The following is a 56,508-nucleotide window of genomic DNA, read 5'->3' as shown; positions in this document are numbered from 1 at the left end:
CATTCACGGTTATGACGGCCGGGCATCATTCCGGACATGGTTATACAAAGTGGCAAATTCCCGAATTATCGATTTTTATCGCTCAAAGGCATATAAACAATACAAACAGACTGAAGCAATCGAAGGAAAGGTCATCCATGATCCGCATGAATTTACGGACTCATTGGAGGCTAAGGAAAAGGCAGAAAGTGTGCTCGCTGCACTTTCCCAATTTGAATATGAGACACAGAGAATCATTAGGCTGAAAATTCTCGGAGAATATACTTTTTCCGAGATAGCAGCTACTACAAGTATGAAAGAGTCAACGGTTAAGACAAAGTATTATGCGACAATCCGGAAGCTGGAGCAACGGTTAAAGGAGGATGATGATGAATAAGGAAAGAATTGATATCCCATACCCCGACGAGGACTCCATCCAAATGGAGATCAACACAATCATCGCCAAAGGGCTGAATCCGAAAGCCTCGTTTGGTTCTTATCTGGCTGCCATATATAGGAGTGTAGGCTTCAGGCATCTGTTCCACGACTGGACTGAAATCCTTTATACCCTATTCATCACTCTCTTTGTCTTGGCAGTGACCAGTATGAGTGTGATGGAATGGATACCTGTAGAGAAGCTGAACATTTATACTTTTATCTTCATCGGGTCACCAATTACGTATTTTGTCTTTGCCTATGTATTTTTTGTAAATCAGAAACAGAAAGCGACGTATGAGGTGGAGATGACGTGCAAGTACAACTTACATCAGCTGGCTGCATTCCGAATGCTCGTGTTCAGTGTACTCAGTATGCTGATCAATAGTGTTATCATCCTATCTATTTCACTGCATAAAAGCTTGGATATCCTGCACGCCTTTTTACTGTCAAGTTCAGCTCTTTTTCTATTTGCTTTAGCGTTTTTATATGTGCAACTCCATATGAAATCTTTCCAGGCAAAATTGACAGTTACGGGCATGTGGGTCTTGGGGAACATCTTGGTGTCCATTCATAGTGTGGAATTTTATGAAGCCTTTCTCCAGCAAATTCCATTTTATATTTACGGCCTGATTGGGATCGTTGCAGCAGGTTTATACATCCGTTCTTTAAAAGGCTTATTATTCGCTATACGAATGAAAGGATTGGTCTAGATGCTTGTAATGAATCAAGTAAGTAAAAAATTCGGTAACTTCACAGCATTAAAAGATGTCACGCTAGAGTTTGATAATGGTATATACGGCTTGCTGGCACCAAATGGAGCAGGAAAGACGACTATGATTAAAATGCTGGTCACTCTATTGTTTCCGACAAATGGTGAAATACTTTACGATGGAACGGATATAACAACTCTGGATGAAGAGTACCGAAATGTGCTAGGCTACCTGCCTCAGGAATTTGGGTATTACAAAAATTACACTCCAGAAAAGTATCTGATGTATTTAGCTGCTCTAAAAGGGATGGAAAAGAATACAGCTAAACAAAAAATCACTGAACTTCTGAAGCTGGTTGGGCTGGAAAACGTTACCAATAAGAAGCTGAAAAAGTTTTCAGGGGGTATGATTCAGCGGGTCGGGATTGCCCAGGCTATGTTAAATGACCCAAAAATCCTGATTCTTGATGAACCTACATCAGGACTTGATCCAAAGGAACGGGCACGCTTCCGTAAACTTTTGAACGTACTTGCTCAGGACAGGATCATAATTCTTTCCACCCATATTGTTTCTGACGTGGAGTCCATTGCAAACCAGATCATCATGATCAAAGATAAGAAAGTTCTCTATAAAGACTCCATCACAAATATTTGTGAAATTTTAGAAGGGAAAATATATGAAACAGAGGTGGAGATAGCAAATGCAGAATCTTTTCGAGCTAAGTATTTCTCGATTGGGGAGCGACAGGAAAGAGATCAAATGACTTTCCGTTTTATCACGGAGGAGAAGGCGATAGATCCGGCATGGAGAAATGTTCGTCCCAGCTTGGAGGATGTATTTTTATATATCTATCAGGATGATGCCACACTAGCAGGCAGTACTGTATGATTATAAAACATGAATTGTGGAAAATCGCCAAAATGCCGATTATCTGGTTTCTTCTTCTCTTTTTTATCGGCTTAAATGTATTGATTAGTTTGACTAATACCGATTTCAAAGAAGATATGGCCGTATTAAAAGACCTTGTCAGAAACTATGGTCATGATATAAACGTAGAAATGATGACGGATTTAGGCGATGACTATGAAGAGAAGGTCGCCTGGGTAAATCATATCGCTAAGCATGATGGAAAAACGTATGAGCATCCTTCCGAATTGTTGGATACATATATATCTGAAAAACCATTTAACGAGGACGAAATGCAAAAACTCTGGCAGTATCGTTCAATAGAAACATATTACCGGGTCTCCCAGGATATCGATGAATTTTATCAAAAATTAGATCTTAAAGATAGTGCAAGTGCAATCATCGGTATGTATGGAATGAAGGACGCTGCAGCAGACACTGTCCGTGACCAGTTCCAAAAGCTTGACCGGCGTTTGGAGGAATTGATCGAGAATGGGGAGCACAAGCATCTGTTCTTTCACAACAAGGTTTATGAGATGCATGAATTGTTATTTGAAAAGATTGGACGAGCGCTGATCTTTGAATTGATGCTGCTCTTTGTCCTTATTACCGCAGCAGTCACAAATTATGAATTTGAAAATAAAACAGCAGCGGTCAGCTATACAGCGAAAAGAGGCCGTAAGCTTGCCTTGGCTAAGCTTGCCGCTGCATCCATTGCGGGTTTTTTCGTCATATTAGTGTTAATTGGGGTTACCTTCACCACGTACTTTTTGACGTATGACTATTCCGGTCTCTGGAATGTGCCGATCAGTACTTATTTTAATGCGGAAATGCCTCTGCCATATATCACTTGGTGGAATCTATCGTTCTTAGAATACTTAGGTTTCTTTGTTTTATTTGTAATCATTATTCAATACTTATTTATGGGAATCACTTTTTTCCTGTCTATCTTCATGAAAAACACGTATCTCGTATTTTTCTGTTTCTTAATTATTGCAGGAGCCGGTGTGCTTCTCCCGGAAATAGCCCCACATGGCAGTAATTTCATTTTCTACTTGCAATACACGCCTTACGTAATGGTTATGAATCCTCATGAATGGTTGATGGGAAACGGTCCGTTTACAATCTATAAAACTTACGAAGCTGTAACGATCGTTGTCTGGACACTCGTAACAGGGTCACTATGTGCATTGAGTATCCGACGCTTCAAACGAATGCAATTACATTAGAGGAGAGAAGTCTATGCGGATTATCTTATATGAAATAGGCAAGTTGTTTAATTGGAAAGTGATTGGATTACTATTCCTGCTAAGCTTCCTGTTTTACCAACTGTTTTTAAGCTTTCACTTCGAATATTTTCCAAATGGCCGCCCGGCTGGAGATCACTTTAAAATTACCAAACAAATGATTGCAAAGTATGGTCCGGAAATGAATAAGAAGGAATATGAAAATTTCAAAAAAACTTATGAAAAAGAAGTGAACAAAGCAGATAAATACGTAGCTTCCCAAGAAGAGTTCGCCAATGCGGGGATAACCACCTATGAAGGTTTTAAAAAATTCGACCGTCCATCCAATCCCGAATTGGATAATTTAAAAGCCGAAATCATCTTCAAAAAAGAGATTGATATCTTCTGGGAATTACAAGCAAGAGAGAGTATCATGGAGAGGTATGAGCATTTTGAGGAAAGAACTTTAACCAATCGTTACATCGATAATGAAGAATGGAAAAAAGAGTATTTAAATAGCGAATCGAGACATTCCATTCTTCCAGATTACGTTATTGCTAACTTTTCAAATCTGATTTCCATGGTCGGTATCCTCATTGTACTTAGTGTAATCATTGTCGTGAGTCGCATCCATATCATTGAATATCAAAATAATGCGATCACGCTTCAGTACACGACTATGGAAGGACGTAATTTATTCAAGAAAAAGCTGGTCGCCGCCATGGTTACGGCCACCATGATTACGACTGTATATCTGGGAATCTTCTTTCAGCTTTATGCCCAAAATGAAACGAGTGAGTTCTTTGCCTCAAGTCTCTTTTCATTTGAATTCAACGGTCATTATTGGCTGGACATAACCTTTTTTCAATACATCATAGCTTCGGTTGTGGGGGTGTATTTACTCAGCTTTGTTACAGCAGCCATTTCAACCTACTTATCTAGGGTTGTGTGGAGTTACATTTCCTTGATAGGTTCGCAAATACCAATAGCAGTTGTTTTAATACTCTTAATCAAGGAATACTTGATTACAAGAATGTTCGGCATGCAATATCCCGTCTATCTGACCATTGGTACATATATAGGGTTACTGCTGATCGGCGGGGCAGTACTGAGCTTTAGGTGGAAAAAGGAGAGAATAATCGATATTGTTTAGATAAATAGAAAGCATTCCCCAATCTTTACTAGAGTGATTTGCATTACAGAACTAATCATTTTCTTGCAGCAGAAAATGACAAGTGGAGTAAACAAGTTATTCATTCAATGGTAAGAGCATCTCTTCATAAAAAGGGATGCTTTTTTATTTCTGCATAAAGGCGGGAATAACATTCTAAAGCAATAAATATAAAATGAAATTAGATAATTATTTATTGTAAAACGATAAATGTTATGCTACAATCATTTTACAATAAATAGGTGAGGTGCTTTTTATGAAACGAGGTTCAACACTGTTTTTAAAGCTGGCTGTTTTTCTATTGGGTGTTCCAATTCTTGCGCTGTGCATATTTGGACTTCCGTCGTTAGCGAGGGATGTTGCAGAAGGAGATCCGCCGTACGATTATGCCATATATATCATTATCGTTCTCATGTATATTTCAGCGATACCATTTTTCGGTGCTTTGTATCAGGCGTTCCGGCTGCTGAGTTATATTGACAAAAACAATGCTTTCTCGGAGTTGTCTGTAAAAGCTTTGCGGAATATCAAAGTCTTTGCAATCACAATTACTGGTTTATACGTTGCCAGCCTGCCATTTTTCTATATTTTTGCGGAATTAGACGATGCTCCGGGTGTGGTGCTAGTCGGTATGGCATTTGTATTTGCGCCTATGGTGGTCGCAGTTTTTGCCGCTGTTCTCCAAAAGCTTTTAAAAGATGCCATTGATATCAAATCAGAAAATGATCTAACGGTCTGAGGTGAATAATATGTCAATCATAATCAATATTGATGTCATGCTGGCCAAAAGGAAAATGAGCGTCACGGAACTTTCCGAAAGAGTGGGAATAACGATGGCGAACCTATCCATATTGAAAAATGGAAAGGCGAAGGCAATCCGATTCTCCACTTTAGAGGCGATTTGTAAGGCTTTGGATTGTCAGCCTGGGGATATTTTAGAATACAGAAGTGATGAAGATAGCGAGGATTAATTAACTGGTATCGGCGGTGTTCCTATGTATTTCATTTTATATTTATATAGCTGTTATAGCCGGATTCAGGAAAAACTTTTTAAGGCACAAATCATGAGAGCGTTGAAACAACTCGTTCGCTTTGGGTGGGAGCAGGCGCTTTCCTGCTTGTTTCCTGTCGTTATTTTTGCCTCGTTAGCTTTAACGCAAATCATGCCGCTTCCGATTCTGCCACGATACGACTGGCTTCTCCTTATCTGCATTCTGATGCAGTGGTGGATGCTTCGTTCGGGGCTGGAAACCCGGGATGAACTGAAGGTGATTACCTTATTCCACATTATCGGGCTTGGACTTGAACTTTTCAAAGTGCATATGGGGTCCTGGTCTTATCCGGGAGAAGCATACTCCAAAGTTTTTGGGGTGCCTTTGTTTAGTGGGTTCATGTACGCAAGCGTAGCGAGTTATCTTTGTCAGGCGTGGAGAAGGTTAGAAGTTGAACTGATTAAGTGGCCGCCGTTTGTGATTGTTGTACCGCTGGCCGCTGCGATTTATTTGAATTTTTTCACCCATCATTACTGGATTGACGTTCGCTGGTGGTTATCTGGCCTTGTGATTATTGTCTTTTGGCAATCATCGGTCGCCTATGAGGTAAGTGGAACGCGTTACCGTATGCCGCTGGTACTCTCTTTCTTTCTTATCGGTTTTTTTATATGGGTGGCTGAAAATATCGCAACGTTCTTTGGAGCATGGGAATATCCGAACCAAAGAGATGCATGGAGTCTTGTGCATGTAGGGAAGGTAAGTTCCTGGCTCTTATTAGTGATCGTCAGCTTTCTAATCGTAGCTACGTTAAAGCAGGTGAAAAAGAAAATCCCGCTGGAATAAAAGTATATTTCACTAAAGAAGTCCAGCCTGTGCATAGGAGGCTGGACGATTGTTGGTGTAGCTAGTATCAGAACCTAGCTTCATTCCGCAGTGACAAATGTTTCTGCTAAATATAAAAGCAGCAAATTGTTTTATAGCAACCGGTAATTCTGTTAAGGTTTTTCAATTTTTTTATATAGAATTACGTATGCATCATTCGTTTTGGTTGCAAAAGCGTCCCCAATTTGAGAAAAACCAATTCTTTCATAGAAGGGCTGGGCGGATGTTTTTGCATGGCACCAGAGGTATTCGGCATTACCATGATATAAGATTCGGTTTGCTTTATGTAATACAGTTGTTCCAATTCTCAAATCTTGATCTGGTTCGTCCACAGCCATCCCTCTCATTCGGAGTTGTTTATGGGAATGGATGGCATCTGTTCCTTCCATATAAAAAGATGCAACCCCTGTCAGTTTCCGATTTTCAAATGCACCTAAATGAAAGGTCGTATCCAGGTCATCTCCAGGGTATTGGTACGCTTTTACAGGCTTGTTTAGATGCAGCGCCTTGTGGCGTAGCTCATATGTAGCTTCCGCTGAAATTTCCTTCACAGTTAACACGTCATTTTCCTCCTTATCTTAGGATTCACAGTTTTACATCAGACAGTAGCTATGCTGGTGGTCTATCCTAGTTATATTTATAGTACCATCCTAATGCCAGCAGTGTCAGGCAGTTCATTATCCGAGTGGCAATGAAGGGCAAAACGTATTTTGCTTATAGGGATAATTCTCGCTATTATTCTATTAGAGGAATAAAAATTCAACTTAATCTTAATGAAAAGTAAGAAGGAAAGAGGTTCCATGTTTTTTACCCAGACTAGGAAATGGCCTATAAGCATCTTATTAATTATAAGCTGTATAGGTTTGTTTTGTCCTTGGTTTTACTTTAGTCCTGAGATAGATTATACCAGCGGCTGGCATTGGGTTGCAGCGGCACCCACCATTTTCATTGGCCTGGTGGGAGCATTGATGTTTATCTGGAAGTCACGTTGGGTCAGTTTCGCGGCATTATCCATGGTACCACTCTCTTGTGTTTATCTGTTTTTTTCCTGGCATGTACCAACAATTACAGGAGAACTCAGCTTCAGAATTAGTTATGAGAACACGCATTACGGGTTTTATGTAACTTTGCTTGCTTCCCTGCTCGCGATGCCTTTCTATATTAATTTTTATAGGGAGTAGATAAGCGCTAATTATGCAGATAGCTGAACAGAGAAGATCCATGTTCGGGTTTTCCTATGGGTAATAACCACCATAATTTTTCATTGCAATTATTTGCTTCTGCCATTCCATTTTCTCTTAATCGTCCTACATATTCCTTTGAAAACGGTTTATAGTCTGTCAATTAATTAAAATGTTTTAGTTAAATATTCATGTGGAATGTTCCAAATAGTTCAACAGTTGGAGGTCATTCACATGTCAAAAGGAAAGAGTATTCACGCATTAGTCATACTGCTGTTTACACAGTTCATATCCGGTGGTGTGACAAATACAAAAGGAATCGTGCTTGATCAGGTCGAAAAAGATATCGGTCTTGATATGAGCCAATTTGGATTAATTGTTTTCATATTCCAGGTAGGATTTACGTTAGCAAGTATGATATTCGGTTACTTGACTGATAAAAACGGGTTGCGGATCATGACTATAGCAGCAGCTATTATCATGGGTATCGGCTTCCTTGGAACCGGTTTAGCCGGCACCATCATGTTTTTCCTCGGTTTCTATATGCTGATCGGTTTTGGTTTGGGAGCGCTCGGTGTTGCCTCCAATGCGATTATCCCGGTAGCTTATCCGAAAAAACAAAACCAGATGTTCAACCTGGCTATGGGTATTTATGGCCTCGGGATGGTATTATTTCCACAAATCCTGAACTTTTTATTCCAGTTCGCATCGTGGCGTGCGTTTTATATCGGAATTGCAGCCCTGCATATAGCGGTAATCGCGTATATTACGTTCGTAAACTTCCCGACGGGAAAAGTGGAAAAAATCAACCTGAAGGCGTTTATTCCGATGCTGAAGGATGCCCAGATGGTATTCGTCATGTTTTTCTTACTGTTTGAAGTATCAGCGGAGGTTTCCTTCACGAACTTCTTCCCGACTTATCTGAAGTCATTGGACCTGGGCGGCATGTCCAAGAAAGCTGTAGAAGACATGATAGCAACTATATTGTCATTATTCTCGGTCTTCTTTATGATTGGCCGTCTAGGGGTTGCGTATCTGTCTAACAAAATTAATGAGCGGAAAATCATGATCATCTTTTCTGCCGGATCTACAGTGATGGTGGGAATCAGCTTTTTATTCGCTGAACAATTCCCTTACTTGTTTGCTGGAGCTGGACTGTTTTTCTCCACACTCTTTCCGACAGGCACCGCTTTTGGAACGACCATTTCAAAAAATCCAGGTACGGCACTTGGCCTGATTTATATTGCTTCTGGAATCGGTGGCGGACTGGCAGGTCTCCTTATCGGTTATGTTTCTGACTGGTTCGGCCAGGCAGGCGGATTCAGTCTGATCATCGTATTCCTTGCCGCTATGTTCGTCATATCTCTATTTATGAAAAAAGAAAAATCAAAACAGCTCGTATAACAAAAAAATCTACCCCGGGAGAACCAGAATCTGGTTCTCCCGGGGTAGATTTAGTTTTGTTGCTCTAACACATGGAGTCTTTTGGGTTTGGGTTTTTCAATCCGAAAAGTGGTCGAATAAACAATGCCAAATAACTGCCGGCAAGAGCCATAATCATCCATACCCAGCCATGTAAGCTGAAGGAAGCAATCCCGCCGAAGTAAGCCCCGATATTACAGCCGAAAGCAAGGCGTGCCCCATATCCCATCATCAAACCGCCGATGATCGAGGAAGCAGCGATACCTGGCTTGATTTTACCTGGTTTAAAGTTCCCTTGTGCGGCTGCTGCCATAAATGCACCAAGGATGATTCCGAAGTTCATCACACTGGTGGAATCGGCAAGCACAGTTGTCTGCAATGCTTCCGTGTTTCCTTGCCAGTAGCCCCAACTGGAAACATCGATACCAAAGGCCATCAACACTTTTGATCCCCATAGGGCAAACGCGGAAGTGATACCCCAAGGGTTGCCGCGCACGGTCAAAGTAAGTGCATTCAGGCCGGCAAGAACGACTGCCGCCATGAGCAGCGGCCATGATCCTCTCCACAGTCTTTTGAGACCGGTCGTCGTCGGCAGAGGTTTCATCTGCGGCGGATTCTTTTTCTGTGCGTATTTAACAGTAAGGCCATAGATTCCCAGGAAAATGAGCAACTGGAAGATCCAGCCTCCGAAATAACCGAAACCAGTTGATTCTGCCAATGAAATTGGGGGCAGGGAAGGTGTTTCCTGTGTCCAAAAGATGAAGTGATATGCACCAATGACAGACCCGGCAATGAAGCCTAACAATGTCAGTACCATGGAGGATTTACCCCCACCGACACTGTATAAAGTACCGGACGCACAACCGGATCCCATCTGCATACCCATTCCGAACAGGAACGAACCGAACACGACGCTGATGCCTACCGGGGATACATAGCCCGTAGGGTCAACGCCTGTGAAACTGAAATTGGTTGCGAAAATTATAGCAAACAAAGTGGTTGCCACTGCAAGCATGACCATGTGCGCCTGCAGACCCTGGACATTACCGACCGACAATAACCTCCGGAAAGCCGAGGTGAAACCAAAGCGTGCATAAAGCAATGCCAGTCCAAGCCCTAAGCCAATGACAAACAACAATCCTTGAACCCACCCAGCGACAGCGACTGTCGCTATAAACAGAATGATAGTAGCCGCCACCCCCGCTAACAGGTATGGCTTCTGTATAGGGTTCAAAGGAGATACTTCAGTCGTAGCCTGCCTGTTACTCTTTGGCAGGCTTCTATTTTCAGTAGCAGTTTGTGCCATAGATTTAATGCCTCCTAATTCCGATAAAAATAATCAGGTTTAATTCGCCTATCATAATAAGGGCCAAACTATCATTTGTAAAGTCTTTTGCATATAACCCTCTCCCCAGGAGAACCAGAACTTTCCACCCCAGGAGAACCAGGAAATGGAAGTGATAAGCACTATCCCCGTGAGAACCAAATGAGAACCATAAAATGGGAATGCTAGATGATCATGTTCAAGCCAAGCCCGAAGAAATTCTAGGAAACTTAGAAAAGTTAATGACACCCTATTGTATAAAAAAACTTTATGATGTATATTTATTAACATTGAATCTATCAGAAGGGTGGCCCGCATAATGGAAGCAAGAAAACAAACAACGACAAAACAACAATCACCGGTGAAGGAACTGGATCGTAAACAGCTTATGAGATTCCTCATTCCTTCATTGATTGGAATACTTCTATTTCTTGTACCGATTCCTTTCCAGGGGAAAGTGACCATTGGTGTGGGAATCCTGGCCGAATCGTTACAGGGATACTTCAGCAGTCAAATTCCCTTGTTCATGACCATCCTTGTTGCCATCTCCGCCCTGGGAGCACTATGGGTCAGGTTGTTCAATCCTGACTGGGTAAAAAACTCCGCACTTATGACCAGCTTGTTCGACATTTCTTATTTTTGGACAGTGACAAGGTTGGCAGGAGCCATTATTGCTTTTCTAACTCTCACAAAGGCTGGGCCTGAATTCGTCTGGTCGGATGCTACAGGGGGAACGGTGCTGTATTCGCTCGTCCCCGTATTGACGACATGGTTTTTATTTGCAGCCTTACTCATGCCGTTTCTATTATCTTTTGGTTTGATGGAATTTATAGGTACATTACTTCGGAAAGTGATGCAGCCATTATTCAAGCTGCCAGGGAGATCTGCTATTGATGCCACCGCTTCCTGGATGGGAGCAGGCCCTGTAGGTGTATTGATTACCACCCAGCAATTTGAGCAGGGGTATTATACCAAGAGGGAAGCTTCTGTCATCGCAACGAATTTTTCGATTGCATCCATTGCTTTCAGCCTTGTTGTCATCAGCTTCATTGGTCTGGAACAATATTTTGTTCCTTTCTATCTTGTCGTAACGCTTGCCGTCGTGGTGGCTGCTATTATCATTCCTAGAATTCCGCCTCTATCCAGGAAAAAGGATGAATACGATGAAATAGCGGGGAAACAAATTGAAGAGGATGTTTCTACGAATCAATCAAGTTTCCAGACGGGTCTCCAACAAGCAGTGGAACAAGCAGGCAAAATCAAATCCTATCGTGGTGTGATCAAGCAAGGGCTTGCCAATGTACTGGACATATGGCTTGGATTGATTCCGATTGTGCTCGCTTTAGGATCCGCTGCCCTTATTCTCGCCGAGTATACGCCCGTGTTCGTCTGGCTTTCTTATCCACTGGTACCAGTACTTGAGTGGATGCAGCTTCCGGAAGCGAGTGCTGCAGCGCCTGCACTGGTGGTCGGATTTGCAGACATGTTTCTTCCGGCGGTCATTGGTGCCGGTATTGAAAGTGAATTGACCCGATTTGTAATCGCTGGGATTTCAATTACACAATTGATTTACATGTCCGAAATCGGGGTATTGATATTAAAATCCAAAATTCCTTTAAGTCTTTGGGAACTGCTTGTGATTTTTCTGCAGCGTACGGTAGTTACGCTCCCGATCATCGTCATTTTCGCTCATCTGCTGTTTTGACTAAAAGGTGAATGGAACACACTGAGCCTCATATGATTTGCAAGTATTCGATCGGGTATACTAAAATGACAAACAATTCAATCGGAAAGGATGAACTATTTTGGCTGAAGAACAAAAGCAAAATTGGCAATTCAATTTTCTCATGGAAAGTGGGAGGACAATCAGTAAAGAAGTAGAATTAAGTGAACCACATAATGAACGGGAAGCGTGCGATTTCATTATGAAACAATTGGAGCGCGGACTTTGGTGGTCATTGGACGACGATCTCGTCATCCGGACGGACAGAGTCGAAACATTCTACTTAGGTGAAGCAAAAAATGCAGCCGATTTCCTGACCAAGGATGCGAACTGATAAAGATCATAAGGATAATCCGTGGCGAGCCCGCGGGTTATTTTTTATGTGTAATTTTTGCCTATCCCGCTTTTAAGACTTAGCTTCTTTCCCATTTAACAACAGTTGTTAACCTGACCCATCCATAGATTAAAATGTCTGGAACCATCCCAAAAAAATTGAAAAATCAGATGGACAATTTTTGTTATAATAGGGATAACTGTAATTTTGGGGAGGAACTAGGATGGAAAAAGATAAAGTAATGCTTGTCGATGGAATGGCACTGTTATTCCGCGCCTTCTATGCGACTGCCATGAGCGGCTATTATATGATCAATAGTAAAGGGATGCCCACGAATGCTGTCTATGGATTTGTGAAGCATTTGTTTACAGCTACTAAAAAGTACGACCCCAGCCATGTCATATGCTGCTGGGACATGGGAAGCCGGACATTCCGGACGGAAATTTTTCCGGAATATAAAGCCAATCGCGGTGAACCACCGGTAGAACTTGTCCCACAATTTGATTTGGTAAAGGAAGTCGTGGAAGCATTGGATATTCCGAATGTTGGCCTTGCCGGGTTCGAGGCTGATGACTGCATTGGTACGCTCAGCAAGGAATACAGTAAACATTCGGAAGTCATCATCCTTACCGGGGACCAGGATATTCTGCAGCTTCTAAAGGAAAATGTCACCGTTTCCCTATTGAAAAAAGGATATGGCAATTATGCAGAATACCAGATGGATACTTTTTATGAAGAGAAAGGGATTACCCCGAAACAGATGATCGACTTGAAAGCATTGATGGGCGACAGCAGTGACAATTATCCGGGGGTAAAAGGTATTGGCGAGAAGACAGCACTGAAACTGCTCAGCACTTATGGCAGTATTGAAGGCATTTTAGAAAATCTCTCCAGCCTGACAAAAGGACAGCGTACAAAAATCGAGAGTGACCTGGATATGCTGCACTTATCCCGCAAGCTTGCAGAAATAAACTGTGAGGTAGGCGTGGACTGTTCACTAGAGGAAGCGGCTTATCAAATCAATCAGGAAATGATGATCAAAAAATTCAAGGAGCTGGAATTCAAACGACTGGATTCCCTCATCAGCTAACAAAGCTGGTCCCAAGTGATCCTGCGGAGTTTTACAAATCCTCCGCAGGATTTTTTTACTATCTAGGAAATTCTAAAAGTGAATGGTTGTGGATAAACCTATAAAGTGGGCTTCATCCAGCTTCAGCGCCTACCCCCTCGAGGTCTTAAGCCAATCCCCTCTGTGACAAAGACCGTCACGTCGAGGCTTTTCTTAAGCTTTTCGGGGGTGGACGAGGCGCTTCCGCTTTTGTTTCATCCAGCTTCAGCGCCTACCCCCTCGAGGTCTTAAGCCAATCCCCTCTGTGACAAAGACCGTCACGTCGAGGCTTTTCTTAAGCTTTTCGGGGGTGGACGAGGCGCTTCCGCTTTTGTTTCATCCAGCTTCAGCGCCTACCCCTTCGAGGTCTTAAGCCAACCCCCTCTGTGACAAAGAACGTCACGGCGAGGCTCTTCTTAAGCTTGTCGGGGGTGAACGAGGCGCTTCCGCTTTTGTTTCATCCAGCTTCAGCGCCTACCCCCTCGAGGTCTTAAGCCATCCTCTCTGTAACAAAGAATGCCACAGCGTGCTTTAAAGCTTTTGTATTTAATCAGTCCCATGAAATTATCCTAGGTAATTCGTTCGAAAATCCTATGAATCTACTTGAGAATTTCGAGTCAAATCATGCTATAATTGACAAAGTATGTTGTTCCTTCATTTGCCAAACAGTCTACAAAATGCATGTAAAAGAAGGCAGGTTCATAGATGAAAGGGAAAAAAGTCAGAAAGGGTGAGCCCATGAAAACATGCCCGAATTGTAACAGCGAAATAAATGAGGGCTCTCGATTTTGTCCGAACTGTGGTGCCCGAATAGAAGATGGTGCCGGCGGGCAGAAGGAAGAAATGGCTGCAATCCGGGAAACCGGAGCGGGTCAGGATTCCCGCAAGACAAATAAGCATAAAACTCCAAAAAAGAGAGCCAACTGGTTTGCAATATTTATTCCGGTCGTGGTTTTTTTAATTGCTGCCGGATGGGTCGGCTATACATATGCTAAGGAACAGGACATCAATGAAGAAGTACTGCAGCTGAAAAATGACGCTGAAGCTCTTGCCATTGATGGAAAATATGAAAAGGCGAAGAAGCTCCTGGATCAAGCGATTCAGATGCGCGATGACTTTCCCGCGTTAAAGCAAGACCGGGAATTTGTCCAGAATGCGATCGAGGTAGAGAAAGAACTGGATAATATCAGTGAACACATTCAAAGTAATCAGCTTGAGAAAGCAAATGCTAAAATCGATCAGATCCGGAAAAGGGTAGAGGAAAGCGAAAGTAAGCTCATGCTTTCTTTCAATGGTTCTCTCGACACATTAGCTACCCAGGTAGAAATCAAGCGTATCAATAATGAGCTTGCCGAATTGAAGACCGTAGATGAACTGGCAGCGAAATTGTCCACGGTGTCCTCCTATGAGGTTCAGGAAGCTGTCCAGGTGAAAGGGAAGATCCTTGAAAAGATTGTCAGCATCGCTTCCCGCAATGCGGAAGAGCATATTGCCGGAAAAGAATTTAACAAAGCCATTGCTGTCGTTGATGATGCCCTGCAGTTCGCGGTCAACAATGAGAAGCTCTTACAGTTGAAAGAACGGATCAAACAGGAAAAAGCAGCCTTCGAACAAGCGCAGCAGGAAAGAATCAAGCGTGCTTTGGAGAAAGCCGCACAGGAAGACATCAAGAACCGGACTTCGGCGATCGAAGTGACGGAACTGAAAGCAAAACTGGATGACCTCGGTGACCTGACAGTAACCGGTAAAGTAAAAAGTGTCGCTACAAAAATCATCAGCTCTGTAACCTTGGAGCTCGAAGTGAAAAATAAAGAAGGAAAAGTTGTCGCAAAGGAGAAAACCACCGTTTATCCGATGTATATGAATCCAGGCGACACCGGAAAATTTGAAAAGAAATTTTTTGATATCAATGAAGAAGTCAACGTGGAAGTCATCAATATGGAATGGTATGTCGAATAGGGGGGATGGAACATGAAACGCAACTGGATTATCAGCATTGTCACATCCATCATCCTTGTGGCAGCAGGTGTATCGGGTTATTTTTATATCAAAGATTCCATACCAGCCCAACTGTCTGAAGCATCTGCCCTGGTGCAGACTGGGAATGATCAGAAAGAGGAAAAGCCGCAATCAAAGGCATTGAAGGATATCATATCGGAATCGCAGAAAAAAGTGGTTCAAATCAAGCTGGCCAATGGGACCCAGGGGTCAGGCTTTCTTTATAACGATAAAGGTGATGTGCTCACCAATGCCCATGTGGTCGCAAATGCAAAAGAAGTGACCGTCATTACCTCCGATTCAAAGGAATTGGAAGGTAAGGTGATCGGCATCAGTACAGAAACAGATGTAGCGGTAATTCGAGTTCCAGGCCTTGAAGGAAAAGAACCATTGGAAATTGCCACGGAAGATAACGTCCAAGTGCTGGATCCTGTACTAGCTTTAGGGAGCCCGCTCGGATTACAAAACACGGTGACAAGAGGAGAAATCTCGGGGCTTGATCGGAATTTTGAAATCGACACCTTCAAATATGAGGGGCTTTACCAGATTTCAGCACCGATTTCAGCGGGTAACAGTGGCGGTCCGCTGATTGACAGTGAGACGGGAAAAGTGATTGGGATCAATTCTGCTAAATTGGATAAAGAATCAATCGGGTTCAGTATTCCAATTACCGATGTTCTCCCGCTCGTCAAGCGTTGGTCTGAATCACCAATGAAAAGCCTGCCGGAATTTCCACATATGGCCGACGGAGGAAACGCAGATTCGGCCGAGGTGCCGATCGACCAGGCAACCTATGTAGTAGAGTATTTTTATGACAGTATCAGTAAAGGAGATTTTGTTACCGCCTACTCCTTGCTTGGCAGCAGCAGGCAAAGTTCCACTTCGTATGAAGAATTCCGGGATGGTTATTCCAACACCTTGTCTGTCACGGTGGATGAGCTGATACCGGAAGATAACGGAAAAAATGTCACCGTAACCGCCTATATTACGGTTGAAGAAACGGTGAACGGCGAAGTGAAACCGAAGAAATACAAAGTAACTTACGTAGTCGGAAAAGAAAATGAACGTGCAAAACTTATTTCCGGAAGCGGAGAAGAGCTTCTTCCCAACAAAAATGGGGAATGAAGCTTCTATTCAAATAAAAAATGAGCAGGGCTGAATCGTCTACGATTCAGTCCTTTTCAGTTATCGTTACTTTCCTGTACCAGGATTGGTGACAGATCAAATATGTATGTAAATCTTTTTAGTTATGTTTAGTGATTTTCTATAGTGGGAAAAAATTTTATAACTCAATTCCATAGAAAGGATGTTCATCATGGCTAGAAACACACAATATCAACCGATCAAAGGGAATGGAGTCGAACTGACAGACGCGCAGGAAGTCATTTATGCAAAAGAATTCAAACGCGCAGATATTGCCGGTGGTTACCGCAAACCAAGAGTAAAAGAAGCCAAAGAAGAAAACCCTAATTTAATGAAGTAGTTATGTAAAACGTTTATAAAAATAATGCGTTACCCTATAGGACAGTCGTTGTAATGGCTGCCCTATAGGGTATTTTTATGTTCGATGCAATAAAAAGAAAGTTGCCTTTTTATTGCAAATATAAGCATATGCTAATATACTGATCATTGCGAGGTGAGGTTCATGGAAAAAACAGTAATCGAATTAGAAAGTGCAGCACAAATGCTCAAGCTGTTAGGTGATAAAACACGCTTAACGATAATGGGGCTTATTAAAGATGGGGAGAGTTGCGTCTGTGAGTTTGTCGAAGTGTTGCAAATGAGCCAGCCTTCCGTCAGCCAGCATTTAAGAAAACTCCGGGATGCAGGACTCGTCAAAGAACGTCGGAGAGGACAGTGGATCTTTTATTCTGTTAACAGAAACCATCCGACATATCCGATTGTTCAACAAGTTTTAGAACAAATACCGGATCAAAGAGAGAAATTACAGGCATTGGAGGAAGCGGGCTTACGTATCCAATGTGATTTGTAGGGGGATTTAAGTGAATTTAGCGATTGTAGCAACTCTGATTTTTTTACTTACACTTTTGTTAGTGATTTGGCAGCCGAAAAACCTTGGGATTGGCTGGTCGGCGTGCGGTGGAGCAGTCATAGCGCTGATGGTTGGTGTCGTTAATTTCCAGGACGTGGTCACTGTTACGGAAATTGTCTGGAACGCCACGTTAGCTTTTATTGCGATCATCATCATATCTCTTATCCTTGATGAAATTGGATTTTTTGAGTGGGCAGCTTTACATATGGCCCGTGTCGCCAAGGGTAACGGCACCAAAATGTTTATTTATGTGATTTTACTAGGTGCTGTAGTGGCGGCATTATTTGCCAATGACGGGGCAGCGCTGATTCTTACGCCAATCGTTCTTGCGATGGTGAGGAATTTGAATTTTAAAGAAGCAATGATTCTGCCGTTTATCATGGCAAGTGGATTTATCGCAGATACCGCTTCGCTTCCATTGATCGTCAGTAACCTGGTCAATATCGTATCGGCAGATTTCTTCGGCATTGGATTCATTGAATATGCATCACGCATGATTATTCCGAATTTCTTTTCCATCGGCGCAAGCATTCTGGTTCTCTATCTATTCTTCAGAAAGAGCATTCCGGAAAACTATGACCTGACTCAGCTCAAAAAACCGAACGAGGCAATCAAAGATCATAAAATGTTCCGTTTGTCCTGGGGAGTTCTTGCAGTGCTGCTGATTGGATATTTCGCAAGTGAACCATTGGGAATTCCTGTATCGATCATTGCAGGTATCATTGCAATTTTCTTCCTGTTGATGGCGAGAAGGAGTGCAGCTGTGGAGACGATGACCGTCATAAAAGGTGCTCCATGGGCAATTGTGTTTTTTTCTATCGGTATGTATGTAGTCGTTTACGGACTCCGTAACGTGGGCCTCACGGATGTACTGGCAAACGTCATCCAGGCCACTGTCGATCAAGGCCTGTTTGCCGCTACCATATCCATGGGCTTCATTGCAGCCATCCTGTCGTCGATCATGAATAATATGCCGACAGTCATGATTGACGCGCTGGCCATTGCAGAAACAAACACCACAGGAACGATGAGGGAAGCCTTAATTTATGCCAACGTCATCGGCTCCGATTTAGGACCGAAAATAACACCGATCGGTTCCCTGGCTACCTTGTTATGGCTGCATGTCCTTTCCACCAAAGGAGTCAAAATATCCTGGGGCTACTACTTTAAAATCGGGATACTCCTGACTATACCAACACTGTTCATTACATTAGCCGGTCTATACGTATGGCTGCTGTTAATCCAATAACTTGCTATTTAAAGGAGAATACACTATGTCTAAAAAACCAGTTATTTATTTTCTTTGTACAGGAAACTCCTGCCGCAGCCAGATGGCAGAAGGCTTTGGTAAAAAATATCTCGGAGACGAATTTGATGTCCGTTCCGCCGGGATAGAAGCACATGGGTTGAACCCGAATGCTGTAAAAGCCATGAAGGAAGCTGGCATTGATATCAGTGACCAGACCTCAGATATCATCGACCCAAATGTGCTTCATAATGCTGCTTATGCGATCACCCTCTGTGGCGATGCCAACGATAAATGTCCAATGACCCCGCCACATGTTAATCGATACCACTGGGGATTTGATGACCCAGCGAAAGCAGAAGGTACAGATGTAGAAAAATGGGCAGTATTCCAGCGTGTTCGCAACCAGATTAGCGAACGCATCAAGCAATTTGCAGAAGAGAAGAAGTAACCTTAGACTTTATGCTCGCCCGCCCAATAAATAGCTCGTGCAGCATCAAAATACGCTCGTCCGCCCACTGAATACGCCCGTGCAGCACCAAAATACGCTCGCCCACCCACTGAATATGCTCGTTCACAGGAAAAAGCTGAGGGAATATCCTTCAGCTTTTTTTCTGCCGGAAAAGTTTAGCAGCATGATGAACAACAGGCAAGGGAAGTTGACGCAATTTCTTTTCTTGAAAAGTATTGTTTTATTGAATGGATGAGATTATGTTTCGAGTCAGGAACTGGCCGTTTCCAGGCGTGGTTGTTCACTTGGTCGACACGACGTTTATGTTCAGAAACGACAGCGTCCATATAGGTGTGATTCATTGTTCACTTCCTCCTTTTCCTGAGGCGCAGCATGCACCGTGTTCCGTAAGGTTATCTTGTTTAGTCAGGAAAAATTCCCACTCATTTCCGTCAGGGTCCGTAATCCAAAACTTATCCTGCAGGGCATAACAGCAATTCGTGTCCATTTCATCTCTGGCAAAAAAGCCAAGTTTCTTCAATCGCTCTTTTTGATTCAGTAAATCCTGCTCTTCTTCGACCTGGATACCAAAGTGTCCCACCTGGTTACCTTTGACAGTAATTTTAAGATTCAACGTAAAATTCAAAGCCAGATGATCCGGTAAAAACTTGGCATAGTCCTTCTCCGTTTTGACCGGTTCCTTATTAAAAAGCTTCGTATAAAAAGCAATGGAGGAGGTTAGATCCGTTACATTTAAACCAATATGGGTTCTCATAAAGTCAAAACACTCCTTAAATCAATTATTTTTGATGTATAAGTTAAAAATTTATAACGATTGTTCTTCAGCGCAGCTTTTCTTAAAGCTACTGGATTTGCAGCTATCTATGGCACCTCCATAAATCAAATAAATTTGATTAATTAAAGTATATGCTGATCTTTCAGAAAAAGCAACTGATAAATCAAAAATAATTGATTAAACGATGCAGCTGGAACATAATCAATAAAAAACGACTTCCCACAAACCTATAGTTAGAATGTATACTGATAATACCGTCCGTTATGAAGGGGGAGATCCATGGATATTCGTTTCGCACGATTGACTGGACCTAGTCAAACACTGGTAGACATTTTTAACCGATGGGAAAACGATCCTGTTCTGGTTCCGTTAACCCGTCCAAATAAAAATAAGGAAGAATTAGAACGACAAGAGGCAGTGACATGGGATGTTTTGAACAAACGTCTACAGCAACATCCCAACTATCTGATATATATGGACGACCAATTGGTTGGTGAAATGAATTATATGGTCGATCCCGGCCATTTGTACAGGAAAATACCAGGGACGGCCTGGATCGGTATTACTATTGGCGAAAAAGAAGGACAGGGCAAGGGAATAGGCTATCAGGCTATAAACTATTTAGAGGAACAGATAAAAGAAAAGGACCTCAAGCGGATTGAAATAGGCGTATTCGAATTTAACGAGAAGGCGCACAGCCTATATAAGAAAATGGGGTACAAAGAAATCGGCCGTATCCCGGAATTCACCTTTTGGCAAGGTAAAATGTGGGCAGATATCCGGATGGGAAAATTACTTTGAGGGCAAAAGAGTATCAATTTTTATAATTACAGGACCAGCTATAATTAGAAGATCAACCTTGGTTTATGGATGCTTACGGCTGGTCTCTGGCAACACATTCTATTTTTGATAGGAGGAGATACGCTGTGTCTGTTGGAATCATTCATCACTTGGAAATCTATGTATCTGATTTACAAAAGTCCATCGATTTTTGGGGCTGGTTTCTTGAGGAACTAGGATATACGCTTTATCAAAAATGGGACAGTGGCCAGAGCTTTAAACTTGGGGAGACATATCTGGTTTTTGTACAGACAGAAGAGCGTTTTTTGGATATCCCTTATCACAGGTGCAGAACTGGATTGAATCATCTTGCTTTTCACGGTGGGTCCCGTCAGCATGTCGATGAATTGGCAGCAAAGCTTGAAAAGAAAGGTGTTCCAATGCTTTATCCAGATCTGCATCCATTTGCGGGAGGGGAAAATTATTATGCTGCCTATTTCGAAGATCCTGACCGAATCAAAGTTGAACTGGCAGCATCGGTAGAATAGAAATAGGAGGGGGAGTCAGATGTTTTGATTAAAATTATCGGAGAAAAAATAAAATTAAAGGAAGCGACAGAATCAGAAATCGAAGAGCTTTATTATTGGAAGTATGAAGAAAAAGAACAAGCAGCTAAGCAATGGAACGGACCATACATACCGGAAGAGAAATTGACAAAACAAGAATATCGGAAGATCTGGATCCGTGATAGCGAAATAATCCCTGGCATTCCTTCCACTCTCATCATAACGGTGAATGAAAAGCTGATTGGTTACGTTGGAGCTTATTGGGTCGATAAAAATACGAATTGGCTGGAAACAGGCATTGTTATCTACGATAAACAGTATTGGAACGGCGGTTATGGAACAGAAGCTTTTGGAAGGTGGATCCAATACCTGTTCGAAGCAACCGATCTACATCGATTAGGAATGTCGACATGGTCCGGGAACACCAGAATGATAAAAGTAGCAGAAAAACTAGGAATGAAGGAAGAAGCAAGAATACGCCAGGCAAGAATGGTTAAAGGAGAATATTACGATGCCATTAAAATGGGAATTTTGCGGAAAGAATGGCAAGCATTAAATTAGTAGTCTTTTTACAAGGGGGAGGAGAATGAGTAAAGAGAAACAACAAAGATATTTTCAAATGGCAATAGGCCGTTCAGGATTTTTATTTATAGCTCTGGCAGTATTGCGCCTTCAAAATAGGGCAGATGACGGTTTAGGACATGCCATGGGACTGGTTGGTTTTTTATTCGCTATTCAATATATGAGATATACGGAAAAGAAGGCAGGCTTCCCTAAAAAAGAAGTAAATATAGCAACAGCTGTCTTTGCAGCTGCATTCGTGATTTTGTCGTTTCCGTTATTGTTTTGAATCAATTTACCAGTATTCTTCAATCACATACTGCATAACTTAGTTCGCTTGCAGTTCTTCCTTTGAAACAATTCGCCATCCATGTTCTCTCAAATTATTTATATAAGTTTCTATTCTCCATTCCTGGACTTCTATTGCCAATGGTGATAAAGAAACCCAGCATTCATCAGCCGCATAATTGATCGTCACTTTTGCGACTTCGTATCCATTATGGAATTTTGAATGAAACCCTGGATCGTCGAGGATATCACCTTGAACTGGCCGAAAAGGAGATTCAACGGTTTTCATCATAACTTCCTGAACGTTCGGTTCGTTAACAGAGGATAGAAATAGCACTAAATGTATTTTCATATGCTTCACCTTTTCTCGTATTATGTATGATTACATAGAAGTATAGCTGATAGAGCGCTTTCTATCAATTACTCATTGAGGTTAGGAAGCCACTTGGATAAAAGGATAGACTGTTATTAATTATGATATCGTATGTGGTATGAAAATTACCGCAGTCAAAGTCTTAGCTGCCAGCTGAAAATGGAGGTGATTGTTTGCAGTATTTCATTGGAATTGTCCCCCCTGAGCCTTATAAACAGAGAGTGATAGAATTCCAGCAGAAATGGAAAAATAATCGGATCGGTGATGTAGTCGAACCTCATATTACATTGAAAGCACAAGGAGGCCTGACTTCTGATCAGCAATGGCTTCCTAAAATAGAAGAACTCTGTCATGCTTTCAAAGCTTTTACAATTTCCATTAGCCAGCCAAAGTTATTCGGAGAGGATATTGTTTATTTAAGTGCTCATTCAAAGGAGCTGTATGACCTGCATCAAAAACTTGTTAAATCCGTTTCTCCTTCCAAGGCATTAATCAAACAGTATTTTGAAATGGATGATTTTGTTCCTCACATGACGTTAGGTAAGACAACATATGGGTTAACAAAACAAGAATTAAAAGACATGGCAAATTCAGCTGAATAAAAATTGAGCCCTTATCCAACTTTTGAAGTGAATTTTATAAGGGTTTACCAGGAAGATGAACACAATAAATACAAAAAGCTGAAAGATATTTCTTTACAGACTTATCCTGTTTGAGTAGAAAAAGATGGAGGTAAGAGCCGACGAAATTATATGAAGAGGCTGTTAAGCATAACGAAATGAGGTATCCAACCGGCTGTGGCTATTGGTCTGGAAAATGAAACAATCCTGACGAGTATTGCACCAAAAAAGTACTCATAGATAGCAACTTCGGATAGTGAGATTTTCTGTAAGTGTTTGTTAAAGATATCACATACGGCATTTTTGTAAGGAATAGGTATTATGATGACTGAAATTTATATACATAACATAAAAGAGGAGGGTTCAGATGGATGTACATAACCCTGCAGGTTTTTGGAATAGATTCGGTGCCAGATTAATAGATGGGATCCTGATTTCGCTCGTAATAGGGGGTATCTCCACGATCATATTTGGAGAATTCGTAGACGAGACCTACAATAGTGTCGATTTAATTGGGCTGGTTTACGGTATTGTGCTGCCTGTCGTCTGGTACGGATATACCATTGGCCGAAAAATTACTGGAAATCGAATCGTACGAACAGACGGGGGAAAGCTTGGGATTGGCACGATGTTATTAAGAGATGTAGTAGGAGCGATTGTTTATGCTGTCACATTAGGAATCGGACTGATTGTCAGCGCATTTATGGTCAGCCTCCGGGATGATAAACGCGCCATACACGATTTTATTGCCGGCACCTATGTCACCCACGATCCCCCTGAAAAGAATAATTAATACAAAAAAAGGGAATTCCAACGTTTGGAATTCCCTTTTTTCGGACATTGCAGTGAGCCATTCAGCGTCCCCTCGAGGTCTAAGCCGATCCTCTCTGACAAAGCCCGGTGACGGGGAGGATTGGCTAACGCTTAACTCGGATGAGCAAGGCGCTTCCGCATTAGTTTCTTATACCCTTTTTTCCATAAACCGCTTCATCCTGTTCATTGCTTCATCCAGCTGTTTTAAGGAAGTGGCGTAAGAGCAGCGGATATAGCCTTCTCCACTCTCTCCGAAAACATCGCCAGGAATCACGGCGACATGTTCTTCCTGTAGCAGCTGTTCTGCAAATTCGGCAGAGGTCAAGCCCGTGGCCTTGATGGATGGGAAGGCATAGAATGCACCACCGGGGTTTGGACAGTAAAGCCCCAATTCATTCAGGCTGCTAACGATAAAATTTCTTCTTTGCTTATAGCTCTCAATCATTTCCTGGACGCTCGGCTTCCCGTTTTTCAATGCTTCTAAGGCGGCATGCTGGGCCATGGTCGGGGCACACATCATCGTATACTGGTGTATTTTTACCATGGCAGCAATGATTTCTGAAGGCCCTGCTGCGTATCCGAGCCGCCATCCAGTCATCGCAAAAGCCTTCGAAAAACCGCTGATTAATATCGTACGTTCCTTCATACCGTCGATAGAAGGAAAACTGGTGTAAGTCTCGTCATAGGTGAGCTCGGCGTATATTTCATCTGACAAGACAAGCAGGTCATGACGTTCAATCACGGCTGCCAGCTGCGCTAATTCATCTCCCGATAAAAAGGTGCCTGTCGGGTTGTTCGGGTTACAAAGCATAATCGCTTTTGTTCTTGGAGTAATAGCTTCTTCAATTTGGTGGGCCTGAAGTTTAAATTCATATTCCGGCTGGGTCTGAATCGTAACAGGCGTTCCTCCTGCCAGCCTCACAGCTGGGGCATAAGCAACAAAACTCGGCTCTGCCACAATGACTTCATCTCCCTGGTCAACGATGGTTCTCAGAGCAAGATCAATTGCCTGACTTGCCCCGACAGAAACGATCACCTGATCGTCCGGGCTATAGTCTAACCGAAAACTTTTCTGTAAGTAAGAGCTTATCTCTTTACGCAGCTCTATCATCCCGGCATTTTCTGTGTAAGATGTGTATCCCTGTTCCAGGGCATGAAAGCTCTGTTCGATAAAGTTCCACGGCGTTACGAAATCAGGCTCTCCGACACCTAGGGAAATCACATCGTCCATTTGGGCTGCTAAATCAAAGAATCGCCTGATGCCAGATGGTTTTAATTCTGCTACATTCCTGGAGATATAGGACACCTTGTTCATGGCGATACCACAATTCGTTTATCTTCTTCATCATTATCTTCGAGGATGATGCCATCATGCTTATATCGCTTCAGGACGAAGTGAGTCGTGGTTGATAATACGGACTCCAGCGTAGACAGTTTTTCCGAGATGAAGCGGCCGATCTCAGTCATGGTGTTTCCTTTGATAGACACGGACAAATCATAGGAACCTGACATTAAATAAACGGCTTTCACCTCTGGAAAACGATAAATACGCTCCGCCACTTTATCAAACCCGACACCTCGGGCAGGTGTCACTTTTACATCGACCATAGCGGTAACTTCCTCTTTATCCAACACCTTTGCCCAGTCGATGAGGGTGGAATAGCCAAGGATCGCTTTCTTTTTCTCAAGCTCTTTGATCAGTTCCCGGATTTCTTCTATATCTTTTCCCATAAGTTTTGCAATCTTATCAGCTTCGAGGTTCGCATTTCTTTCAATTAGTTTTAACAGTTCGATTTCTAGTTCGTTCATTTTTCAACACCTACTTTTTATTAATACATATCAACCATTCTATCAATATTTACTTGGTAACATAAACCCTAATTTTACGAAAGTTCTAAAAATATTAATAGGCAAAAAAATCCCAGAGCGGATAGCCCTGGGATTTTTTCGTGTTTCTTGTTATTCTTTTGTATCGTCTGCTGCGTCTTCTTTTGTATCATCTTTACCTTCTTCGGTATCTTCCTTGGACGCTTTGTCATCCTCTTTTTCTTTCTGAGCCTTATCAGTTCCTTCTTCCGTACCGGTGTTTTCTTCTGTTTCTTCCGTCTGGTTGCCATTTGTTTCTGTATCTTCCCCGCCACTGCATGCAGCAAGGGCCAGTACAGAAGTCATTCCTAGTGCAATCATCCATTTTTTCAACATAAGAAAAGCTCCTCTCTTAATAAAGGTTCACCTTAAAGGTAACGAATGTTTGTAAAGGCCCCATGAATCGAATGTGAAAAAATGGTAAATTCAGAGGAAGGCACTGAAAATTTGAAGGTTTTGAAAAGGTATGATTTTAAAATAAACGGCCTATATGGAGTCCAATGTTCATACAGACCTTGACGCCTGCGGGAACAGGACGACGCGAAGATCCAATCTGTTATGCGATTCCTTCTGACCCATTTAGTTGAGACGATGCACCCAGCAAGAATCCACCGGCAAGCGACCACCTGAGAATCAACAACAGCTTTAACAGTATAAATGACTTTTTCACTGGAGGCTTACGAGGAGAGAATCTTATCTGTTTACATAATCAGTAAAAAACGATAAGATGGTCTAGTGAATTTTATTTACCTAGGTAAATAATTGAGGTGAAGGTATTGCAAAATTTTGATACACACAGCGTGTTCCATTTACTGCATCAGCAAGTCCGTATGATTACAAAAGAATTCAACAATCAGCTGAGTGACCATGGGTTGTACCACTCCCAATGGTCCATTATTTTTTGTCTGGAGAAGTTTGGCTCCATGACACAGACAGATATTTGGAAATATTTGAATGTGGAGGCACCAACCATCACCCGCACACTTACCCGTATGGAAAAGAATGGCTGGGTCATCCGTACACAAGGAGAAGACAGGCGGGAGCGTCTCATCGAATTGACAGAAAGTGCGCATGAGAAATTTAAAGAAGTAAATCGCGCCGTATATGAATTCGAGCAGGATATGGTAAAAGGAATGTCCAGCGAGGAATTGAAACAATTCTATCATTTACTGAAAAAGATAGGTCCAAAAGGAGAGGAATAAACCAATGAGCAAAAATAAAAAACAGCCGATTTGGACCAGGAGTTTCATCAGCATTTCGTTGACACAATTTACGGTCTTTTTGGCTTTCTATACATTATTGACGACACTGCCGATATTTGTCATCGAGGATATGAATGGTACAGAAGCGCAAGGAGGATTAACGGTTACAGCCATGCTGCTGGCTGCGATTATCATCCGGCCATTTTCGGGGAAATTGATAGACCTGATGGGTAAGCGAAAAACATTAATTGTGAGCATTGCGGTGTTTACAGCGACCACATTCTTGTACATTTTCATAGAATCATTCCTGCCACTTTTAGGCTTAAGGCTATTCCACGGACTGTCATTCGGATTGTTCACCACCGTAAGCGGGGCAATTGCAGCAGATGTAATCCCGGCTTCCCGACGAGGAGAAGGACTCGGCTATTTTGCGATGGCCATGAACCTCGCCGTAGTAGTAGGACCGTTCATCGGCTTGTTGCTTCTGCAATATGCACCATTCCATATTCTTTTTATCGTGATTAGTATATTTATGGTTGGGGGTGCCCTGACTGCTTTTAATGTACAAGTGCCAAAAACAGCAGATACGTTAGATGAGCCAGTTAAAATCAAACTCTCCCTGAGCGATTTGATAGAGTTGAAAGCATTACCGATCGCTCTGATTGCAAGTCTCGTTTCCTTATCCTATTCTAGTATTCTTTCCTTTATATCTGTCTATGCCAACGCAATCGGACTATCGGCGGCTGCGAGTTATTTCTTTCTTGTATTCGCTGTTGCCATGCTGCTCTCCCGTCCCTATTTAGGAAGAGCTTATGACACAAAAGGACCGAAATTCGTCATCCTGCCTTGCCTGTTCCTATTTTCCATAGGGCTTTTGGTCATCAGCTTTACAAACTCCGCCTGGATGCTGCTTGTTTCCGCAGCCATCATCGGCCTAGGCTACGGCACGCTCCTTCCAAGCTTCCAGACCATGGCCATCCAATCAGCACCAATCAAAAGAAGCGGTCATTCCACCGCAACCTTTTTCATGCTGTATGACAGCGGTATTGCCCTCGGATCCGTCATCTGGGGGCTTGTCGCAGCAAAAGCAGGATACCAGCAGCTATATATAATAAGCGCAGTAATCGTATTGGCAGTAATAGCAATATTCAGCTTACATCAGGCAAAACACCCACATTATACAGCTGAAAATTATACCGCTTAAATCTTTTTACAGGGCTGTCCGAAGAGACTGAACATAGTCTTTCCGGACAGCTTTTTGTTTATAAAGCGAGCCGTGTAGTGAGTAATTGATTGAATTATGATTACTAAAGGCGGCTTGATAGGCCACAATGCCGTATTTACGATCGCGCAACCGCGGAATATGCTCGCCCAGAGATAAATATGCACTTCCGCTGCCAGAATACGATCGCACTGCTTCCTTTTACGCTCGCCGGATGCCAATTTACGCTCGTTCAGGTTGTAGAAAACGCGTGCCAGACTAACATATTCGCGTGTTTACCTTGGCAATATGCGTGTTCACCATGGCATTACGCGTATAAGCGCAAGAACTTCGCGTGTACAAAGGAGCAACACGCGTGTCAAAATAGTAAAAACGCGTGTTTACACTACTAAAAGTTCAGGGGAAAAGTTTATAGTAGCTTGCTGAAACATTTTATATTCTATATCGTAGTTGTAAGAAGTGACCTGCAAAAGGAGAGAGTTATTTGACTAATAATCATGATCAGGGAACACCATTCAATGATGCCATGGAACATCAGCGGAAATTTGAAGGATACCCTGGGCCAGGTAAAGGAAGGCTTCCATTGCCAATAAGGCTGATCGGTTATTTCATTTGTGGAGGCATTGTAATTATGATCTTAGTGGCATTGGTTGGAAATTTTCTATTCTGAAATTGTTGGAAGCCGTGGGGAGGACGGGACGATTGAAATAAAAATTGATGATTTATCAAGTCCTGAAGTGACTTGTTTAATTGACGAGCATTTGAAGAGTATGAGAAGGCATTCTCCACCGGAAAGCAAGCATGCGTTGGATTTGGAGGCGTTAAAAAACCCGGAGATAACGTTTTGGAGTGCATGGGAAAATAAGGATTTAGCCGGCTTTGGTGCCCTTAAGGAACTCGATGAGGAGCATGGGGAAATCAAGTCGATGCGAACTTCCTTCGCACATTTGAGAAAAGGAGTAGGAAAACGAATGCTTCTACATATTATCGAAGCGGCCAGGGAACGCGGCTATAACAGATTAAGCTTAGAAACGGGTTCCATGGAAGCTTTCGCACCTGCCAGAAGAATGTATGAAACATTTGGATTTAAATACTGTCCACCTTTTTCCAATTACAAAGAAGACACGAACAGCTTGTTTATGACAAAAGAGCTTTAATAGAAATAAGCAAGGAAATGGGGAGATACAATGGAAGAGCAGATTATGGAGCGTTTATATGTACTGGAAACATCGCTCCTTAAAGGAGAAGTCCGCAAATCGGTTGAAAAATTAAACAAAATGTTGGCAGAAGATTTTATGGAGTTTGCCAGTGATGGAAAGATCTACGATAAGGAAAATATATTGACCCGTCTCCCAAAAGAAGACGATCCTGGGATTGTTTGGAGTAACTTCGAAGCAAAAATACTTTCGCCTACAACTGCCCTAACTACTTTCAAAATTTTCATCCAGAGTAAAAATACATATTCCTTACGAAGCTCGGTATGGAAGTGGAATGATGGAAGATGGCAGATGGTATTCCATCAGGGGACCCTTACAGAAGAAAAATCTTAAAAACAAATGGTTAATAGAGAGGGAGATATAGGATGACACCACCAAAACATGTCGTGTCTGCAGCTACGATTATACTAAATGAAGCAAATGAAATTCTATTAATTAAAGGGCCGAGACGCGGTTGGGAAATGCCCGGTGGCCAGATTGAAGAAGGGGAGTCGTTGAGGGAAGCGGCTATCCGGGAAGCGAAAGAAGAGTGCGGTGTAGATGTGGAGATCACGAAGTTTTGCGGTATTTTTCAAAATGTGGAGTCCTCAATTTGTAATACTCTCTTCTTGGCAAAACCGGTAGGAGGAGAATTGACCATCACGTCGGAAGCTCTGGAGGTTGGTTATTTCCCACTGGAAAAAGCTTATGAGATGGTAACCTGGACAAATTTCAGGCAAAGAATAGAGTATAGTTTAAATGAAGCATTACACCCGTTTTTGATCGAATTTTAATATGTTTATGGGGGGGAGATTCTCATACATGAAAGCAAATAAGGACACATCGATTTACATTATATCCGGGCCGTGCGGGGTAGGAAAATCAACAATTGCAAGGCAACTGGCAAATGGTATGGAGCAAGTTGTGCTAGTAGAAGGCGATCTCATTCATTCCATGTTTGTTGGAACAAAACAACCGGAATGGGAGGGGCAATTAACGATTGTCTGGGAAAATCTCCTCGCCATCGTTAAGAATTTTATTAATAATGATCTTCATGTAATCATCGATTATGTGGTAGAAGATGAACTGGATTGGTTTTGCCGGCAGCTGGAAAACTTTGATGCATCCATCTATTATGTAGTCCTGCGAGCGGAAAGAGATACTCTGGTCAGCCGTTTACAGAAGAGAGGGAGTACCGATTTAATTGAGCGTTCTTTATTTTTATTAAATAAATTGGAAAATATGAATGCCAATAAGCCCTATCTGTATGATACAACTGGTAAACTACCGTTGGAAATTACCAACGATTTGGCCGGCCGTTCTCAACAATTCAGAATCTCACATTAATAGATATATGAACAAACTAACCTGCAACATACACTTTTATGAATTTCCAACTCCCGACCAAACCTCAATTCTTTGGGGCAGGCTTCCTTATTTGGCAATACCGAGCGTATATTTGTGCTGTAATGGAATTACCTGTACGGGCATAGTAAAAACTCCGTTTCAGGAGCAATCGTCATTCTGCGATAACGCAATAAAAACACCCAAGTCAGTCAGCTGTCTATAGATGTATCCACTTCCCTCCAAATAAAGAACACCCTTATTTCTCATGAATATAATAAAAATGTGTACGAAAAAAAAGCGGTTCAGGTTACTGTTTAATTGTAGAGTAACCCTGGAGATAACTATATAGATCAAGAGCTTTTTTAATAGTTATGGGGGGAGTTCATGAATAAAGACCAAAGAATCATCGACATTATAGCTCCTGCAGCTGACTATATCAATAATAATCCGGAAACTAATTCAGTTGATTTTGAATATAAGCCACCTAACAATACAGGAGTTATACTAGCTATAATAGGAAGCATATTGAGTACTGCAGGTGACGCTTTGGCAACTATTGGAGGAATTATTGATTTAAATCAAAGTATTGCTGACGACTTTCAAACACAATTAGATAATTTCAAATCTGATCAGGAGAAAGATAAGATGCAATCAGAAATCGATAATCTTCAGGAAAAGGTGACCCAGCTTGAAAAATTAATAAAGAGTAACCAAAATTAACTGGTTACTCTTTTTTTACATATTAACTGCCACCTTTGCGAAAAATAATCCCTTTTTATGTATCACATGGATACGGCCTCATAGAAAAGTCAACATACTGCTTTCGTATAGGTTTGCGCCTGAACGGTCATTTGGTAGTAAATAGTTTAGAAGAATCTCTATGGAAGGTAGTCAAAAATTATCAGAAGGCACTCCTTTGTATTCAGTCCATAATAGCTATTTTTAAAAACTTTGTTTGTTCTATAGATTAACAAACATCCAACATTTATAATGTAAGCACTTACATTTTTTGGATTTACTTCTAGTTGAAAGTAAAAAAATGAAAAGGAGTTTGGTAATCTATGAAGTCTCCCAAGTTAATCACTTCCGGTTTAGCGTTGTCATTGCTGCTGCCATTCGGTAATCAGCAGGTTCATGCCCAGGAGAACGGCACAGTAGAAGCTTTGCAGGTACCTTCGATGGAGGAAAGGTATGAAAATTCTTTTGACATTGGAGCTGCTGTAGAACCTTATCAGCTAGAAGATCCAGTCCAAGCGGAAATTTTAAAGCGTCATTACAGCAGTATTGTTGCCGAAAATGTGATGAAGCCGATCAATATTCAGCCGGAAGAGGGGAAGTTTGATTTTACCAAAGCAGATAAAATCGTCGAGTTTGCGGAGGAAAATGATATGGAATTGCGTTTTCACACGCTCGTGTGGCATAGTCAGGTCCCTGAATGGTTCTTTTTAGATCGGAAAGGGAATCCGATGGTTGAGGAAACCGATCCAAAACAGCAAGAGAAAAACAAAAAATTATTATTGAAGCGGCTTGAGAAGCATATAAAAACCATTGTGAAACGTTATCGAGATGAAGTCGATTCGTGGGATGTAGTCAATGAAGTCATTGATCCTTATGCCTCCAATGATCGCGGCCTTCGCGAATCGAAATGGTATCAAATCACAGGAACGGACTATATCAAAACGGCCTTTGAAACAGCAAGAAAATATGCAGGGGAAGATGCCAAGCTCTACATTAATGATTACAATACAGAAGTCCAGCCAAAAAGAGATTACTTATATGATTTGGTTCAGGACTTGTTAGCGGAAGGGGTACCTATTGACGGCGTAGGGCATCAGGCACATATCCAGATCGGATGGCCTTCGATAGAAGATATGAGACAATCATTTAACATGTTCTCAGAGTTAGGGCTGGATAACCAGGTGACTGAATTGGATGTAAGTATTTATGGCTGGCCGCCAAGTGGAGAATATAACACATATGAAGAAATTCCGGATGAGGTATTACAGGCTCAAGGAGAGCGCTATGATCAGCTGTTTGAGTTGTACGAGGAGCTGGATGATCAGATCAGCAGTGTCACGTTTTGGGGGATTGCGGACAACCATACGTGGTTAGATGATCGAGCTTCGGAACATAGTGACGATGGATTAGGGAAAGATGCACCGTTTGTATTTGATCCGGATTACCAGGTAAAACCTGCTTACTGGAAGATTATGGACTAAATCATAGTGTGTGGGAATCTCTATATCCAGGGAGTGGAGAACTTCCCTAATGAGAAAATTTCTGTAATATATCGATGGTGGTAAATGATTATGGAGAGAAAATCGGAGATACTGTTTTAAAAATATTAGAAAGAAAAAAGTTAAAGATCACCATGTGGTCTTTAGCTTTTTCTTTTTGGAATAAGATAGATAAGGGTTTTACGGGAAAGCATTGCTAATATGTTGTCTAAGTTTGAGGGATAAACATCCATGCCCGTATAGAGCGAAGGATGCGGTTATGATGCTGATTGCTGAATAAAAAGAGCCGAACAAAATTGTAAAGGGTACAGTTTGTTCGGCTTTTCTTTGAATCTGATTTTTGTCATAGATTCATTTCCTCATTTGTCATAATTCTTGATTGATTCTCTTGCACTCAATTCGCCTAGTATCTTCTTTTATAACTTTAATCCACTTCTGCTCTTGAATCTTCGTAACAAGGTGTGACTTTCTACCCTCGTAATCCCCTCCAGCGCGTATAGTTCATTATTGATAAAGGATTCCAGCTCTTTAAAATCTTTGACTAAAACATGCATGTGGAGAGTACTAGGCCCAGTCATTTGATAGCAGCTTGCGACGTATGGATTGTTTGCAAGGTTTTCTGCTACTTCTACCAGCGATCTCGGTTCACAGTCGACTTCAAAAAATGCGGAAACCTGCTTTCCTACTTTTTCACTGTTGACAACTGCCGTAAATTTTTCAATTACCCCACATTCGATCAACTGATTCACTCTTGCGCGTACCGCCACCCTCGAAAGATCTAGCTGTTTTCCAATATCCGTATAGGATAATCTTCCATCATCGATTAGTAATTCCAATATTTTTTTATCTAAATCATCAATTTTTGTTAAAGGATCTTTCATAATTAAGCCACCCGACTTTCTACCTACTATAATTTTAGATGATGCTTTTCAAAATTTTATCACTATTACATTCCGTTAATCAAACAACGACAGCATTATTGATAGAAAAGAAAGAAAATTTGAACTTTTTGTCACTTAAGGGTTTTAATTTTCTGAATTGTACAATATAATTATCTGCAACACAATATCTTTTGTTAATTAAAAAGTTGATTATGGTTAACTTTCGAAATTTATTCTTGGGAGATAGTTGTGTTTTCGACTTAAAATTTCGAGAAAACATGATGAAGTGTTTTCTTTTGTTAAGGAGGGAAGAAATGGTTGGTTTAATTGTTAACAGGCTATTGCAGTTGGTATTGCTTTTGTTTGGAATATCATTTCTTGTGTTTATGAGTATGCACTTGGCTCCTGGTGACCCAGCTACAATCATAGGTGGACCAACAGCAACAGAATCAGACTTAGCGGCGATAAGGGCTGAATTAGGATTGAATGATCCGGTACTGATCCAATACTTTGATTACATACGAGGAGTAGTCCAAGGAGATCTTGGTTACTCTTTCCAAAATAATCAATCTGTATCAGAAGCCATTGCAATTCGTTTTCCCCAGACGTTAAATCTGGCCATAGCAAGCATGGTGGTAGCTATATTAATCGGCGTACCTGCTGGAATCATATCAGCGATCAAACAGAATTCCTGGTTTGATGTTTCCAGTACAACGATTGCACTTGCAGGCATTTCGATTCCGAACTTCTGGCTAGGTGCGATGCTGATACTTATTTTTTCTGTGCAGCTTCAATGGCTGCCTGTCGGAGGGCTCAATGCTCCGTTTTGGACAATGGAAGGGATGAAACAATTAATACTCCCGGCAATTACGCTTGGAACAGCATCAGCTGCGATGATTGCAAGGATGAGCCGGTCGGCGATGCTGGAAGTCATACGAGCGGACTACATCAGAACAGCAAAAGCAAAAGGAGTAAAGAGAAATGCTGTGGTATGGATCCATGCGCTAAGAAACGCGATGATTCCTGTCATTACGGTCATCGGGTTAAACTTTGGCTTTCTTCTAGGAGGCACAATCATCACGGAGCAGGTCTTCGCTATTAATGGTGTAGGGCGTCTGATGATTGATGCAATTGCTGCCAGGGATTTCCCCGTCGTACAAGGTACTGTCTTGTTGGTGGCCACCCTGTTTGTGGTAGTCAATTTGTTAGTAGATATTATTTACGCTTTTATAGATCCGAGAATCAGTTACGACTAAAGAGAAGGGAGGGAATACTTTGGCAGGTTCAAGTAATTTAGCGCGTCAACAAGTCGTTACACAAAAGAAGCAAAGTAAAAAAGAAAAGATAGCGGTCAAAACGATGAAGCGATTGGTAAAAAATAAGTTAGCTTTGTTTGGTTTAATTATTATTTTTGTTCAAATTATTCTTGCTGTATTCGCACCTTTATTTGCACCCTATGATCCGATAAAGCAAGATTTAACAAATGCTGAACTTGGGATAGGAGCGGAAGGCCACTGGTTAGGAACTGATAATTACGGCCGAGATGTTTGGTCGCGACTGGTGTTCGGAGCACGCATCTCCTTGCTGGTAGGGATTGGCTCTGTAAGTTTGGGTCTCATCGGCGGCATTACGCTTGGATTAATCTCCGGGTATTTTAAAAAGCTCGATGGAATCATTATGAGGTTAGTCGATTTACTTTTTGCTTTTCCCGGAATCTTACTCGCTATGCTGATTATTGCAATGTTAGGGACAAGTTTGGTCAATGTCGTTATTGCAATCAGTATCTGGTCAATTCCAACATGTGCAAGAATCGTGCGGGGGAGCGTTCTATCGATTAAAAAACAAGAGTACATAATGGCGATGAAGTCACTCGGTGCGAGCAACTTCAGGATACTTGTCAAACACATCCTTCCGAATTGCACCGCACCAATTATTGTTTTTGCTACGATGCGTATGGCTACGGCTATCCTTTCGACAGCTGCCCTGAGTTTCTTAGGTTTAGGTGCACAGCCACCTACAGCGGAGTGGGGAGCCATGATTGCAGCTGGACAAGTTTATATGTTCACATCTCCTCACCTTACGATCGTACCTGGAATTGCCATTATGCTGGTCGTATTTGCTTTTAACGTAGTGGGAGATGGTTTGAGAGATGCGCTTGATCCCAATATGGATTTAGATTATTAATTAGGAGGAATGACATTGAAAAAATATCGCTTGCTCGGAATTTCATTGTTCGTATTGATTTTGGTTGCTTTAGCAGGTTGCAGCAGTGAATCAAGTGGCAATTCTAATAGTGGTGGAAATGATTCCAATGCTCCGCAGGAACTGACTTATGCGACTACCTCTGATGCAGTCGGACTGTCCCCGATTGATACCAATGATTCTGTTTCCTCTGCCGTGATTGAACAAATCTATGAAACGCTTTTCATTCGTGACCCAAATACGATGGAAATAAAGCCTCATTTAGCTGAGTCATATGAAAACCCTGATGACCGTACATGGGTTATTAAGTTAAAAGAAGATATTACGTTTCATGATGGAACTCCTTTTAACGCTGAAGCAGTGAAATATACGTTTGAACAGTTTATGGATGAAGAACGAGCTGCTCCCCGTGCTTCGCTGCTGGAACCAGTCGAATCGATTGAAGTAAAAGATGAATATACGGTCGTCATTAAAACAAAAGAACCCTATGGTCCATTACTTGCAGCACTGTCTCATACCAACGCTTCTATTGTAAGTCCTAAAGCGGATAAAGCTGGTGATTTGAACCAAAACCCAGTGGGTACCGGGCCTTTTGTTTTTGAAGAATGGGTGCAAGGGGATCACGTTTCCCTTAAGAAAAACGAGGATTACTGGAAAGGTGCTCCTGAATTAGAGAGCGTCACCATGAAAGTCGTGCCAGAATATTCAACGGCTGTATCGATGCTTCAAACTGGGGAAGTTCAATTTATTGATGCCATTCCTTCCGCGCAACTTCCACGGATAAAATCGATGAAAAATGTAGAGGTTCAAAAGAAAGAAGGAACGCCGGTTTACTACTTAGGCTTCAATATGAACAAAGAACCATTCAATGACATCAATTTCCGTAAAGCTGTATCGTATGCGATTGATAGGGAAGCTTACGTGAAGCAATTAAATGGTCTTGGGGTAAAGAACAATAGCATTATCGGGCCAAAAGTTTTTGGATATGATGAAGCAGCTTCCGAAGAAGGCTACTCCTACGACCCTGAAAAAGCGAAGCAATTGATTGAGGAACATGGTTTCGAAGGGCAAGAGATCACATTGCTGGCAGCCAACCGTGAAAGTTATATGAAGATGGCGGAAATCGTACAGGCTCAACTGACAGAAGCTGGGTTTAAGGTAAGCATCGAGACGATGGAATGGGGTACGTTCCTGGATACAACGGCAGAAGGTAATTTTGAAATGACTTTCCTTGGATGGTCAAACAGTACAGCTGATGGCAGTGAGTTGCTTTATCCAAATTTACACTCTGATAACATTGGTTCCTCTAACCGGATGGCTTATGATAATCCTGAGTTCGACAAATTGGTTGATGCATCCCGTGTGACCGTTGACCAAGAAGTTCGTAAACAGAAGCTGCATGAAGCAAACATCATGGCCATTAATGATGCTGTCTGGATTCCTATGCATCACGGTATTGTCACTGCAGCATATGACAAATCAGTCAAAGGATTGGAACTTGATCCAACTGGCCAATGGTCCCTTTACAACGTAAGCAGAGAGTAGGTTGAGTTATGGAAACACTATTGAACGTCAACAACTTAGTGACTTCCTTCCGTACAGCCAAGGAGAAAATCCAGGCTGTACGGGGAGTGTCATTTTCCGTGGATAAAGGAGAAACATTATGTATCGTGGGTGAATCGGGGTGTGGAAAAAGTATCACCACCCTGTCTATCATGCGATTGCTTCCTGATAATGGCGAAATATCGCAAGGATCCATTACGTTTCAAGGTCAAGAATTAACAAAGAAAAATGAAGAAGAGATGAGAAAGCATCGAGGCAATGATATTTCTATGATTTTTCAGGAGCCGATGACAGCGTTGAACCCTGTTTTCACGGTAGGTTATCAAATTATGGAACCCTTAAACCTTCATACAAATCTAGCAAAAAATGAAAAAAGAAAGCGCGCGATTGAACTTCTTACACAAGTCGGATTATCCAATCCAGAAAAAACATTGAAAAAATATCCCCATGAGCTGAGCGGTGGGATGAGACAGCGGGTTATGATTGCGATTAGCCTTGCTTGTAACCCCTCCTTATTAATTGCTGATGAGCCAACGACAGCACTCGATGTCACAATCCAAGCACAAATATTGGATTTAATCGATGACTTAAAAGAAAAAATGGGGATGGGCGTTATCATGGTTACCCATGATATGGGTGTTGTTGCAGAAGTCGCTGATCGTGTAATGGTCATGTATGCGGGGAATGTCGTGGAAACAGGTAACGTAGAAGAAATCTTTGAAAATCCTAAACATCCGTACACCAAGGGTCTGCTTGCTTCGGTTCCAAATGTTGATGATGAAAATCAAAGTCTGGAAGCAATTCCTGGCACACTACCGAACTTGAATGAGATGATTGCTGGCTGTCGTTTCCATCCAAGATGCCCCTATGCCATGGATAAATGCAGGAAGGAAGACCCTCCTCCTTTTCCTATTACAGATCAACATCAATCGAAATGCTGGCTGCATGAGGAGGTACCGTTAAATGATTCCAAACACAAAGCCTATTCTTGAAGTCGATCAAGTGAAGAAATATTTTCCAGTTAAAAGCGGCTTTCTAAAACGGACTGTTGCTAACGTTCAGGCAGTTGAAAATGTTTCTGTAGATGTAATGGAAGGAGAAACATTAGGAATCGTTGGAGAGTCCGGTTGTGGGAAGTCTACATTTGGGCGTACCATTCTTGGCCTGGAGAGCCTGACAGATGGCTCTATCAAATTCCGGGGAGTAGAAATAGGTGGTTTGTCTGAACGCCAATTGAAAAAATATAAAAAAGAAATGCAAATGATTTTCCAGGACCCATACGCTTCTTTGAATCCTAGGCAGCGGATTGGAGATGCTCTGGAGGAAGCTTTTATTATTCATACAAATTTAAGCAAAACCGAACGAAAACAAAGAGTGAAAGAACTCCTCGTTGAAGTCGGATTAAAGGAAGAGCACGCTGAACGCTATCCGCACGAATTCAGTGGAGGCCAAAGACAGCGAATAGGAATTGCTCGAGCAGTTTCTTTGAATCCGTCATTAATAGTGTGTGATGAGGCCGTATCAGCATTGGATGTGTCAGTACAAGCACAAATCATTCAGCTCTTGAAAGAACTTCAACAATCTCATCAGCTTACCTATTTATTTATATCCCATGACCTTGGCGTGGTAAAACATATATCAGACCGCGTCTTAGTCATGTATTTAGGCGCAACTGCTGAGCTTGCTCCAGCTGAGCAATTGTTTTCGAACCCACTCCACCCTTATACACAAGCACTCTTGTCTGCCATTCCTAGACCTGTGGTAGGACGTAAAAAGGAACGCATTCATTTGAAAGGAGAACTGCCTAACGCCGCCAATTATCCGAGTGGTTGTCCTTTTCATACACGCTGCCCGCTTGCTCATACACGCTGTCGTGAGGAAAAACCTGTATGGCGACAAGTAGAGAATGGTCATTTTGTAGCGTGTCATGAGGTATGATTAACCCAGTTACAAGCGTTTGTAGGACACCAAGGAGCTCTTGCCAACTAGCTAAATAAAACGCCTTCCTTCATTAAGGTAATCAATGGAATATATGGAAGGTGTAAGCATAGGAGCTAGTATACCAAAGGGACTTAAATAGAATGAATTTGATACGAAAGGAGCATATCAATGAAGCACTTTGATAATCTCTATAATCCATACAAAACACCCAGACATACGACGATCGCCAAAAACGGCATGGTTGCAACCTCTCAACCTCTAGCCGCTCAGGCCGGACTGACTATGCTGCAAAAAGGAGGAAATGCCATAGATGCGGCCATTGCTGCTGCGGCTGCTTTAACTGTGGTAGAACCGACATCAAATGGCATTGGAAGTGATGCTTTTGCGCTCGTTTGGGTGAAAGATAAACTTTACGGTTTGAACGGAAGCGGACATGCCCCAGCATCGATTTCTATTGATAAATTAAAGAGTCGTGGTTATGATGAAATACCTAAATACGGTTTCGTTCCTGTCACAGTACCAGGGGCACCAGGAGCGTGGGTGGAGTTATCCGACCGGTTTGGCAAACTTCCATTTGAAGAAGTTCTAGCTCCTGCGATCCAATACGCAGAAGAAGGCTATCCTGTCTCACCTGTACTCGGTAAATTTTGGTCGATGGCCGCTGAAAAATTCAAAAATACGCTTGAGGGCGAAGAATTTTCTCATTGGTTTCATACCTTCGCGCCTAATGGCAAGGCACCTCAAATCGGAGAGATCTGGAAATCAAAGGGACACGCTGCTACCCTGAGAAAGATTGCAGAGACCAAAGGAGAAGCCTTTTATCAAGGAGAGTTGGCAGAGGAGATTGATCAATTCTCTAAGCAGTATGGTGGGTACATAACGAAAGAAGATCTGGCCAACTACGAGCCGAAATGGGTAGATCCGATTTCTGTCGATTACAAAGGTTATCAGGTTTGGGAAATTCCTCCGAACGGACAAGGTATAGTAGCTTTATCTGCTCTTAACATTCTAAAAGGCTTTGATATTAGTGAAAAAGAATCCGTTGAGACGTATCATAAACAAATCGAGGCAATGAAGCTGGCATTTGCTGACGGAGAAAAGTATATTGCAGACGAATCGTTTATGGATGTAAGCACGAAGGCTTTGCTTAACGAAAGCTATGCAGAAGAAAGAAGAGGCTTAATAGGCGACACAGCACGTTTACCTGAATCCGGAACACCTCCTAAAGGTGGAACCGTTTATCTCGCTGCAGCTGATAATGAGGGGAATATGGTGTCATTTATTCAAAGCAACTACATGGGTTTCGGTTCAGGATTGGTTGTACCAGGAACTGGGATTGCTTTGCAAAATCGAGGCCATAATTTTTCATTGGACCCTGACCATGCAAATTCGTTACATGGAAACAAAAAATCCTACCATACGATCATCCCTGGATTCCTGACAAAAGGTAGCGACCCGGTCGGACCATTTGGGGTCATGGGCGGATTTATGCAGCCTCAAGGTCATGTTCAAGTTGCCATGAACACGATTGACTTTCACTTGAATCCACAGGCTGCACTGGATTCTCCAAGGTGGCAATGGATGAAAGAACGTACTGTCTGGGTAGAACCCAATTTCCCTAATCATGTGGCTGAAGCTTTGGCAAGAAAAGGACATACTATTGAAGTTCAGTTAGAGACAGGAGCATTTGGAAGAGGTCAAATTATCTGGCGTGATTCTCAGACGGGTATTTTGTATGGGGGGACAGAGTCTCGAACAGATGGAACAATTGCCGCTTACTAGGTTATAAAGAGATATTTGAGAAAGGAGATGAGGGAATGAAGCAATGGAATCTCTTTATAGCCTTTTTTCGCGTCGGAATGCTTGGTTATGGTGGAGGACCTTCTTCCATTCCTCTTGTCCACAAAGAGGTGGTGGAAAAATACAAGTGGTTGACTGATGATGACTTTGGAGATGTACTTGCACTTGGGAACTCGCTTCCGGGACCGATCGCAACAAAAATGGCGGGCTATATCGGATACCGGGTATCCGGCATTTTTGGCATGTTAAATGCTGTCATCGCAACCATCCTTCCAACAATAGTTATCATGATTGTATTAATAACTTCACTCAACAGCTTTCGAAATCAGCCCTGGGTGGCTGGTATGACTAATGCTGTTATCCCAGTTGTTGGTGTGATGCTGGCAAAACTTACGTATGACTTTTTCAACAAAGCAAAGGTGAGCATGGGATGGACCGTTTCCATTCTTTTAGGGTCAGGTTCCTTAGCGTTAATTGTATGGGCGGGAATTCACCCTGGCATTATTATTTTCGCTTTGCTTCTGTACGCCCTGCTGCGCCCAAAGAAAAAGAAAGATATGACCCTCAATAGACAGGAGCAATCATCATGAAACTGTGGGATATATTTGTAGCCTTTTTCATTCCAGGCATCGTAGGGTACGGGGGCGGACCCGCGTCCATCCCACTGGTAGAAAATGAAGTGGTCGATCGATTTGGCTGGATGAACGTCCCGGAATTCAGTGAAATGTTAGCAATGGCGAATGCCTTGCCTGGACCGATCGCAACAAAAATGGCAGGCTTCATTGGTTACCAGCAAGCGGGGGTTTGGGGAGCTGTCACAGGTGTCTTCGCAACTGTTGCTCCATCCTTAATATTGATGATTTTATTGTTGAGTCTTCTAGCTAAATTTAAAAACTCCCCACGAGTCAAAACAATGACTAATTTGATTCGTCCTGCAATTGCTGTACTGCTTGGAATTATGGCTTTTCAATTTTTCAGTACTTCCTATGAGGCTATCGGGTTGTTACAGACAGGCTTTTTAATTGTGGCTAGTTTTATTTTCCTTGAAAAAATGAAGATACATCCGGCTTTTGTTATTTTGGGATCACTTATTTATGGCGCGGTTTTCATGGGAAATATTTGATGCATCATTTATTAATTCCTGAGACCAAATTCCTTTAGAACCAGCGGTAAAAGATGTCGATGTAAGGTTAAACTGAAATCCCACAAACGTAAATGTCAACATTTACGTTTGTGGTTTTTTGTTTTTTTCTAATCATTTACAGATCGTTTTGAGTATAAATACATAAAGGACTTAGACAATTAACCTTGAATTCTTAAAGTAGAGTAAGTAGGAGGAACTTAAAGTGAAGAATTTGAAAGGAAGACTATGTCCTAGGTTCAATAGTAGAGTATCTCACTCTGTACGTTGAATGAAGATAACATAAGGAGGTACATTAGATGAAAAAGAGAGTGTTATTTATCCAAGGTGCAGGTCAAAGGGTATACGAAATGTACAGTAAATTAGAAGGTTATTTGTAAGACGCACTTGGGACTGCTATATCAATCTATCGTGCTCATCGAATGGAAAGGAGAAACTCAGCTATGGGGATTAAGAATTATCTGATTGAAGGCGTTTCCGGCACCGGCAAAACTTCTGTCTGTAAAGAATTACAGCAGCGCGGTTACCATGCCATTAATGGTGACCGCGAATTAGCTTATCAAGGCGATCCGGAAACTGGTGAACGTACGGATGGCGTCATGCACGAACATCACATTTGGCATGTCGACAAAGTGAAAGCCTTGGTCGCCAGTCATGATGAGACAGTAACATTTTTCTGTGGAGGTTCCAGGAATTTTTCGAAATTTATAGATCTATTTGACGGCGTGTTTATACTCGAGGTAGACCTTGACACATTGAACCGGCGGCTAGACAAGCGACCAGAAGATGAGTGGGGCGGAAAGAAAATGGAACGGGAATTCATTGCACGATTGCACCGAACCAAAGAGGACATTCCGAAAAATGGCATTATAATCGACGCTACCGCACCGATTGAGCGCGTCGCCGATGAGATTATCCGTCAAATCGAAAAACATAAACAATAATGGATACATCTAGCTTATCGGGCTCATGAATTCTATAAGTTCGGTTTTTATTATGCGAAGGATGACAGAACAATATAAGATATTAACAGGAAGCAGGGTTTCTATCTAGAAATAAATAGTAAATAACAGTAAAGCTGGTGTTCGAATGGATAGAACGATAGATATTGATAAAATGCTCCCCGATGACTGGGATGAAGTTCGGAAAATCTACCTTGAAGGAATTGCTAGTGGAAATGCAACCTTTGAAAAAGATGCCCCTTCTTGGGAAACGTGGGATAACGGCCATATAATAGAATCTAGAATTGTTGCTCGTTCAGAAGGCAAAGTTTTAGGATGGGCTGCTTTAAGCCCCATCTCAAATCGCTGTGTTTATGCAGGTGTTGCAGAAGTAAGTGTTTACGTTAGCCAGTGTAGTCTAGGAAAAGGAATTGGCAGTTCACTACTAAAATCTTTAATTAAAATTAGTGAACAGAACGGAATTTGGACATTACAAGCTGGGATTTTCCCTGAAAATACATCAAGTCTTAAATTACATCATAAATTTGGCTTTCGTGAAGTTGGTCTTCGAGAGCGTATTGGTAAAATGGATGGGATATGGCGTGACGTTAACTTGGTAGAAAGAAGAAGTAACAAAGTAGGCATTAATTAAAGTTGTTAAGTGTACGTGGGAAGGTAGTTTGAGAGTTAAATAAAAAAGAGGCAGCCTTTGCCTCTTTTTTGTATTTCTATGATTTTTTACAGTAAGTGCAGGCTAAGAGGGAGTTACACCTCTAGTCCTCTGCAGGTGCCGCTTTTTTGTTAAAGGCTAGTAATAGCGTCATACCGATGATACAAGCCATGCCCAACCATTGAAATAATCCAAATGGTTCCTTTAACCAGATAACCATCGTTAATACTGCAGAAAGGGGTTCCAAGTTGCCAATTAGACTTGTCTCTTTAGGTAATAGATATTGGAGGCTCTCAATGTAAAACCAGAACGCAAGCATCGTCCCAAATAGGACGACAAAAATGAGGTAAATATAAATTTCGGCTGTAAAAGTTGAAAATTCCGCTTGCCAGGGGGGATGTATAAACCCTAAGAAAATTCCTCCAATCACCATTGCCCATCCAACAACAATCAGGGAATCAAATTCTCTGAGTAAAGGAATGGCATATAAGGTGTAAAAGGCAAGAGCTGCCCCTGATAGTATGCCCCAAAAGATTGAGATACCAGGCACTGATAATTCTGAAATGGAGCCATTGGTAAGTAATAAAAAGGTACCTAGTAAAGCAAGAGTAACAGTCATCCCATCCTGTTTTTCAAAAGTAGTCTGTTTACGAAAAAGCAAGTAAACGATGATCATAAGAGGAGCGAGATATTGCAAAAGGGTAGCAACCGCGGCATTCCCAAAATTAATGGAAGCCATGTAGGTATACTGCACTGCCAGCATTCCAAATAGTCCAAAAATGACCATCTGCTTAGCTGTGTGCTTATTCTTCCAGATCCTGATAATGCGAAAGTTTTCTTGTCTGAAAAATTGGATTGCCAATAGTAAGACGCCGGCTAAGAGCAAGCGAACGGTTACCAGCCAATTGACATCGATAGCATACTCCTGGAAAAGTTTTTGTGATACGGTCCCTCCTATCCCCCAAAAAATAGCTCCTGTTATAACGAGAACTAACCCTCTGCTTCTTTTATGACTTCGTAGCATTTCCTGTCACCTCAATAATAAAACTATAGTGTTATAATAGTTAGATATTATAGATGAAAATACATATATCGGATGAAAAAATATCACTATATTGAGGTGTTCATTTGCAGATAAAAGACTTTAAGTTAGATAAGGAGTTAAAAGAACTGACAAAACACCGTACCATAGAGTTACCGATCGCCTGTTATGAAACGACAATTTCCAAAAATGTAAATGGTTATATACCCCTTCATTGGCATGAGGAAGTACAGTTTGTGCTTGTGACAAGAGGAGAAGGAATTTTTCAGATTAATGAAGAAAAAATTCTAATAAGAGAGGGAGAGGGTCTGTTCATAAATAGTGGGAGGCTGCACATGGCTGAAGAAAACCTCCAGTCAGGCTGTGACTATATTTGCTTAAATGTTTCCCCCCATTATGTACTGCCACATGAACTTTATCCCAGGTATGTCTATCCATATATTGATGCCACGAATTTGCCTTATCTATTTATTGGAAGGAAAAATTCCTGGGAGAATATCATAATAGATTCTATTCTTAAGGTTCAGATGTTAATTCAAGAAGAAGCCCCACACTTTGAACTTGATACGTTTATGCTGATAAACCAAATGTGGAAAGAACTTATTATCAATGGACTGCCATTAGAGTATGACGAAGTACAGGCAGTAAAACAGAGTCGGATGAAGGAAATGTTAAATTATATACATCAGCACTACAGAGATAATATCATGTTAGACGAAATTGCAAGAGCCGGACAATTAAGTCGAGCTGAATGCTGCAGGTATTTCAAAACAATGTTAAGGAAAACACCAATAACTTACGTTACAGAATATCGGATCCAGCAAAGTTTAGTCCTTATACAGCAACCTGATTCTAACATGACCGAAGTTGGGTATGCAGTCGGGTTTAATAGTACAAGTTATTTCATTAGCAAGTTTCGAAACAGAATGCATATGACCCCACTAGCTTACAAAAAGGAGTTTACGAAAGCTTAACGGGCGTTGATAAAGGAGAGAAGCTAACCAGGTGCAATCACGAGTCATTAAAAACTGACTTAAGGAGTTCGGTATAAATGCAAGAACAAAAGATTAAGCTTGTGATCGGAGCAGGAGAACATAATAATAATCCAGGTTGGATTCATACCCAGGAAGACGAAGTGAATTTACTTGATGCGGCTACCTGGGAAGCTAATTTTAAGGTGGGTACAATTGAAGCAATATTAGCAGAACACGTCTGGGAGCATCTGACATTTTCAGAGGGTGTAAAGGCTGCACGGATATGTTTTAAGTATCTACGAAAAGGTGGATATGTGCGTTGTGCGGTTCCAGATGGATACTTCCCAGATGAAAAATATCAGGAAATCGTACAAATTGGAGGGCCAGGTCCAGATGATCATCCGGCAGCAAGCCATAAAATTGTACATAATTATAATTCTATTTCGAAAATGTTTGAGATGGTTGGGTTTGAAGTTAAACTACTAGAATATTGTGATGAGGAAGGCCAATTTTATACAAATGACTGGGATGGAAATGATGGAGTAATCTTTCGTTCGAAAAAATTTGACCCAAGAAACCAGGGGGAAGAGTTAGCTTTTCCATCACTGATTATCGATGCTGTGAAACGTTGACTATTAAACTATTGGCACAAACCAATCATAATGATTTAACAACGAGAAAAAGTTTGATTAAACAAGCTCACCATCCAGCATTATTGAAAAAATACTTGTGAGATATGCTAATTTTTGTGCCGCAAAAATGTAAAAAAGCGGGGTAGTTATATGAACATACTAGAGAAATATGAGGATATACCTAAAATAGAGACAGAGCGTCTCATCCTGAGAAAAATAACGTTAGATGATGCAAAAGATATGTATTTATATGCTTCGGATGAAGAAGTAACGAAAAATGTAACGTGGAATACTCATTTTACTTTGTCTGATACTTTTAGATTCATAAATACATTTTTATCTAAATATGATGCTCCTTGGGGGATTGAGCTTAAAGAGAATGGTAGATTTATTGGGACTGTCCACTTTGTTTGGTGGCAGCCAAAACACAATAGCGCTGAACTGGGGTATGTTCTGTCTAAAGAATACTGGGGGCAAGGTTTAATTACCGAAGCAGCAAGGGCGATCATCTCTTTTGGGTTTGAAAATCTTGATTTAGTTCGTATACAGGCGAGGTGTTTTTTAGAAAACAAAGGTTCAGAACGTGTGATGAAAAAATTAGGTATGGATTTTGAAGGGATAAATAGAAAAGTAATGAATGTTAAAGGAGAACATAGGGATTTAAAGATGTACTCCATATTGAAGGCTTAAGGAAAGATAGCGTCTTCTTAGAGTAAAGTTTTAAACAAATAGTTTTTAAAAAAGCCGAGCCCCGCTGGGACACTATTGTCTCAGCGAGGCTCGGCTTAAGCATTTCGGGGGTAAGTAAGGCGCTTCCGCCTTAAGTTAAAACATATCGATTAATTTAATGACCCCAAGATATCCGAACAGTAGCACACAGCATGTCAGAACGATGTTTGCGATCCACCCATTTTGAAGCGGTTTTTCTACCCTTTTCGAGTTCAATAGCCATAACAAGGCTAATGCTAAGAAAGGCATAAAGAGCGCTCCAAGTGCTCCATACAAAATTACGAGCAATACTGGTTTACCGAAAAACAAAAGCAACATGGGCGGGAATGTAAGCCATAAGAGATAGGCACGATAAGCAGGATCTTTTTCAGAAACTTTCGTTGTCGGCTTCCCTTTACTGCGTACGATGCGGATGAAATCGGCAAAAAGGTAAGGAACCCCGTTCCATACGCCTAATAAAGAAGAAAACGCTGCACACCAGGCGCCGATCAGAAACATCCAACGTGCCACTTCACCGAATTCTTCACTGAACATTGATGAAAGGGTGACTAAACCTTCCTCTCCATTGATCTCTATCCCTGTCCCAAACAAAAATTCTGCTCCAATGACCAGCAAGGAGACTGTAAATATGGAGGTGATGACGTAGCCGACGGCAGAATCGAGCTTCATCATCGGTACCCATTTCTTGCCTTCCCATTTGTTTTCCCGTATCCAGTAACCATAAGATGCCATCGTAATCGTACCGCCGACTCCACCTAATAGACCCATCACCAGTAACAGAGAACCGTCTCCTGTCCGTGGAACAAATCCGCTCAGAATGTTTCCAATGTCAGGCAATATAAGGATAGCTGAGCCCACTACAGTAATGAACATGATTCCGATCATCACCGTCATCACTCGCTCAAAAAGTTTGTATCTGCCTGTTAATACGAGGGCCATTCCGGCAAGTCCATGCAGGATCGCCCATGCCCACAAAGGCATGATCGGCACCATGGTCACCATCATAATAGCGCTAGTCGACATGGCGGCAGCCCCGTAGCTTAACCCCCAAAGAACCGAATAGACTCCGAAGTATCCAGTCGCCCATTTTCCAAGGGAGTGAAACCCTTCCAATATCGTTTTGCCAGTGGCAAGCTGCCAGCGTCCCATACCTTCTGTAAAAAAGAATTTAAAAATTGCACCGACGACAATCGCCCAAATCAGCGTGGTCCCAAAACTAACGCCTGCCACTAAAGCGGCAATTAAATCACCGGTTCCCACTCCGGTTGCAGCTGTCACAAAACCTGGTCCGACCGTTTTCAGCTTTCCTTTGAACGAAGTCGGTGGTGTGTTTGTACTTTCATGAGGTTCTAGCTTTTCGGCTTCCATATCTCCTCATCCTCCTTTTACTAATGAACCTTTTTCTGTAAAGGTCATTTAGATGATTGTGTATTATAGAAGAACAGCGCTTACATTGCAATATAATTGCGAAAATTCCGAAAAAATAAGTCGATTAACGGACAAAAAGCCTTACGTAATTAGGCATATAGTTTAGTAATACGTTTCATGAAACTAAGAAGGATTTAGCCACACTTCAATGGAAAAAGTAAGTTATTCAGTAGAAAGGCAGGGTGAGATCCGTGGATAAAAAATATAATGATCTGATCGGTGATATTCTGGAACAATCGGGGGAGAAGGATAACTATCAGGGGAAAGGAAAGGGAGCGCCGCTTCCTTTAGATTATACGAAAAGAGATCTGTATCAAAATTTCCAAAAGACCGCCAAGGATGCTGGTTTTCTGCCTCCTTGGCTGAAGTTGCAAAAAGAAATATCGCGACTTATTCATACCTGCAAGACGGAAAATGATATAGAGATAATTAATGATAAAATAAGAAAATATAATAGGCTGTGTCCAACGCAGTTGCAAAAATATCTGGTCAGCAAGGAAAATTTGGAGAAAGCCAAAGAGCGGTGGTAATTTGAAAAAACCCGAAAGGAGGGGAAAAACTGAAGAAAAGAAGATTCCCTGTCGTAAAAGCTGTTTTAATAGGCGGCATAATTGCCTATTTTACATTTGATTATAATGGTTGGATGTTTTTCTATTGATTCAGTGAAAATGGGTTGAAAAACCGTCAACATTCATGGATGATAGATTAGTCTTATATTTTGGTAATAGCTTTGGAGGATGTTATGGAAATAAAACTTAATAGAAAAATCATACTTGCTACTTTTATGATTGGAGCCTTTTTTGCTGTTTTGAATGAAACGCTTCTGAATATAGCATTGACCGAATTGATGGATGTTTTTGGCTTAAGTGCACCGACGGTTCAGTGGATGGCAACTGGATTCATGCTGGTGATGGGTGTCCTGATGCCGATTTCAGCCTTACTTATCCAATGGTTTACGACAAGACAAATGTTTATTGGAGTCATGTCGGTATTTTTGGCAGGGACAGTGATTGCCGCTTCTGCTGTCAATTTCCCGATGCTTTTGACTGGCAGAATGATTCAGGCAGTTGGGACCGGACTGTTGATTCCTGTTATAATGAATGCGCTCTTATTGCTGTATGAACCGGAGGTCCGGGGCAGAATCATGGGGACATTTGGACTCGTCATCATGTTCGCTCCCGCAATCGGACCGACTCTCTCCGGTGTGATTGTTGACTGGCTGGGATGGCGTTGGTTATTTATCACTGTCATTCCGTTTGCCGTTTTTTCGATACTTTTTGCCGTGAAATACCTGCAGAATGTCGGGGAAGTGACCCGTCCAAAAGCAGATGTCCTGTCAATCATACTGTCCTCGATCGGAATTGGGGGAATCGTTTACGGCTTCAGCAGTGCTGGTGAGGGCGGAGGAGGATTTGCTTCCATGGAAATCATCGCAATTATTGGAGTCAGTATCGCCAGCTTGATCTTTTTTGTATTTCGCCAATTGAAAATAGAAGACCCACTGCTGGATGTAAGGGTATTTGCTTATAAAAATTATGCACGAGGCATTATCATTTTTGTGATCGTGATCATGGCAATGTTTGCCTCGGAGATTGTCATGCCGATGTACCTCCAGGGTCCGCTTGGTTTTTCAGCGAAGGCAGCCGGACTGCTGCTGCTCCCTGGTGCTTTGTTGAATGGGTTGATGTCTCCTGTTATGGGAACGTTATTTGATAAATTCGGACCAAGAAAACTGATCATTCCGGCATCGCTTGTCCTGGTCGCTGTCATGGTTTTCTTCAGTTATATCAATCCATCGATTCCCATCTGGTATTTCATCTTTGCTTACATCATTTTGATGCTTTCCGTGTCTGCAATCCTTATGCCCGCACAGACCAATGCCCTGAATGAACTGCCAAAGCACTTGTATCCGCATGGGACTGCGATTGCCAATACACTGCAGCCGATTGGAGGAGCCCTTGGCGTATCCATTTTCGTAAGTATCATGAGCCAGGGCCAGGAAAACTACCTCGATGATCATTCTGGAGCAATCACGAATGACCTCTTGAATAAAGCAATGACTGCAGGCGTCCATCACGCGTACTGGTTCGCTATCGCTTTGTGTGTCAGTACCTTTGTCATCGCACTTTTCGTTAAAAAAGCGATAGCTCCTGATTTCGAACCAGAAGAAAAGGAATCATAAGCGTTTTTGTGAAGACCACTTGCCGATAAGGCCAAGTGGTCTTTATAGTAGATACAACACACAAAAAACAATAGGAGGATCAGGGAATGAAAGCTGGATGGGAACGAACGCACGATTTTATCATGCCGGATATCGACACTGTAAGAAAGATCCTTACTCCGTTTTTAAAAGGTAAGCGCGTTACAGATATGGAGCCTTTAAGCGGCGGGCTGAATAACTCCAACATTAAAATTACAACCGACACGAAAGAATGTTTTGTGCTGCGCATTTATAGTAAAAGAAATGATAGCCCGGGCAAAGAGACAGCCATATTGAATCTGTTATCCGAAAAAGTACCTGTTCCAAGCGTATTATATTCTGATCGTTCCTGTTTTGTTTTCTCTAAACCATTCATGGTATTGAGCTGGATTCCCGGCCTTCCTTTTTCAGAAATGCTTACAAAAAAGGATATAGCGTGTACGACAACATTGGCAGCTGCCATTGGGGAAACTTTAGCGAACATTCACCACATTACCTTTTCTGATTCCGGTTTCCTGGATGAAGATTTGAATATAAAGGAAAAAATAAAACTGGATGCAGAAATGTTTGTAATATTTATAAAAGAAAGTATGGAAAAGGGGTTTGGAGAAAAGCATATAGGCACAGGTATGAGCGCTGAAGTCCTGCGATTTTCCTTGTTGGAGAATATCGGTGTTCAAAACAAATTAGTTCATAGTGATTTTAATCCATTGAATATCTTCGTGAACGGAAGTACCCTTTCAGCTGTGTTGGATTGGGAGTACGCCCTCAGTAGCTCTCCACTCTTAGATATCGGAAACATGGTCCGTTATGAAAGCCTGGACTCTACTTTATTGGAACCGTTTGTGGAAGGATATCTTCATAATGGCGGCCACTTGCCTGAGCAATGGCTTCAAAAAGCAAAACTACTGGATTTCATGGCTCTTTTTGATTTATTGAATAAAGAGCATTGCGGGGAGAGAAGAAGGCAAGATATAACCAGAATAATCCGAAGGACGATAGAAGATTGGGAGCAGTATGATAGGATACAACAGAGCTTTACTGAGTAAGTTTTTTTAAAATAGAAAATATCAGCCTAATGAAATCCAGAAAGAAATAGGTGAATGGACATGGACATCAGACATTTGAAATATTTTATCGAGGTTACCAGGTTCAACAGCTTTACCCGTGCGGCTGACCACCTATTTGTTACCCAGCCCACGATCAGCAAGATGATCAAAAATTTAGAAACAGAACTAGGGGTAGAGCTGTTTGACAGGTCCAGAAAACAGCTTGTGCTGACCGATGCGGGCCGCGCGATTTTAGACCAGGCCCAGACCATTGACCGCGCATTTGATAATCTCAAGACCGAGATTGATGAGTTGGTCGGCTTGCAGAAGGGGCATATCCGCATTGGACTGCCACCGATTATGGATGCCGATCATTTTATCCGGATTTTAGGAGATTTCCATCAGCTTTATCCTGGCATCACTTTTCAGCTGATGGAAAATGGGACAAGAAAAATAGAAGAAGATATCATTGCCGATCATCTTGATGTTGGTATTGCCGTCCTGCCGACAGAGGGGGAAGAATTTGATCATTTTTCTTTTATGAAAGAAGAATTACGGGTAGTTGTGCCCCCGGCTCATAGGTTTGCCGATAGAAAGCAAATCAGAGTGGAAGAACTCGAGGAGGAATTGTTCATTCTCTTTAATAAGGATTTCGCATTGAATGACCGCATCAGGGAATCCTGCAAACAAGCCGGATTTCTCCCGCAGGTTGTCTCCGAAAGCTCCCAATGGGATTTTATTGGGAAAATGATCGCCTCCGAACTGGGAATTTCCATATTGCCTTACAGTGTTTCCAAGCTGCTGAAAGAAGATGTCAGAGTCATAAAAGTCGTCAAGCCAACCATTGAATGGGATCTTGCGATAATCTGGAGAAAAAATCATTATCTATCTTATGCCACCAAGGAATGGCTGAAGTTTACCCAGGCGCGGTTGATGGAGAGCACCTCAAATTAAGAGGTGCTCTTTTTACTATGTGATTTTTCATCTATCATGCTTTACCAGCATAAATGAAAGCATTTCCATAGACAGTGTCTATGGTTTGGATGGTAAACATCCATTTCACTTATCAGAAGTACAGGCTTACACTTGGAATATCAAACGTTTGAAATGACACAACCCAGAAAGGAACTCATTCTTATGCCAGAAACAAAAAGTCCAAAAGAGAGCCTGATTGTAAACACCGACCAGGTAATGATTAATGACCTGAATAACTACAATACTTTGTTCGGGGGAGTGCTGATGAAAAAGCTGGATAACAACGCTACCCTTTCAGCAAGAAGGCATGCAAGGGTGAAGGAATGCGTGACAGCCTCCACTGATTCCATCGATTTTTTATACCCGATTCACCAGACAGACTCCGTATGTGTGGAATCTTTTGTCTCCTACACAGGAAACAAATCAATGGAAATTTTCTGTAAAGTAATCGCAGAAGATATGATTACCGGGGAACGACGAATGGCAGCTACCGCTTTTCTCACTTTCGTAGCACTCGATGAAGACAAAAAGCCGATCCAGGTACCAGACATCGCTCCGGAAACAGAGGAAGAGAAATTTCTTTATGAATCCGGAAAAGAACGTGCCGAAACCCGCAGGATTCGCAGAAAACACAGTAAAAAATTGACCGAAATTATCAGCTTAGAAAAACCATGGGAAGAAGGAGTGGAAGTGTGATGTCCTACATGTTAGCGGGTTTGAATGATCTGTATGATGCAAAAAAAGATCTGGAGGAACTAAAGCAAAACTCTCCGGATCTTGCCGAACAGCTAATTCATGTCGTCAGTCTGACAAGGCAGCTGCAGTTGAAGTATGGATATATGGGGTCATTATTGATGGACAAAGACCTCCCGGAGTATGAGCCGAAGTTCGTAAGAGGATCGATTCTCCATCTCTATCAAAAAGAAGTCCAGAAGCTGAAAAATAACCCAGAGGTAAATAAATTGAAAGAAGTCATGAGAAAACATCAGAAAATAACTGATTCAAAGCTGTTTTTACTGACACTTGGAGCAAAGCCAGAACTTTTACAAGGCTCTACCATTATCAAGTAAACAGTAGATATCATTAGCGGTCCCGTTGTGGTGTATAGATTACAGCCTGTACGCCATAATTGGACTGCTTTTTTAATAGGTAGCCGAAATCGAGGTGATTTGGGATTTGTAGTATTATGTAGGAACAAGAATATGTTGGGAGAGGGAGAGGTTACAATGGAGGAAATATTCAAGAATTACCATCAAGTGTCTTCTTGGCCGCCGATTAGAAAACCCGATGGAATACATAAGAAGAAAAAGCATGATACGGCAGAATTAGTGAAGTTAAATTATCAAAAACTGAACCAAGAGCTAGTCAATAGTCTCATTGGAAGGAAAAGTGCTAAAGCCATTAAAAAAGGGGAATTATCAAAGGATGAACTCGGAACCTTTTTAAAATGGTCGGTAGGTATAGGAAGTTCAAACCGCAGAACTTATCCATCAGCTGGAGGGCTATATACGAACCAGGTTTTTATCGTGGCAAACGAAGTGGACGGAATCACAGAAGGGGTTTATTCCTATCTGCCTGATGAACATGCATTGCAGCATGAGAAAGGTGCTGTCCAGATTAAGGATGCATTAGTCCAGTCTGATATCGATTGCAATTTCTGTCTTATAATAGCTGCCAACATAGGAAATGCAGCTAGTCATTACGGGGAAAGGTCCTATCGGTTCTGCCTTTTAGAAGCAGGACACATGGTACAAAATATCATGCTGGTCGCTAATGCGCTACATCACGCAGTTGCACCGATAGGCGGTTTTAAAGACAGTGTAGTAAACGAACAACTTTTACCGAAGCACAAAAGCCTTTCTGCTTTCTATCTTGTACCGGTTGGTTTTTCTTGTAAATGGAACGAAGCAATGGAATGAACCACCCAATCAAGCCGGTCCTCCTATGCATATCCTGATTGAAAAGGGACAACTATGTGGGAAGGGAGGACAAGGTGCAATGTTAACAAGATATGATAAAAAATCTATTGATCTATGGATTTCCATCATGAGTCAATATGAGAATTTGAGTACACAGCAAAAGGTTAAAAAAGCTTCCCGAGTGCTAAGACTGAAATATAAAAGGATTGGCAATGGAACCCATAGGGTGGTTTATGACCTTAATAATAACTATGTATTGAAGGTAGCGATTACCTCGCGGGGGTTAACGTGTAATAAAAATGAATATAATCTTTATTCTAAGGCTCCTCCGGGATTGAGCAGGCATCTTTGCATGGTAAAATCATTCGGAAAAGGCTGGATCATTATGAGAAAGATGGTGCCAGGTATCCCTATCAATAAAAGAAATCAAAAAAAGATTCTTGAGTTGAAAGCAAAGTTCCTGAAACATGGAATTGGTGCCAGGGACCTGAAAAGCAGTAATCTCGCATATGCAAAGGGCGGTGAACTTACTGTGGTTGATTATGGCCATTTTAAAAGACCAAGACGAACCACTTAAGCCCCTGCCCATCTTAATTCCAAAACCAACTACCCGAATTCATCTATCCCACCCATAAGATAAAGAATATTTCCTGATTGGAAACAGCAAAAAGTGATGCTTCCATTCTAGGAGTATGGTAAAATATGTTTCAATTTCTTATGGTAAGGATGGTGAAGCCATTGAATCCGATACTTATAGATTTTCCATCTTCTTTTGAAACAGACAGGCTGAAAATCCGGATGCCTAAACCTGGTGATGGGATAGTGATCCATGAAGCGATTGAAGCTTCACGGGAAGAATTGAAAGAGTGGCTTCCATTTGCGCAGGAAAGACAGACACTGGAAGAAACGGAACGGAATACCAGGGAATCACACGTTAAATTTCTGAAGCGGGAAGATCTCCGCCTGTTAATCTTTGAAAAGAAGTCGGGGCGTTTAATCGGCTCCTCTGGACTTCACCGAATGGACTGGGAAGTGCGCCGGTTTGAAATCGGATACTGGCTGGACACTCGTTTCTCCGGGCAGGGGTTTATGACAGAGGCAGTAGAAGGTATCACTGCATTTGCTTTCAACGAGCTTAAGGCAAACCGCGTGGAAATCCGTTGTGATACCCGCAATCAGAAAAGCAGGAAGATTCCCGTCAGGCTTGGTTTCGAACTGGAAGGAATACTTAAAAACGAGGATGTAGGTATGTCAGGTGGTTTACGGGACACTTGTATTTATGCCAAAATAAAAAACTAAGTAATTTATTTCTGATGAGCCCAAATAATAGTCACCTGACCAGCCTTTGCTACATACACATGTGGCAAAGGTTTTTTACACTTTAAGAAAGTTTAACTTTGTTAAAGGGTT

Annotated in this window: 66 protein-coding genes (1 of these 66 only partly in view); 55 read left to right on the top strand and 11 right to left on the bottom strand. The window is 41.8% G+C overall.

The features are described from left to right. From JOC33_RS09905 to JOC33_RS09870, 8 genes are all read left to right on the top strand, one after another. Positions 1-376 carry the 3' portion of an RNA polymerase sigma factor gene (locus tag JOC33_RS09905; protein ID WP_205092317.1) on the top strand. It extends 176 nt beyond the left edge of the window, so 376 of the gene's 552 nt are visible here — the last part of the coding sequence; its start codon lies beyond the left edge, outside the window; it ends in the stop codon at positions 374-376. Beyond that, positions 363-1,127, top strand: coding sequence for a hypothetical protein (locus tag JOC33_RS09900; protein WP_205092316.1), 765 nt, complete (start codon positions 363-365; stop codon positions 1,125-1,127). Before JOC33_RS09905 ends, JOC33_RS09900 begins: the two co-directional genes overlap by 14 nt. Continuing rightward, the gene (locus JOC33_RS09895; protein ID WP_205092315.1) at positions 1,128-2,015 is read left to right on the top strand and encodes an ABC transporter ATP-binding protein; all 888 of its coding nucleotides are present in this window, start codon (positions 1,128-1,130) and stop codon (positions 2,013-2,015) included. It begins immediately after the preceding gene. Beyond that, positions 2,012-3,262 (top strand): ABC-2 transporter permease, encoded by a 1,251-nt coding sequence (locus tag JOC33_RS09890; RefSeq protein ID WP_205092314.1) that lies wholly within the window; start codon positions 2,012-2,014, stop codon positions 3,260-3,262. The genes JOC33_RS09895 and JOC33_RS09890 overlap by 4 nt, the downstream gene beginning before the upstream one ends. Before the next feature lie 13 nt (positions 3,263-3,275). Further along, on the top strand, positions 3,276-4,412 hold the full coding sequence (locus JOC33_RS09885) for a hypothetical protein (protein ID WP_205092313.1): 1,137 nt from the start codon (positions 3,276-3,278) through the stop codon (positions 4,410-4,412). Between the two features lie 274 nt (positions 4,413-4,686). After that, a complete protein-coding gene (locus JOC33_RS09880) occupies positions 4,687-5,169 on the top strand; it encodes a DUF2975 domain-containing protein (RefSeq protein WP_205092312.1) in 483 nt (160 codons plus the stop codon). Positions 5,170-5,179: 10 nt separating this feature from the next. Beyond that, positions 5,180-5,401: a helix-turn-helix domain-containing protein gene (locus JOC33_RS09875; protein WP_205092311.1), complete on the top strand. Its 222-nt coding sequence runs from the start codon at positions 5,180-5,182 to the stop codon at positions 5,399-5,401. A 93-nt stretch (positions 5,402-5,494) separates the two neighbouring features. Continuing rightward, positions 5,495-6,265, top strand: coding sequence for a DUF817 domain-containing protein (locus JOC33_RS09870; RefSeq protein WP_205092497.1), 771 nt, complete (start codon positions 5,495-5,497; stop codon positions 6,263-6,265). Between the two features lie 152 nt (positions 6,266-6,417). On the opposite strand, the gene JOC33_RS20300 is transcribed toward JOC33_RS09870, so the two are convergent. Beyond that, complete coding sequence (locus JOC33_RS20300; protein ID WP_205092310.1) at positions 6,418-6,864, bottom strand: GNAT family N-acetyltransferase; 447 nt, start codon at positions 6,862-6,864, stop codon at positions 6,418-6,420. 855 nt (positions 6,865-7,719) lie between these two features. Between JOC33_RS20300 and JOC33_RS09860 the strand changes: the two genes are divergently transcribed. After that, positions 7,720-8,889, top strand: coding sequence for an MFS transporter (locus tag JOC33_RS09860; protein WP_205092309.1), 1,170 nt, complete (start codon positions 7,720-7,722; stop codon positions 8,887-8,889). Between the two features lie 64 nt (positions 8,890-8,953). On the opposite strand, the gene JOC33_RS09855 is transcribed toward JOC33_RS09860, so the two are convergent. After that, positions 8,954-10,213: a YeeE/YedE family protein gene (locus JOC33_RS09855; RefSeq protein ID WP_205092308.1), complete on the bottom strand. Its 1,260-nt coding sequence runs from the start codon at positions 10,211-10,213 to the stop codon at positions 8,954-8,956. Between the two features lie 337 nt (positions 10,214-10,550). Here JOC33_RS09855 and JOC33_RS09850 point away from each other — a divergent pair, with 337 nt between their 5' ends. From JOC33_RS09850 to arsC, 9 genes are all read left to right on the top strand, one after another. Next, entirely contained in the window at positions 10,551-11,936 is a 1,386-nt protein-coding gene (locus JOC33_RS09850) for a YjiH family protein (protein WP_205092307.1), read from the top strand. A gap of 100 nt (positions 11,937-12,036) precedes the next feature. After that, entirely contained in the window at positions 12,037-12,288 is a 252-nt protein-coding gene (locus JOC33_RS09845) for a hypothetical protein (protein ID WP_239534076.1), read from the top strand. A 223-nt stretch (positions 12,289-12,511) separates the two neighbouring features. Then, the gene (locus JOC33_RS09840; RefSeq protein WP_205092306.1) at positions 12,512-13,378 is read left to right on the top strand and encodes a 5'-3' exonuclease; all 867 of its coding nucleotides are present in this window, start codon (positions 12,512-12,514) and stop codon (positions 13,376-13,378) included. 723 nt (positions 13,379-14,101) lie between these two features. Beyond that, entirely contained in the window at positions 14,102-15,355 is a 1,254-nt protein-coding gene (locus tag JOC33_RS09835; protein ID WP_205092305.1) for a zinc ribbon domain-containing protein, read from the top strand. 12 nt (positions 15,356-15,367) lie between these two features. Continuing rightward, on the top strand, positions 15,368-16,519 hold the full coding sequence (locus tag JOC33_RS09830) for a S1C family serine protease (RefSeq protein ID WP_205092304.1): 1,152 nt from the start codon (positions 15,368-15,370) through the stop codon (positions 16,517-16,519). Positions 16,520-16,709: 190 nt separating this feature from the next. Continuing rightward, positions 16,710-16,877 (top strand): YfhE family protein, encoded by a 168-nt coding sequence (locus JOC33_RS09825; RefSeq protein ID WP_205092303.1) that lies wholly within the window; start codon positions 16,710-16,712, stop codon positions 16,875-16,877. A gap of 162 nt (positions 16,878-17,039) precedes the next feature. Further along, positions 17,040-17,387, top strand: a complete 348-nt coding sequence (locus JOC33_RS09820) for an ArsR/SmtB family transcription factor (protein WP_205092302.1) — start codon at positions 17,040-17,042, stop codon at positions 17,385-17,387. Positions 17,388-17,397: 10 nt separating this feature from the next. Beyond that, positions 17,398-18,696 (top strand): arsenite/antimonite efflux transporter, encoded by a 1,299-nt coding sequence (locus JOC33_RS09815; RefSeq protein ID WP_205092301.1) that lies wholly within the window; start codon positions 17,398-17,400, stop codon positions 18,694-18,696. A gap of 25 nt (positions 18,697-18,721) precedes the next feature. After that, a complete protein-coding gene (gene arsC / locus JOC33_RS09810) occupies positions 18,722-19,144 on the top strand; it encodes an arsenate reductase (thioredoxin) (protein WP_205092300.1) in 423 nt (140 codons plus the stop codon). Positions 19,145-19,320: 176 nt separating this feature from the next. On the opposite strand, the gene JOC33_RS09805 is transcribed toward arsC, so the two are convergent. Together JOC33_RS09805 and JOC33_RS09800 are read right to left on the bottom strand one after the other, a co-directional pair. Next, the gene (locus tag JOC33_RS09805; RefSeq protein ID WP_205092299.1) at positions 19,321-19,506 is read right to left on the bottom strand and encodes a hypothetical protein; all 186 of its coding nucleotides are present in this window, start codon (positions 19,504-19,506) and stop codon (positions 19,321-19,323) included. Further along, on the bottom strand, positions 19,503-19,919 hold the full coding sequence (locus JOC33_RS09800; protein WP_205092298.1) for an ArsI/CadI family heavy metal resistance metalloenzyme: 417 nt from the start codon (positions 19,917-19,919) through the stop codon (positions 19,503-19,505). The genes JOC33_RS09805 and JOC33_RS09800 overlap by 4 nt, the downstream gene beginning before the upstream one ends. Before the next feature lie 300 nt (positions 19,920-20,219). Between JOC33_RS09800 and JOC33_RS09795 the strand changes: the two genes are divergently transcribed. The 4 genes from JOC33_RS09795 to JOC33_RS09780 all read left to right on the top strand — a co-directional run bounded on the left by JOC33_RS09795 (position 20,220) and on the right by JOC33_RS09780 (position 22,136). Then, on the top strand, positions 20,220-20,741 hold the full coding sequence (locus JOC33_RS09795) for a GNAT family N-acetyltransferase (protein ID WP_205092297.1): 522 nt from the start codon (positions 20,220-20,222) through the stop codon (positions 20,739-20,741). A 125-nt stretch (positions 20,742-20,866) separates the two neighbouring features. After that, the gene (locus JOC33_RS09790) at positions 20,867-21,268 is read left to right on the top strand and encodes a VOC family protein (RefSeq protein ID WP_205092296.1); all 402 of its coding nucleotides are present in this window, start codon (positions 20,867-20,869) and stop codon (positions 21,266-21,268) included. A 24-nt stretch (positions 21,269-21,292) separates the two neighbouring features. Further along, a complete protein-coding gene (locus JOC33_RS09785; RefSeq protein ID WP_205092295.1) occupies positions 21,293-21,847 on the top strand; it encodes a GNAT family N-acetyltransferase in 555 nt (184 codons plus the stop codon). A gap of 25 nt (positions 21,848-21,872) precedes the next feature. Beyond that, positions 21,873-22,136 carry a hypothetical protein gene (locus JOC33_RS09780; RefSeq protein ID WP_205092294.1) on the top strand — a complete coding sequence of 88 codons (264 nt, stop codon included), beginning with the start codon at positions 21,873-21,875 and terminating at the stop codon, positions 22,134-22,136. A 39-nt stretch (positions 22,137-22,175) separates the two neighbouring features. On the opposite strand, the gene JOC33_RS09775 is transcribed toward JOC33_RS09780, so the two are convergent. Further along, on the bottom strand, positions 22,176-22,487 hold the full coding sequence (locus tag JOC33_RS09775) for a hypothetical protein (RefSeq protein WP_205092293.1): 312 nt from the start codon (positions 22,485-22,487) through the stop codon (positions 22,176-22,178). Positions 22,488-22,681: 194 nt separating this feature from the next. On the opposite strand from JOC33_RS09775, the gene JOC33_RS09770 reads away from it, so the two are divergent. Both JOC33_RS09770 and JOC33_RS09765 read left to right on the top strand, forming a co-directional pair. Then, a complete protein-coding gene (locus JOC33_RS09770; RefSeq protein WP_338054496.1) occupies positions 22,682-23,110 on the top strand; it encodes a 2'-5' RNA ligase family protein in 429 nt (142 codons plus the stop codon). A gap of 385 nt (positions 23,111-23,495) precedes the next feature. Next, entirely contained in the window at positions 23,496-23,921 is a 426-nt protein-coding gene (locus tag JOC33_RS09765; RefSeq protein WP_205092292.1) for an RDD family protein, read from the top strand. Between the two features lie 168 nt (positions 23,922-24,089). On the opposite strand, the gene JOC33_RS09760 is transcribed toward JOC33_RS09765, so the two are convergent. The 3 genes from JOC33_RS09760 to JOC33_RS09750 all read right to left on the bottom strand — a co-directional run bounded on the left by JOC33_RS09760 (position 24,090) and on the right by JOC33_RS09750 (position 26,143). Further along, a complete protein-coding gene (locus JOC33_RS09760; RefSeq protein WP_205092291.1) occupies positions 24,090-25,256 on the bottom strand; it encodes an aminotransferase in 1,167 nt (388 codons plus the stop codon). Continuing rightward, positions 25,253-25,750, bottom strand: coding sequence for an Lrp/AsnC family transcriptional regulator (locus tag JOC33_RS09755; RefSeq protein WP_205092290.1), 498 nt, complete (start codon positions 25,748-25,750; stop codon positions 25,253-25,255). Before JOC33_RS09755 ends, JOC33_RS09760 begins: the two co-directional genes overlap by 4 nt. Positions 25,751-25,900: 150 nt before the next feature. Then, the gene (locus tag JOC33_RS09750) at positions 25,901-26,143 is read right to left on the bottom strand and encodes a hypothetical protein (RefSeq protein WP_205092289.1); all 243 of its coding nucleotides are present in this window, start codon (positions 26,141-26,143) and stop codon (positions 25,901-25,903) included. Positions 26,144-26,583: 440 nt separating this feature from the next. On the opposite strand from JOC33_RS09750, the gene JOC33_RS09745 reads away from it, so the two are divergent. From JOC33_RS09745 to JOC33_RS09705, 9 genes are all read left to right on the top strand, one after another. After that, positions 26,584-27,009 (top strand): MarR family winged helix-turn-helix transcriptional regulator, encoded by a 426-nt coding sequence (locus JOC33_RS09745; RefSeq protein WP_239534075.1) that lies wholly within the window; start codon positions 26,584-26,586, stop codon positions 27,007-27,009. A 4-nt stretch (positions 27,010-27,013) separates the two neighbouring features. Further along, complete coding sequence (locus JOC33_RS09740; RefSeq protein WP_205092288.1) at positions 27,014-28,213, top strand: MFS transporter; 1,200 nt, start codon at positions 27,014-27,016, stop codon at positions 28,211-28,213. Between the two features lie 502 nt (positions 28,214-28,715). After that, positions 28,716-28,901 (top strand): hypothetical protein, encoded by a 186-nt coding sequence (locus JOC33_RS09735; protein WP_205092287.1) that lies wholly within the window; start codon positions 28,716-28,718, stop codon positions 28,899-28,901. A gap of 31 nt (positions 28,902-28,932) precedes the next feature. Further along, a complete protein-coding gene (locus JOC33_RS09730; protein ID WP_205092494.1) occupies positions 28,933-29,388 on the top strand; it encodes a GNAT family N-acetyltransferase in 456 nt (151 codons plus the stop codon). Between the two features lie 30 nt (positions 29,389-29,418). After that, entirely contained in the window at positions 29,419-29,781 is a 363-nt protein-coding gene (locus tag JOC33_RS09725) for a nuclear transport factor 2 family protein (protein ID WP_205092286.1), read from the top strand. Positions 29,782-29,813: 32 nt separating this feature from the next. After that, on the top strand, positions 29,814-30,221 hold the full coding sequence (locus JOC33_RS09720; RefSeq protein WP_205092285.1) for an NUDIX hydrolase: 408 nt from the start codon (positions 29,814-29,816) through the stop codon (positions 30,219-30,221). 28 nt (positions 30,222-30,249) lie between these two features. Next, positions 30,250-30,774, top strand: coding sequence for an AAA family ATPase (locus JOC33_RS09715; protein ID WP_205092284.1), 525 nt, complete (start codon positions 30,250-30,252; stop codon positions 30,772-30,774). Positions 30,775-31,158: 384 nt separating this feature from the next. Continuing rightward, a complete protein-coding gene (locus JOC33_RS09710; RefSeq protein WP_205092283.1) occupies positions 31,159-31,494 on the top strand; it encodes a hypothetical protein in 336 nt (111 codons plus the stop codon). 341 nt (positions 31,495-31,835) lie between these two features. Further along, positions 31,836-32,993 (top strand): endo-1,4-beta-xylanase, encoded by a 1,158-nt coding sequence (locus JOC33_RS09705; protein ID WP_205092282.1) that lies wholly within the window; start codon positions 31,836-31,838, stop codon positions 32,991-32,993. 434 nt (positions 32,994-33,427) lie between these two features. On the opposite strand, the gene JOC33_RS09700 is transcribed toward JOC33_RS09705, so the two are convergent. After that, positions 33,428-33,892: an Lrp/AsnC family transcriptional regulator gene (locus tag JOC33_RS09700; protein ID WP_205092281.1), complete on the bottom strand. Its 465-nt coding sequence runs from the start codon at positions 33,890-33,892 to the stop codon at positions 33,428-33,430. A gap of 314 nt (positions 33,893-34,206) precedes the next feature. Here JOC33_RS09700 and nikB point away from each other — a divergent pair, with 314 nt between their 5' ends. From nikB to JOC33_RS09650, 10 genes are all read left to right on the top strand, one after another. Further along, entirely contained in the window at positions 34,207-35,148 is a 942-nt protein-coding gene (nikB, locus tag JOC33_RS09695) for a nickel ABC transporter permease (RefSeq protein ID WP_205092280.1), read from the top strand. 19 nt (positions 35,149-35,167) lie between these two features. Continuing rightward, the gene (locus JOC33_RS09690) at positions 35,168-36,076 is read left to right on the top strand and encodes an ABC transporter permease (protein WP_239534073.1); all 909 of its coding nucleotides are present in this window, start codon (positions 35,168-35,170) and stop codon (positions 36,074-36,076) included. Positions 36,077-36,085: 9 nt separating this feature from the next. Then, positions 36,086-37,639 (top strand): glutathione ABC transporter substrate-binding protein, encoded by a 1,554-nt coding sequence (locus JOC33_RS09685; RefSeq protein WP_205092279.1) that lies wholly within the window; start codon positions 36,086-36,088, stop codon positions 37,637-37,639. A gap of 8 nt (positions 37,640-37,647) precedes the next feature. Continuing rightward, a complete protein-coding gene (locus JOC33_RS09680) occupies positions 37,648-38,649 on the top strand; it encodes an ABC transporter ATP-binding protein (protein WP_205092278.1) in 1,002 nt (333 codons plus the stop codon). Then, positions 38,621-39,595 carry an ABC transporter ATP-binding protein gene (locus JOC33_RS09675; protein WP_205092277.1) on the top strand — a complete coding sequence of 325 codons (975 nt, stop codon included), beginning with the start codon at positions 38,621-38,623 and terminating at the stop codon, positions 39,593-39,595. Before JOC33_RS09680 ends, JOC33_RS09675 begins: the two co-directional genes overlap by 29 nt. A gap of 171 nt (positions 39,596-39,766) precedes the next feature. Continuing rightward, positions 39,767-41,380: a gamma-glutamyltransferase family protein gene (locus JOC33_RS09670; protein WP_205092276.1), complete on the top strand. Its 1,614-nt coding sequence runs from the start codon at positions 39,767-39,769 to the stop codon at positions 41,378-41,380. Between the two features lie 35 nt (positions 41,381-41,415). Then, positions 41,416-41,988 carry a chromate transporter gene (locus JOC33_RS09665; RefSeq protein WP_205092275.1) on the top strand — a complete coding sequence of 191 codons (573 nt, stop codon included), beginning with the start codon at positions 41,416-41,418 and terminating at the stop codon, positions 41,986-41,988. After that, complete coding sequence (locus tag JOC33_RS09660) at positions 41,985-42,521, top strand: chromate transporter (RefSeq protein ID WP_205092274.1); 537 nt, start codon at positions 41,985-41,987, stop codon at positions 42,519-42,521. The genes JOC33_RS09665 and JOC33_RS09660 overlap by 4 nt, the downstream gene beginning before the upstream one ends. 461 nt (positions 42,522-42,982) lie before the next feature. Then, a complete protein-coding gene (locus tag JOC33_RS09655; protein WP_205092273.1) occupies positions 42,983-43,483 on the top strand; it encodes an AAA family ATPase in 501 nt (166 codons plus the stop codon). A gap of 145 nt (positions 43,484-43,628) precedes the next feature. Beyond that, complete coding sequence (locus JOC33_RS09650; RefSeq protein ID WP_205092272.1) at positions 43,629-44,132, top strand: GNAT family N-acetyltransferase; 504 nt, start codon at positions 43,629-43,631, stop codon at positions 44,130-44,132. Positions 44,133-44,253: 121 nt separating this feature from the next. On the opposite strand, the gene JOC33_RS09645 is transcribed toward JOC33_RS09650, so the two are convergent. Next, entirely contained in the window at positions 44,254-45,174 is a 921-nt protein-coding gene (locus JOC33_RS09645) for a DMT family transporter (RefSeq protein WP_205092271.1), read from the bottom strand. Between the two features lie 110 nt (positions 45,175-45,284). Here JOC33_RS09645 and JOC33_RS09640 point away from each other — a divergent pair, with 110 nt between their 5' ends. The 3 genes from JOC33_RS09640 (at position 45,285) to JOC33_RS09630 (ending at position 47,488) form a co-directional block, all read left to right on the top strand. Then, positions 45,285-46,166, top strand: coding sequence for a helix-turn-helix domain-containing protein (locus JOC33_RS09640; RefSeq protein ID WP_205092492.1), 882 nt, complete (start codon positions 45,285-45,287; stop codon positions 46,164-46,166). A gap of 77 nt (positions 46,167-46,243) precedes the next feature. Further along, positions 46,244-46,798 (top strand): class I SAM-dependent methyltransferase, encoded by a 555-nt coding sequence (locus JOC33_RS09635; protein WP_205092270.1) that lies wholly within the window; start codon positions 46,244-46,246, stop codon positions 46,796-46,798. Positions 46,799-46,948: 150 nt separating this feature from the next. Then, positions 46,949-47,488, top strand: a complete 540-nt coding sequence (locus tag JOC33_RS09630; protein ID WP_205092269.1) for a GNAT family N-acetyltransferase — start codon at positions 46,949-46,951, stop codon at positions 47,486-47,488. A 135-nt stretch (positions 47,489-47,623) separates the two neighbouring features. Here the strand turns inward: JOC33_RS09630 and JOC33_RS09625 are convergent, their stop codons facing one another. After that, entirely contained in the window at positions 47,624-48,895 is a 1,272-nt protein-coding gene (locus JOC33_RS09625) for an Nramp family divalent metal transporter (protein ID WP_205092268.1), read from the bottom strand. 251 nt (positions 48,896-49,146) lie between these two features. On the opposite strand from JOC33_RS09625, the gene JOC33_RS09620 reads away from it, so the two are divergent. From JOC33_RS09620 to JOC33_RS09580, 9 genes are all read left to right on the top strand, one after another. Beyond that, the gene (locus JOC33_RS09620) at positions 49,147-49,485 is read left to right on the top strand and encodes a DnaJ family domain-containing protein (protein ID WP_205092267.1); all 339 of its coding nucleotides are present in this window, start codon (positions 49,147-49,149) and stop codon (positions 49,483-49,485) included. Positions 49,486-49,697: 212 nt separating this feature from the next. Further along, a complete protein-coding gene (locus JOC33_RS09615; protein ID WP_205092266.1) occupies positions 49,698-51,137 on the top strand; it encodes an MDR family MFS transporter in 1,440 nt (479 codons plus the stop codon). A gap of 86 nt (positions 51,138-51,223) precedes the next feature. Further along, complete coding sequence (locus tag JOC33_RS09610; RefSeq protein ID WP_205092265.1) at positions 51,224-52,204, top strand: phosphotransferase family protein; 981 nt, start codon at positions 51,224-51,226, stop codon at positions 52,202-52,204. Between the two features lie 60 nt (positions 52,205-52,264). Further along, a complete protein-coding gene (gene cidR / locus JOC33_RS09605; RefSeq protein ID WP_205092264.1) occupies positions 52,265-53,158 on the top strand; it encodes a cidABC operon transcriptional activator CidR in 894 nt (297 codons plus the stop codon). Positions 53,159-53,341: 183 nt separating this feature from the next. Then, complete coding sequence (locus JOC33_RS09600; protein ID WP_205092263.1) at positions 53,342-53,875, top strand: acyl-CoA thioesterase; 534 nt, start codon at positions 53,342-53,344, stop codon at positions 53,873-53,875. Further along, positions 53,875-54,249, top strand: coding sequence for a hypothetical protein (locus tag JOC33_RS09595; protein WP_205092262.1), 375 nt, complete (start codon positions 53,875-53,877; stop codon positions 54,247-54,249). The genes JOC33_RS09600 and JOC33_RS09595 overlap by 1 nt, the downstream gene beginning before the upstream one ends. A 156-nt stretch (positions 54,250-54,405) precedes the next feature. Further along, on the top strand, positions 54,406-55,098 hold the full coding sequence (locus JOC33_RS09590; RefSeq protein WP_205092261.1) for a SagB/ThcOx family dehydrogenase: 693 nt from the start codon (positions 54,406-54,408) through the stop codon (positions 55,096-55,098). A gap of 79 nt (positions 55,099-55,177) precedes the next feature. Further along, positions 55,178-55,675, top strand: a complete 498-nt coding sequence (locus JOC33_RS09585) for a hypothetical protein (RefSeq protein WP_205092260.1) — start codon at positions 55,178-55,180, stop codon at positions 55,673-55,675. A gap of 161 nt (positions 55,676-55,836) precedes the next feature. Next, positions 55,837-56,397 (top strand): GNAT family N-acetyltransferase, encoded by a 561-nt coding sequence (locus tag JOC33_RS09580; protein ID WP_205092491.1) that lies wholly within the window; start codon positions 55,837-55,839, stop codon positions 56,395-56,397. The last annotated feature ends 111 nt before the right edge of the window (positions 56,398-56,508 follow it).

Origin of the sequence: Thalassobacillus pellis, from assembly GCF_016908295.1 — a bacterium.
Lineage (GTDB): Bacteria > Bacillota > Bacilli > Bacillales > Halobacillaceae > Thalassobacillus > Thalassobacillus pellis.
The sequence above is the reverse complement of the archived record's forward strand: the minus strand, read 5'-3'. Positions and strand labels throughout refer to the sequence as shown.

What these genes read in the sequence shown, in the direction of transcription:
- JOC33_RS09900 (WP_205092316.1), top strand. Translation starts at nt 363, where the DNA reads ATGATGATGAATAAGGAAAGAATTGATATCCCATACCCCGACGAGGAC.
- JOC33_RS09895 (WP_205092315.1), top strand. Translation starts at nt 1,128, where the DNA reads ATGCTTGTAATGAATCAAGTAAGTAAAAAATTCGGTAACTTCACAGCA.
- JOC33_RS09890 (WP_205092314.1), top strand. Translation starts at nt 2,012, where the DNA reads ATGATTATAAAACATGAATTGTGGAAAATCGCCAAAATGCCGATTATC.
- JOC33_RS09885 (WP_205092313.1), top strand. Translation starts at nt 3,276, where the DNA reads ATGCGGATTATCTTATATGAAATAGGCAAGTTGTTTAATTGGAAAGTG.
- JOC33_RS09880 (WP_205092312.1), top strand. Translation starts at nt 4,687, where the DNA reads ATGAAACGAGGTTCAACACTGTTTTTAAAGCTGGCTGTTTTTCTATTG.
- JOC33_RS09875 (WP_205092311.1), top strand. Translation starts at nt 5,180, where the DNA reads ATGTCAATCATAATCAATATTGATGTCATGCTGGCCAAAAGGAAAATG.
- JOC33_RS09870 (WP_205092497.1), top strand. Translation starts at nt 5,495, where the DNA reads ATGAGAGCGTTGAAACAACTCGTTCGCTTTGGGTGGGAGCAGGCGCTT.
- JOC33_RS09860 (WP_205092309.1), top strand. Translation starts at nt 7,720, where the DNA reads ATGTCAAAAGGAAAGAGTATTCACGCATTAGTCATACTGCTGTTTACA.
- JOC33_RS09855 (WP_205092308.1), bottom strand. Translation starts at nt 10,213, where the DNA reads ATGGCACAAACTGCTACTGAAAATAGAAGCCTGCCAAAGAGTAACAGG.
- JOC33_RS09850 (WP_205092307.1), top strand. Translation starts at nt 10,551, where the DNA reads ATGGAAGCAAGAAAACAAACAACGACAAAACAACAATCACCGGTGAAG.
- JOC33_RS09840 (WP_205092306.1), top strand. Translation starts at nt 12,512, where the DNA reads ATGGAAAAAGATAAAGTAATGCTTGTCGATGGAATGGCACTGTTATTC.
- JOC33_RS09835 (WP_205092305.1), top strand. Translation starts at nt 14,102, where the DNA reads ATGAAAGGGAAAAAAGTCAGAAAGGGTGAGCCCATGAAAACATGCCCG.
- JOC33_RS09830 (WP_205092304.1), top strand. Translation starts at nt 15,368, where the DNA reads ATGAAACGCAACTGGATTATCAGCATTGTCACATCCATCATCCTTGTG.
- JOC33_RS09825 (WP_205092303.1), top strand. Translation starts at nt 16,710, where the DNA reads ATGGCTAGAAACACACAATATCAACCGATCAAAGGGAATGGAGTCGAA.
- JOC33_RS09820 (WP_205092302.1), top strand. Translation starts at nt 17,040, where the DNA reads ATGGAAAAAACAGTAATCGAATTAGAAAGTGCAGCACAAATGCTCAAG.
- arsC (WP_205092300.1), top strand. Translation starts at nt 18,722, where the DNA reads ATGTCTAAAAAACCAGTTATTTATTTTCTTTGTACAGGAAACTCCTGC.
- JOC33_RS09805 (WP_205092299.1), bottom strand. Translation starts at nt 19,506, where the DNA reads ATGAATCACACCTATATGGACGCTGTCGTTTCTGAACATAAACGTCGT.
- JOC33_RS09800 (WP_205092298.1), bottom strand. Translation starts at nt 19,919, where the DNA reads ATGAGAACCCATATTGGTTTAAATGTAACGGATCTAACCTCCTCCATT.
- JOC33_RS09795 (WP_205092297.1), top strand. Translation starts at nt 20,220, where the DNA reads ATGGATATTCGTTTCGCACGATTGACTGGACCTAGTCAAACACTGGTA.
- JOC33_RS09780 (WP_205092294.1), top strand. Translation starts at nt 21,873, where the DNA reads ATGAGTAAAGAGAAACAACAAAGATATTTTCAAATGGCAATAGGCCGT.
- JOC33_RS09775 (WP_205092293.1), bottom strand. Translation starts at nt 22,487, where the DNA reads ATGAAAATACATTTAGTGCTATTTCTATCCTCTGTTAACGAACCGAAC.
- JOC33_RS09765 (WP_205092292.1), top strand. Translation starts at nt 23,496, where the DNA reads ATGGATGTACATAACCCTGCAGGTTTTTGGAATAGATTCGGTGCCAGA.
- JOC33_RS09760 (WP_205092291.1), bottom strand. Translation starts at nt 25,256, where the DNA reads ATGAACAAGGTGTCCTATATCTCCAGGAATGTAGCAGAATTAAAACCA.
- JOC33_RS09755 (WP_205092290.1), bottom strand. Translation starts at nt 25,750, where the DNA reads ATGAACGAACTAGAAATCGAACTGTTAAAACTAATTGAAAGAAATGCG.
- JOC33_RS09750 (WP_205092289.1), bottom strand. Translation starts at nt 26,143, where the DNA reads ATGTTGAAAAAATGGATGATTGCACTAGGAATGACTTCTGTACTGGCC.
- JOC33_RS09740 (WP_205092288.1), top strand. Translation starts at nt 27,014, where the DNA reads ATGAGCAAAAATAAAAAACAGCCGATTTGGACCAGGAGTTTCATCAGC.
- JOC33_RS09725 (WP_205092286.1), top strand. Translation starts at nt 29,419, where the DNA reads ATGGAAGAGCAGATTATGGAGCGTTTATATGTACTGGAAACATCGCTC.
- JOC33_RS09720 (WP_205092285.1), top strand. Translation starts at nt 29,814, where the DNA reads ATGACACCACCAAAACATGTCGTGTCTGCAGCTACGATTATACTAAAT.
- JOC33_RS09715 (WP_205092284.1), top strand. Translation starts at nt 30,250, where the DNA reads ATGAAAGCAAATAAGGACACATCGATTTACATTATATCCGGGCCGTGC.
- JOC33_RS09710 (WP_205092283.1), top strand. Translation starts at nt 31,159, where the DNA reads ATGAATAAAGACCAAAGAATCATCGACATTATAGCTCCTGCAGCTGAC.
- JOC33_RS09705 (WP_205092282.1), top strand. Translation starts at nt 31,836, where the DNA reads ATGAAGTCTCCCAAGTTAATCACTTCCGGTTTAGCGTTGTCATTGCTG.
- JOC33_RS09700 (WP_205092281.1), bottom strand. Translation starts at nt 33,892, where the DNA reads ATGAAAGATCCTTTAACAAAAATTGATGATTTAGATAAAAAAATATTG.
- nikB (WP_205092280.1), top strand. Translation starts at nt 34,207, where the DNA reads ATGGTTGGTTTAATTGTTAACAGGCTATTGCAGTTGGTATTGCTTTTG.
- JOC33_RS09685 (WP_205092279.1), top strand. Translation starts at nt 36,086, where the DNA reads ATGACATTGAAAAAATATCGCTTGCTCGGAATTTCATTGTTCGTATTG.
- JOC33_RS09680 (WP_205092278.1), top strand. Translation starts at nt 37,648, where the DNA reads ATGGAAACACTATTGAACGTCAACAACTTAGTGACTTCCTTCCGTACA.
- JOC33_RS09675 (WP_205092277.1), top strand. Translation starts at nt 38,621, where the DNA reads ATGATTCCAAACACAAAGCCTATTCTTGAAGTCGATCAAGTGAAGAAA.
- JOC33_RS09670 (WP_205092276.1), top strand. Translation starts at nt 39,767, where the DNA reads ATGAAGCACTTTGATAATCTCTATAATCCATACAAAACACCCAGACAT.
- JOC33_RS09665 (WP_205092275.1), top strand. Translation starts at nt 41,416, where the DNA reads ATGAAGCAATGGAATCTCTTTATAGCCTTTTTTCGCGTCGGAATGCTT.
- JOC33_RS09660 (WP_205092274.1), top strand. Translation starts at nt 41,985, where the DNA reads ATGAAACTGTGGGATATATTTGTAGCCTTTTTCATTCCAGGCATCGTA.
- JOC33_RS09655 (WP_205092273.1), top strand. Translation starts at nt 42,983, where the DNA reads ATGGGGATTAAGAATTATCTGATTGAAGGCGTTTCCGGCACCGGCAAA.
- JOC33_RS09650 (WP_205092272.1), top strand. Translation starts at nt 43,629, where the DNA reads ATGGATAGAACGATAGATATTGATAAAATGCTCCCCGATGACTGGGAT.
- JOC33_RS09645 (WP_205092271.1), bottom strand. Translation starts at nt 45,174, where the DNA reads ATGCTACGAAGTCATAAAAGAAGCAGAGGGTTAGTTCTCGTTATAACA.
- JOC33_RS09635 (WP_205092270.1), top strand. Translation starts at nt 46,244, where the DNA reads ATGCAAGAACAAAAGATTAAGCTTGTGATCGGAGCAGGAGAACATAAT.
- JOC33_RS09630 (WP_205092269.1), top strand. Translation starts at nt 46,949, where the DNA reads ATGAACATACTAGAGAAATATGAGGATATACCTAAAATAGAGACAGAG.
- JOC33_RS09625 (WP_205092268.1), bottom strand. Translation starts at nt 48,895, where the DNA reads ATGGAAGCCGAAAAGCTAGAACCTCATGAAAGTACAAACACACCACCG.
- JOC33_RS09615 (WP_205092266.1), top strand. Translation starts at nt 49,698, where the DNA reads ATGGAAATAAAACTTAATAGAAAAATCATACTTGCTACTTTTATGATT.
- JOC33_RS09610 (WP_205092265.1), top strand. Translation starts at nt 51,224, where the DNA reads ATGAAAGCTGGATGGGAACGAACGCACGATTTTATCATGCCGGATATC.
- cidR (WP_205092264.1), top strand. Translation starts at nt 52,265, where the DNA reads ATGGACATCAGACATTTGAAATATTTTATCGAGGTTACCAGGTTCAAC.
- JOC33_RS09600 (WP_205092263.1), top strand. Translation starts at nt 53,342, where the DNA reads ATGCCAGAAACAAAAAGTCCAAAAGAGAGCCTGATTGTAAACACCGAC.
- JOC33_RS09595 (WP_205092262.1), top strand. Translation starts at nt 53,875, where the DNA reads ATGTCCTACATGTTAGCGGGTTTGAATGATCTGTATGATGCAAAAAAA.
- JOC33_RS09590 (WP_205092261.1), top strand. Translation starts at nt 54,406, where the DNA reads ATGGAGGAAATATTCAAGAATTACCATCAAGTGTCTTCTTGGCCGCCG.
- JOC33_RS09585 (WP_205092260.1), top strand. Translation starts at nt 55,178, where the DNA reads ATGTTAACAAGATATGATAAAAAATCTATTGATCTATGGATTTCCATC.